The 57,671-nt window shown below is 43.6% G+C and carries 65 protein-coding genes (2 of these 65 cut by a window edge); 58 read left to right on the top strand and 7 right to left on the bottom strand.

The window, feature by feature from the left end; translation table 11 throughout:
- The 4 genes from A3M5_RS0116495 to A3M5_RS0116480 all read left to right on the top strand — a co-directional run.
- A protein-coding gene (locus A3M5_RS0116495; RefSeq protein WP_018394895.1) for a YuzB family protein crosses the window boundary here: on the top strand, positions 1 to 18 show its end. The gene continues 207 nt to the left of window position 1, outside the view; the window shows 18 of its 225 coding nt (coding positions 208–225); the start codon falls outside the window, past its left edge; it ends in the stop codon at positions 16 to 18.
- Between the two features lie 138 nt (positions 19 to 156).
- Complete coding sequence (locus A3M5_RS0116490; RefSeq protein WP_018394894.1) at positions 157 to 1,467, top strand: HD domain-containing protein; 1,311 nt, start codon at positions 157 to 159, stop codon at positions 1,465 to 1,467.
- Between the two features lie 91 nt (positions 1,468 to 1,558).
- Positions 1,559 to 2,197: a site-2 protease family protein gene (locus A3M5_RS0116485; RefSeq protein WP_018394893.1), complete on the top strand. Its 639-nt coding sequence runs from the start codon at positions 1,559 to 1,561 to the stop codon at positions 2,195 to 2,197.
- A 14-nt stretch (positions 2,198 to 2,211) separates the two neighbouring features.
- The gene (locus A3M5_RS0116480) at positions 2,212 to 2,718 is read left to right on the top strand and encodes a YwhD family protein (RefSeq protein ID WP_018394892.1); all 507 of its coding nucleotides are present in this window, start codon (positions 2,212 to 2,214) and stop codon (positions 2,716 to 2,718) included.
- A 155-nt stretch (positions 2,719 to 2,873) separates the two neighbouring features.
- Here the strand turns inward: A3M5_RS0116480 and A3M5_RS23235 are convergent, their stop codons facing one another.
- Positions 2,874 to 4,817 carry a transglycosylase domain-containing protein gene (locus tag A3M5_RS23235; protein WP_018394891.1) on the bottom strand — a complete coding sequence of 648 codons (1,944 nt, stop codon included), beginning with the start codon at positions 4,815 to 4,817 and terminating at the stop codon, positions 2,874 to 2,876.
- A gap of 144 nt (positions 4,818 to 4,961) precedes the next feature.
- Here A3M5_RS23235 and speE point away from each other — a divergent pair, with 144 nt between their 5' ends.
- The 8 genes from speE to A3M5_RS0116435 all read left to right on the top strand — a co-directional run bounded on the left by speE (position 4,962) and on the right by A3M5_RS0116435 (position 14,085).
- A complete protein-coding gene (gene speE, locus A3M5_RS0116470; protein WP_018394890.1) occupies positions 4,962 to 5,789 on the top strand; it encodes a polyamine aminopropyltransferase in 828 nt (275 codons plus the stop codon).
- Between the two features lie 2 nt (positions 5,790 to 5,791).
- Positions 5,792 to 6,661, top strand: coding sequence for an agmatinase (gene speB, locus A3M5_RS0116465; protein ID WP_018394889.1), 870 nt, complete (start codon positions 5,792 to 5,794; stop codon positions 6,659 to 6,661).
- A 159-nt stretch (positions 6,662 to 6,820) separates the two neighbouring features.
- The gene (locus A3M5_RS0116460; protein WP_018394888.1) at positions 6,821 to 7,255 is read left to right on the top strand and encodes a YwiB family protein; all 435 of its coding nucleotides are present in this window, start codon (positions 6,821 to 6,823) and stop codon (positions 7,253 to 7,255) included.
- Entirely contained in the window at positions 7,252 to 8,922 is a 1,671-nt protein-coding gene (argS, locus tag A3M5_RS0116455; RefSeq protein WP_018394887.1) for an arginine--tRNA ligase, read from the top strand. Before A3M5_RS0116460 ends, argS begins: the two co-directional genes overlap by 4 nt.
- 249 nt (positions 8,923 to 9,171) lie before the next feature.
- A complete protein-coding gene (locus A3M5_RS0116450) occupies positions 9,172 to 11,256 on the top strand; it encodes a (Fe-S)-binding protein (protein ID WP_018394886.1) in 2,085 nt (694 codons plus the stop codon).
- A 125-nt stretch (positions 11,257 to 11,381) separates the two neighbouring features.
- Entirely contained in the window at positions 11,382 to 12,233 is an 852-nt protein-coding gene (locus A3M5_RS0116445; RefSeq protein ID WP_018394885.1) for a 3-hydroxybutyryl-CoA dehydrogenase, read from the top strand.
- 15 nt (positions 12,234 to 12,248) lie between these two features.
- Complete coding sequence (locus tag A3M5_RS0116440) at positions 12,249 to 13,370, top strand: acyl-CoA dehydrogenase (protein ID WP_018394884.1); 1,122 nt, start codon at positions 12,249 to 12,251, stop codon at positions 13,368 to 13,370.
- A 76-nt stretch (positions 13,371 to 13,446) separates the two neighbouring features.
- A complete protein-coding gene (locus A3M5_RS0116435; protein ID WP_018394883.1) occupies positions 13,447 to 14,085 on the top strand; it encodes a TetR/AcrR family transcriptional regulator in 639 nt (212 codons plus the stop codon).
- A 40-nt stretch (positions 14,086 to 14,125) separates the two neighbouring features.
- On the opposite strand, the gene A3M5_RS23230 is transcribed toward A3M5_RS0116435, so the two are convergent.
- Positions 14,126 to 14,629, bottom strand: a complete 504-nt coding sequence (locus tag A3M5_RS23230) for a YflT domain-containing protein (RefSeq protein WP_018394882.1) — start codon at positions 14,627 to 14,629, stop codon at positions 14,126 to 14,128.
- Between the two features lie 257 nt (positions 14,630 to 14,886).
- Here A3M5_RS23230 and A3M5_RS23225 point away from each other — a divergent pair, with 257 nt between their 5' ends.
- From A3M5_RS23225 to pyrG, 3 genes are all read left to right on the top strand, one after another.
- Entirely contained in the window at positions 14,887 to 15,108 is a 222-nt protein-coding gene (locus A3M5_RS23225) for a hypothetical protein (RefSeq protein WP_155894730.1), read from the top strand.
- A 94-nt stretch (positions 15,109 to 15,202) separates the two neighbouring features.
- Entirely contained in the window at positions 15,203 to 15,784 is a 582-nt protein-coding gene (gene rpoE, locus A3M5_RS0116420; protein WP_018394880.1) for a DNA-directed RNA polymerase subunit delta, read from the top strand.
- A gap of 169 nt (positions 15,785 to 15,953) precedes the next feature.
- Positions 15,954 to 17,552, top strand: a complete 1,599-nt coding sequence (gene pyrG / locus A3M5_RS0116415) for a CTP synthase (protein WP_018394879.1) — start codon at positions 15,954 to 15,956, stop codon at positions 17,550 to 17,552.
- A gap of 143 nt (positions 17,553 to 17,695) precedes the next feature.
- On the opposite strand, the gene A3M5_RS0116410 is transcribed toward pyrG, so the two are convergent.
- Positions 17,696 to 18,202, bottom strand: a complete 507-nt coding sequence (locus tag A3M5_RS0116410; RefSeq protein WP_018394878.1) for a DUF2529 family protein — start codon at positions 18,200 to 18,202, stop codon at positions 17,696 to 17,698.
- Positions 18,203 to 18,357: 155 nt separating this feature from the next.
- On the opposite strand from A3M5_RS0116410, the gene A3M5_RS0116405 reads away from it, so the two are divergent.
- From A3M5_RS0116405 to spoIID, 32 genes are all read left to right on the top strand, one after another.
- Positions 18,358 to 18,720: a response regulator gene (locus tag A3M5_RS0116405; RefSeq protein WP_026221774.1), complete on the top strand. Its 363-nt coding sequence runs from the start codon at positions 18,358 to 18,360 to the stop codon at positions 18,718 to 18,720.
- Positions 18,721 to 18,822: 102 nt separating this feature from the next.
- Positions 18,823 to 19,686, top strand: a complete 864-nt coding sequence (locus A3M5_RS0116400; protein WP_018394876.1) for a class II fructose-bisphosphate aldolase — start codon at positions 18,823 to 18,825, stop codon at positions 19,684 to 19,686.
- Positions 19,687 to 19,794: 108 nt separating this feature from the next.
- Positions 19,795 to 20,442 carry a fructose-6-phosphate aldolase gene (gene fsa, locus A3M5_RS0116395; RefSeq protein WP_018394875.1) on the top strand — a complete coding sequence of 216 codons (648 nt, stop codon included), beginning with the start codon at positions 19,795 to 19,797 and terminating at the stop codon, positions 20,440 to 20,442.
- Positions 20,443 to 20,534: 92 nt separating this feature from the next.
- Complete coding sequence (murA, locus tag A3M5_RS0116390) at positions 20,535 to 21,821, top strand: UDP-N-acetylglucosamine 1-carboxyvinyltransferase (RefSeq protein WP_018394874.1); 1,287 nt, start codon at positions 20,535 to 20,537, stop codon at positions 21,819 to 21,821.
- A 94-nt stretch (positions 21,822 to 21,915) separates the two neighbouring features.
- Positions 21,916 to 22,881: a class II fructose-bisphosphatase gene (glpX, locus tag A3M5_RS0116385; protein WP_018394873.1), complete on the top strand. Its 966-nt coding sequence runs from the start codon at positions 21,916 to 21,918 to the stop codon at positions 22,879 to 22,881.
- 157 nt (positions 22,882 to 23,038) lie between these two features.
- Entirely contained in the window at positions 23,039 to 24,322 is a 1,284-nt protein-coding gene (gene rho, locus A3M5_RS0116380; protein WP_018394872.1) for a transcription termination factor Rho, read from the top strand.
- A gap of 132 nt (positions 24,323 to 24,454) precedes the next feature.
- Positions 24,455 to 24,667, top strand: coding sequence for a 50S ribosomal protein L31 (rpmE, locus tag A3M5_RS0116375; RefSeq protein WP_018394871.1), 213 nt, complete (start codon positions 24,455 to 24,457; stop codon positions 24,665 to 24,667).
- A gap of 79 nt (positions 24,668 to 24,746) precedes the next feature.
- Positions 24,747 to 25,319, top strand: a complete 573-nt coding sequence (locus A3M5_RS0116370) for a thymidine kinase (protein WP_018394870.1) — start codon at positions 24,747 to 24,749, stop codon at positions 25,317 to 25,319.
- A gap of 24 nt (positions 25,320 to 25,343) precedes the next feature.
- Positions 25,344 to 26,414, top strand: coding sequence for a peptide chain release factor 1 (gene prfA / locus A3M5_RS0116365; RefSeq protein WP_018394869.1), 1,071 nt, complete (start codon positions 25,344 to 25,346; stop codon positions 26,412 to 26,414).
- A 3-nt stretch (positions 26,415 to 26,417) separates the two neighbouring features.
- On the top strand, positions 26,418 to 27,263 hold the full coding sequence (gene prmC / locus A3M5_RS0116360; RefSeq protein ID WP_018394868.1) for a peptide chain release factor N(5)-glutamine methyltransferase: 846 nt from the start codon (positions 26,418 to 26,420) through the stop codon (positions 27,261 to 27,263).
- A gap of 44 nt (positions 27,264 to 27,307) precedes the next feature.
- A complete protein-coding gene (locus A3M5_RS23220) occupies positions 27,308 to 27,838 on the top strand; it encodes a stage II sporulation protein R (protein ID WP_018394867.1) in 531 nt (176 codons plus the stop codon).
- Positions 27,839 to 28,010: 172 nt separating this feature from the next.
- The gene (locus A3M5_RS0116350) at positions 28,011 to 29,060 is read left to right on the top strand and encodes an L-threonylcarbamoyladenylate synthase (protein ID WP_018394866.1); all 1,050 of its coding nucleotides are present in this window, start codon (positions 28,011 to 28,013) and stop codon (positions 29,058 to 29,060) included.
- Between the two features lie 59 nt (positions 29,061 to 29,119).
- Positions 29,120 to 29,647, top strand: a complete 528-nt coding sequence (locus A3M5_RS0116345; protein ID WP_018394865.1) for a manganese efflux pump MntP — start codon at positions 29,120 to 29,122, stop codon at positions 29,645 to 29,647.
- An 87-nt stretch (positions 29,648 to 29,734) separates the two neighbouring features.
- On the top strand, positions 29,735 to 30,157 hold the full coding sequence (locus tag A3M5_RS0116340) for a low molecular weight protein arginine phosphatase (protein WP_018394864.1): 423 nt from the start codon (positions 29,735 to 29,737) through the stop codon (positions 30,155 to 30,157).
- The gene (locus A3M5_RS0116335) at positions 30,154 to 31,443 is read left to right on the top strand and encodes a methyl-accepting chemotaxis protein (RefSeq protein WP_018394863.1); all 1,290 of its coding nucleotides are present in this window, start codon (positions 30,154 to 30,156) and stop codon (positions 31,441 to 31,443) included. The genes A3M5_RS0116340 and A3M5_RS0116335 overlap by 4 nt, the downstream gene beginning before the upstream one ends.
- A gap of 87 nt (positions 31,444 to 31,530) precedes the next feature.
- Entirely contained in the window at positions 31,531 to 32,127 is a 597-nt protein-coding gene (locus tag A3M5_RS0116330; RefSeq protein WP_196803572.1) for a TIGR01440 family protein, read from the top strand.
- 168 nt (positions 32,128 to 32,295) lie between these two features.
- Positions 32,296 to 33,537, top strand: a complete 1,242-nt coding sequence (gene glyA / locus A3M5_RS0116325; protein WP_018394861.1) for a serine hydroxymethyltransferase — start codon at positions 32,296 to 32,298, stop codon at positions 33,535 to 33,537.
- Positions 33,538 to 33,793: 256 nt separating this feature from the next.
- The gene (gene upp / locus A3M5_RS0116320; protein ID WP_018394860.1) at positions 33,794 to 34,423 is read left to right on the top strand and encodes a uracil phosphoribosyltransferase; all 630 of its coding nucleotides are present in this window, start codon (positions 33,794 to 33,796) and stop codon (positions 34,421 to 34,423) included.
- 21 nt (positions 34,424 to 34,444) lie between these two features.
- Positions 34,445 to 35,593 carry a non-hydrolyzing UDP-N-acetylglucosamine 2-epimerase gene (gene wecB, locus A3M5_RS0116315; protein ID WP_018394859.1) on the top strand — a complete coding sequence of 383 codons (1,149 nt, stop codon included), beginning with the start codon at positions 34,445 to 34,447 and terminating at the stop codon, positions 35,591 to 35,593.
- 270 nt (positions 35,594 to 35,863) lie between these two features.
- Positions 35,864 to 36,079, top strand: coding sequence for an AtpZ/AtpI family protein (locus A3M5_RS0116310; protein WP_018394858.1), 216 nt, complete (start codon positions 35,864 to 35,866; stop codon positions 36,077 to 36,079).
- 6 nt (positions 36,080 to 36,085) lie between these two features.
- The gene (locus A3M5_RS0116305; protein ID WP_018394857.1) at positions 36,086 to 36,478 is read left to right on the top strand and encodes an ATP synthase subunit I; all 393 of its coding nucleotides are present in this window, start codon (positions 36,086 to 36,088) and stop codon (positions 36,476 to 36,478) included.
- Position 36,479: 1 nt separating this feature from the next.
- The gene (gene atpB / locus A3M5_RS0116300) at positions 36,480 to 37,202 is read left to right on the top strand and encodes a F0F1 ATP synthase subunit A (RefSeq protein ID WP_018394856.1); all 723 of its coding nucleotides are present in this window, start codon (positions 36,480 to 36,482) and stop codon (positions 37,200 to 37,202) included.
- A gap of 78 nt (positions 37,203 to 37,280) precedes the next feature.
- Positions 37,281 to 37,493 carry a F0F1 ATP synthase subunit C gene (gene atpE, locus A3M5_RS0116295; protein WP_018394855.1) on the top strand — a complete coding sequence of 71 codons (213 nt, stop codon included), beginning with the start codon at positions 37,281 to 37,283 and terminating at the stop codon, positions 37,491 to 37,493.
- 333 nt (positions 37,494 to 37,826) lie between these two features.
- Positions 37,827 to 38,345 carry a F0F1 ATP synthase subunit B gene (gene atpF, locus A3M5_RS0116290; protein WP_026221771.1) on the top strand — a complete coding sequence of 173 codons (519 nt, stop codon included), beginning with the start codon at positions 37,827 to 37,829 and terminating at the stop codon, positions 38,343 to 38,345.
- Positions 38,342 to 38,884 carry a F0F1 ATP synthase subunit delta gene (locus tag A3M5_RS0116285; protein ID WP_018394853.1) on the top strand — a complete coding sequence of 181 codons (543 nt, stop codon included), beginning with the start codon at positions 38,342 to 38,344 and terminating at the stop codon, positions 38,882 to 38,884. Before atpF ends, A3M5_RS0116285 begins: the two co-directional genes overlap by 4 nt.
- 47 nt (positions 38,885 to 38,931) lie before the next feature.
- Positions 38,932 to 40,440, top strand: a complete 1,509-nt coding sequence (gene atpA, locus A3M5_RS0116280; RefSeq protein ID WP_018394852.1) for a F0F1 ATP synthase subunit alpha — start codon at positions 38,932 to 38,934, stop codon at positions 40,438 to 40,440.
- An 81-nt stretch (positions 40,441 to 40,521) separates the two neighbouring features.
- Entirely contained in the window at positions 40,522 to 41,382 is an 861-nt protein-coding gene (locus A3M5_RS0116275; RefSeq protein ID WP_018394851.1) for a F0F1 ATP synthase subunit gamma, read from the top strand.
- Positions 41,383 to 41,445: 63 nt separating this feature from the next.
- Positions 41,446 to 42,864, top strand: coding sequence for a F0F1 ATP synthase subunit beta (atpD, locus tag A3M5_RS0116270; protein ID WP_018394850.1), 1,419 nt, complete (start codon positions 41,446 to 41,448; stop codon positions 42,862 to 42,864).
- Positions 42,865 to 42,887: 23 nt separating this feature from the next.
- On the top strand, positions 42,888 to 43,295 hold the full coding sequence (locus A3M5_RS0116265) for a F0F1 ATP synthase subunit epsilon (protein WP_018394849.1): 408 nt from the start codon (positions 42,888 to 42,890) through the stop codon (positions 43,293 to 43,295).
- An 82-nt stretch (positions 43,296 to 43,377) separates the two neighbouring features.
- Complete coding sequence (locus tag A3M5_RS0116260; protein WP_018394848.1) at positions 43,378 to 43,614, top strand: DUF1146 family protein; 237 nt, start codon at positions 43,378 to 43,380, stop codon at positions 43,612 to 43,614.
- A 311-nt stretch (positions 43,615 to 43,925) separates the two neighbouring features.
- Positions 43,926 to 45,215 carry a UDP-N-acetylglucosamine 1-carboxyvinyltransferase gene (murA, locus tag A3M5_RS0116255; RefSeq protein ID WP_018394847.1) on the top strand — a complete coding sequence of 430 codons (1,290 nt, stop codon included), beginning with the start codon at positions 43,926 to 43,928 and terminating at the stop codon, positions 45,213 to 45,215.
- Positions 45,216 to 45,299: 84 nt separating this feature from the next.
- Positions 45,300 to 46,268, top strand: coding sequence for a stage II sporulation protein D (gene spoIID, locus A3M5_RS0116250; protein WP_034298708.1), 969 nt, complete (start codon positions 45,300 to 45,302; stop codon positions 46,266 to 46,268).
- An 18-nt stretch (positions 46,269 to 46,286) separates the two neighbouring features.
- On the opposite strand, the gene A3M5_RS0116245 is transcribed toward spoIID, so the two are convergent.
- Positions 46,287 to 46,721 (bottom strand): VanZ family protein, encoded by a 435-nt coding sequence (locus tag A3M5_RS0116245; RefSeq protein WP_018394845.1) that lies wholly within the window; start codon positions 46,719 to 46,721, stop codon positions 46,287 to 46,289.
- Positions 46,722 to 47,093: 372 nt separating this feature from the next.
- Between A3M5_RS0116245 and A3M5_RS23215 the strand changes: the two genes are divergently transcribed.
- The 10 genes from A3M5_RS23215 to A3M5_RS25535 all read left to right on the top strand — a co-directional run bounded on the left by A3M5_RS23215 (position 47,094) and on the right by A3M5_RS25535 (position 53,251).
- A complete protein-coding gene (locus A3M5_RS23215; RefSeq protein ID WP_157723768.1) occupies positions 47,094 to 47,783 on the top strand; it encodes a M23 family metallopeptidase in 690 nt (229 codons plus the stop codon).
- A 162-nt stretch (positions 47,784 to 47,945) separates the two neighbouring features.
- Entirely contained in the window at positions 47,946 to 48,203 is a 258-nt protein-coding gene (spoIIID, locus tag A3M5_RS0116235; RefSeq protein WP_026221770.1) for a sporulation transcriptional regulator SpoIIID, read from the top strand.
- 321 nt (positions 48,204 to 48,524) lie between these two features.
- Complete coding sequence (locus A3M5_RS0116230; RefSeq protein ID WP_018394842.1) at positions 48,525 to 49,529, top strand: rod shape-determining protein; 1,005 nt, start codon at positions 48,525 to 48,527, stop codon at positions 49,527 to 49,529.
- 133 nt (positions 49,530 to 49,662) lie between these two features.
- Entirely contained in the window at positions 49,663 to 50,463 is an 801-nt protein-coding gene (locus tag A3M5_RS0116225; RefSeq protein WP_018394841.1) for a flagellar hook-basal body protein, read from the top strand.
- A 13-nt stretch (positions 50,464 to 50,476) separates the two neighbouring features.
- On the top strand, positions 50,477 to 51,265 hold the full coding sequence (locus A3M5_RS0116220; RefSeq protein WP_018394840.1) for a flagellar hook-basal body protein: 789 nt from the start codon (positions 50,477 to 50,479) through the stop codon (positions 51,263 to 51,265).
- A gap of 92 nt (positions 51,266 to 51,357) precedes the next feature.
- Entirely contained in the window at positions 51,358 to 51,486 is a 129-nt protein-coding gene (locus A3M5_RS0116215; protein ID WP_232454594.1) for a DNA-directed RNA polymerase subunit beta, read from the top strand.
- Positions 51,487 to 51,501: 15 nt separating this feature from the next.
- Positions 51,502 to 51,921, top strand: coding sequence for a 3-hydroxyacyl-ACP dehydratase FabZ (gene fabZ, locus A3M5_RS0116210; RefSeq protein WP_018394838.1), 420 nt, complete (start codon positions 51,502 to 51,504; stop codon positions 51,919 to 51,921).
- 217 nt (positions 51,922 to 52,138) lie between these two features.
- Positions 52,139 to 52,477 carry a hypothetical protein gene (locus A3M5_RS0116205; RefSeq protein WP_018394837.1) on the top strand — a complete coding sequence of 113 codons (339 nt, stop codon included), beginning with the start codon at positions 52,139 to 52,141 and terminating at the stop codon, positions 52,475 to 52,477.
- 202 nt (positions 52,478 to 52,679) lie between these two features.
- Entirely contained in the window at positions 52,680 to 53,078 is a 399-nt protein-coding gene (locus A3M5_RS0116200; RefSeq protein ID WP_034299480.1) for a hypothetical protein, read from the top strand.
- A 26-nt stretch (positions 53,079 to 53,104) separates the two neighbouring features.
- Positions 53,105 to 53,251 (top strand): hypothetical protein, encoded by a 147-nt coding sequence (locus A3M5_RS25535; RefSeq protein ID WP_018394835.1) that lies wholly within the window; start codon positions 53,105 to 53,107, stop codon positions 53,249 to 53,251.
- A gap of 40 nt (positions 53,252 to 53,291) precedes the next feature.
- Here A3M5_RS25535 and A3M5_RS23210 read toward each other — a convergent pair whose 3' ends face one another.
- The gene (locus tag A3M5_RS23210; RefSeq protein WP_018394834.1) at positions 53,292 to 53,714 is read right to left on the bottom strand and encodes a YwpF family protein; all 423 of its coding nucleotides are present in this window, start codon (positions 53,712 to 53,714) and stop codon (positions 53,292 to 53,294) included.
- Between the two features lie 241 nt (positions 53,715 to 53,955).
- Here A3M5_RS23210 and A3M5_RS0116190 point away from each other — a divergent pair, with 241 nt between their 5' ends.
- Entirely contained in the window at positions 53,956 to 54,339 is a 384-nt protein-coding gene (locus A3M5_RS0116190; RefSeq protein ID WP_026221769.1) for a single-stranded DNA-binding protein, read from the top strand.
- A 254-nt stretch (positions 54,340 to 54,593) separates the two neighbouring features.
- On the opposite strand, the gene A3M5_RS0116180 is transcribed toward A3M5_RS0116190, so the two are convergent.
- On the bottom strand, positions 54,594 to 57,323 hold the full coding sequence (locus A3M5_RS0116180; protein ID WP_018394831.1) for a DEAD/DEAH box helicase: 2,730 nt from the start codon (positions 57,321 to 57,323) through the stop codon (positions 54,594 to 54,596).
- On the bottom strand, positions 57,316 to 57,671 hold the 3' end of the coding sequence (locus tag A3M5_RS0116175; RefSeq protein ID WP_026221768.1) for a hypothetical protein. 946 nt of this gene lie beyond the right edge of the window; only the last 356 of its 1,302 coding nucleotides appear in the window; the start codon falls outside the window, past its right edge; its stop codon occupies positions 57,316 to 57,318. Before A3M5_RS0116175 ends, A3M5_RS0116180 begins: the two co-directional genes overlap by 8 nt.

The raw sequence follows: 57,671 nt of genomic DNA, 5'->3' as shown, positions 1-57,671 counted from the left end.
AAAAAATTAAAGTTGTAAACATAATCACCTTTTCTTTTGAATTAGGTGATTTTTTTATATATTTAACAGTATATGCTTGGCTTCGCGCAAATTTTCCCATAAAGATGTGAATTTCCGCTATAATGGACAAAAAAAGGGACTGGTAGGAGGCAGGTTATGAGTTATGCGAAGCAGAAGTTGAAAGAAGAGAAAGTGTTCAAAGACCCAGTTCACCGATACGTACATGTGCGGGATGCCGTTATCTGGGATTTAATTGGAACAAAAGAGTTTCAGCGGCTGCGCCGGATCCGACAGCTCGGGACGACCTATTTTACGTTTCATGGGGCAGAGCACAGCCGGTTTAATCATTCACTCGGCGTGTATGAAATTGTGCGCCGCATTGTCGATGACGTGTTTCATGGCCGGCCGGAATGGGATTTAGATGATCGATTGTTAAGCTTATGCGCAGCGCTATTGCACGATGTCGGCCACGGTCCATTTTCGCATTCGTTTGAAAAAGTGTTCGGGCTTGATCATGAGGAATATACGAAACTCATTGTACTCGGTGAGACAGATATAAACCGTGTTTTGTCAAAAGTGAGTCATGATTTTCCAGAAAAAGTCGCGGCTGTCATAAATAAAACATATAAAAATAAATTGGTTGTGAGTTTAATTTCAAGTCAGATAGATGCCGATCGGATGGATTACTTGCAGCGGGATGCGTATTTTACAGGTGTCAGTTATGGTCATTTTGATATGGAGCGCATTTTACGCGTCATCCGGCCGCGTGAGGAGCAGGCGGTTTTTAAGCAGAGCGGTATGCACGCGGTGGAAGATTACATTATGAGCCGCTATCAAATGTACTGGCAAGTTTATTTTCATCCGGTGACACGCAGTGCAGAAGTACTGCTGTCAAAAACGTTGCATAGAACGAAAGAGTTGTACGAAGAAGGCTATTCATTTGCGCATGAGCCGGTTCATTTCAAATCCTTGTTTGACGGAGATTGCACACTCATAGACTACTTGAAGCTGGATGAATCAGTTGTTATGTTTTATTTTCAAGTGTGGCAGGAAGAAGAAGATGCGATTTTACGTGATTTGTGCAGCCGGTTTATGAACCGGAATTTGTTTAAATACATCGAGTTTGATCCAGCCGAAGAGACACAGAAGTATGCAGAGTTGGAAGAGTTGTTCCGAAAAGCGGGCATTGATCCGGACTATTATCTCGTCCACGATTCGTCGTCCGATTTGCCATATGATTTTTACCGGCCAGGCATCGAATCCGAGCGGCAGCCGATTTATTTGTTAATGAAAGATGATGTTACGTTGCAGGAGCTGTCGACCCGGTCTGAAATTATGAAGGCAATTTCGGGCAAGCGGCGCACTGATCATAAATTGTATTTTCCGGTGGACTTGCTGCGCGATGAATCATCGAATCGGACAACGAAAAAGAAAATTAGAAGCATTTTAAAGATTTACCGGAAATGAAAGCGGGATTCTCTAATAATCAGGCGTTATCCCGCTGTGAGCATAACTGAATTTGTTCCTTTCCTATTCCATACTAAAAGGAGACGCCTAATTGGAAAATTTTTTAGCTTTTGAATTTGAACAAATGCCGTTTGTCATCATCTCCTTGCTCGTCGCGTTTACTGTGCATGAATTTGCACATGCATACACAGCTTATAAATTTGGTGATAATACAGCGAAAGATCAGGGCAGGTTGACACTTAATCCAGTGCACCATCTTGATCCGATCGGGACTATATTTATTTTAATTGCAGGGTTTGGCTGGGCGCGTCCTGTGCCAGTGAATCGCCGCAATTTCGCGAATCCGAAACTGGCCGGGGTGCTCGTGTCATTGGCTGGACCGCTTAGCAACTTTCTTATTGCGTTTATTGCATATGGTATTTTTGTTTTTGCGATGAATGATGCACCTATATTTGTCATCGATTTGCTTCTTATGATGATGCAGCTTAACGTCGTTTTGTTCGTCTTCAATTTGCTGCCGTTTCCACCGCTTGACGGCTATCGGATTATTGAAGATCTCGTGCCGCCGCATATGCGTGTGAAAATGACGCAGTATGAGCAGTATGGCGTGTTGATTTTTTTGCTTTTAGTCATTACACCGCTTGATCAATTTACGATTCAGCCGATTTTTAGTGTAGCGATACCAGCTGTCATCGGGGGTTTTCAATCGATCTTTAGTTTATTTTTATAAAAGGAGAATGATTTATGGAGAAAAAGAAAAAAGTTGGATTTAATATTATTAAAAATGATCCAACAGACGGTCATAAAGGATTTGGACAAGGGGCGCTAAGTTTAGAGCATATGTCGCCGGTTATCGTTGACGAGGAAGAAGGTTCTGCTCATATTGACATCGGTGCGATGCATGCCCGCAGTGCCGTGGAAAAAGGGATTAAATTTTTAAAAACGAAAGAAGAAGTACCGGATGCAAAATTGTATTGGCTCGTGTGGGTGACGGTGGACCGGAATGAAGAGGGTCCTTATTATGCGGGTGTGGCAGCGTGTGAAATGACGATAAACCGGGAAATTCGCCGCGGCTACAAGTCGCTCCCTGAACATGTAAACCGGATGGATAAATCCTTGAAGCGCCATATTATTGTAGGGGATATGGATGATAAATCAAAAGGGATTTTGCGCGAGTTCCTTATTTCACATAATGCCGATTTTTGGGCGCGTTCGTCTGAAGAATTGAAAAACGGCTTGTCTGTAGGATAAAACGTTTTAAATGTGTCGGAAAAATGAACGTTTTGGATTTCGACTTTCTTCTGTTGCCGGACTTCGTGAAAAAAAGTAAACTGAGAGTAACGCATATATTGCATAAGCTAGGACATGCAAAAAGCCCGGGGACAGCACCCCCGGGCTTTTGCATGTCATCGAAACCAATCCGGCAGGTCAGGAAATAGGAGCTCTTCATCATTTTTGACAGCGGGTGGGCACGATTGGTCAGGTTCTGTGCCGCTTTCAAACAGCATTAAATGTCCGTGCGGACAATCTTCAGATGCTAATTTACCGCTTTTTAAATCGATCGCTACTGCTGTCAATCCGTCAGGGCGTGTGAACAATGCGGGTTTTTTCCCTTTATGAATATGTTCCATATAATCACTCCAGATTACTTTCGCACGTGCACGGTCTTCCGTTTTCGTGATTTCCGCTCCGTCATCATAGCCGGTCCAGACGACCGAGACGGCGGACGGCGTAAAACCAGCCATCCAATAATCAAATGGAGTTGAGCCTGATTTCCCCGCATACGGCCGCGTTAATTTGTCTGTCATAACAGCACCTGTAGGCGTGGCATAGTCGCTCATTGCCCCGTCAAACATACCGGTCATCATATGTGTTAACACCCCAATTTTCTTCTCATCAAATCGCTGTTTCACCTTCTTTTTATACTTGTACAGCACTACTCCATCTGTACTTTCCACTTTCGTAATGAACACTGGATCGCTGTAAGAGCCGCCTGATGCAATCGATGCATACGCATTTGTCATGTCCAAAACCGATACACCTGACGTACCTAGGGCAAGTGATGGGACCGGCTCGAGCTTTGACGTCATGCCAAATTGATGGGCTGTCTTCGCAAGCGTCTCTGGACCGAGCAGCATATTTGTTTTGACCGCATAAATATTGTCTGATACAGCGAGCGCTTCAGCCATTGTTACATTGCGTTCAGCATACTGACTGTTAAAATTTTTCGGTTTATACGTTTCATTAAATGTCGTCGGCTCACTTTTTCGCATCGTCACCGGTGTAAACCCGTTTTCAAGAGCTGCGTAATATAAAAACGGCTTCATAAGCGATCCAGGCTGTCGAAGAGCCTGCACGGCCCGGTTAAATGGACTTACACTATAATCGCGCCCGCCTGACAGCGCTGTGACAAAGTGATTTGACGGGTTAATGGACACGAGAGCCGCTTCAACTTTGGCGCCAGAAGCAATGCCGTTCGCAATCGCTTCATCCGCTGCTTTTTGATGTTTGGGATTGAGTGTCGTGTATACTTTTAAGCCGCTCTGTTCACGAAAACCGAGTGATTCCAATTGAGCACGCACAGCATCGATAAAATACGGTGCAGTCGTTTTGTTATCGGTAAATGCGCCTGTAATGTCGGGGACTTCAGCGATCGCATTTGCATATTCTTTTTCTGGCAGGTTCATTTCTGATAAAATAAGCCGCCGTCTGTCTTCTGCTTTTTCACGCGATACGAGCGGTGAATAAATGGACGGGCCTTTCGGTATGCCGGCGAGTAAAGCTGCTTCAGAAGTAGTTAATTCATCCGCGGATTTGTTAAAATAAAAGCGTGATGCAGCTTCTATCCCGTACGCACCATGGCCGAAATAAACAGTGTTTAAATAGCCTTCTAAAATTTCATCTTTTGTATAGAAAAATTCAAGCCGAGTCGCATACCACGCTTCTTTCAACTTCCTAGACCATGTTTTGTCATGTGTTAAAAATACGTTTCGGGCATACTGCTGAGTAATGGTGCTCGCGCCTTGCACTTTAGCCATCGCTTTCATGTCGGCAATAAGGGCACCGGCAATCCTTTTTAGATCAAGTCCAAAATGATGGTAAAACTTTTTATCTTCAATCGCAATAACGGCATCCATGACAGAAGGAGAAATCTCATCCAATTCCACCCAGTACCGTTTTTCGCCGGTGTGTGCCTCTGATGCTTTCGTTCCGTCGGCCGCATAAAAAATGGTTGAGCGTGAAACGGTTGTATCCGGTGGTCCAGCAGCGGACAACGCATATAAAACAATGGCTGCGGCGCTTATGAATATGATCATCCCAACTCCGATCCACTTGATCCATTTTTTCATTAAAGCGGCCTCCTTATTCATTATTATCTTTAGTATGAAAACAATTCCATCTTTTTAAACATCTTTACACAAAATTCACTAGGCATTTTCATTAAATTGTTCTATACTTTTTTCCGTAAGTCTTGTAAAGAAGGGATGAAGATCATGAGTGAATTATGGTATACAGAAAAGCAGACAGATAATTACGGTATCACGATGAAAGTGAAACGTACTTTGCATACAGAACAGACTGAATTTCAATATTTAGAAATGGCTGAAACAGAAGAATGGGGCAATATGCTGTTTTTAGACGGCATGGTCATGACAAGCCAGCGGGATGAGTTCGTGTATCATGAAATGGTGGCGCACGTACCGCTTTTCACACACCCGAATCCGGAAAACGTCCTCGTTGTCGGCGGTGGTGATGGTGGCGTAATCCGTGAAATATTAAAGCATCCATCTGTGAAAAAGGCGACATTGGCTGAAATCGATGGAAAAGTAATCGAATACTCCAAAATACATTTGCCTGAAATTGCAGGCGAGCTTGAAAATCCGCGGGTCGAAGTAAAAGTCGGAGATGGTTTTATGCACATTGCTGAATCAGAGCAGGAGTATGACGTGATCATGGTTGATTCAACGGAGCCAGTTGGTCCTGCGGTGAATTTGTTTACGAAAGGTTTTTATGCCGGTATTTCAAAAGCATTGAAAGAAGATGGCATTTTCGTCGCGCAATGTGATAATCCGTGGTTTAAAGCGGATTTAATCCGTCAAGTGCAGGCAGACGTGAAAGAAATTTTCCCCATTACACGTCTGTATACAGCAAACATTCCGACGTATCCGAGTGGCCTTTGGTGCTTCACGATCGGTTCGAAAAAATACGATCCGCTCGCTGTAGAAGACAGCCGCTTCTTTGATATCGAAACGAAATATTACACGAAAGAACTGCATAAAGCGTGCTTCGCATTGCCGAAATTCGTGCAGGAGTTGACATAATTATGCGATTTGATGAAGCGTATTCAGGAAATGTTTTTATCGGTACACAGACGTCTTATGAAGACAGCGATGTCGTGTTGTACGGTATGCCAATGGATTGGACAGTCAGCTACCGTCCAGGCTCCCGTTTCGGTCCGGCCCGTATTCGGGAAGTATCAATTGGTCTGGAAGAATACAGTCTGTATTTAGACCGTGAACTGGAAGAAGTCGCTTATTTTGACGCAGGTGATATCCCACTTCCGTTCGGCAATGCACAGCGAAGCCTTACTATCATTGAAGAATATATTGATGGCCTTCTGGATGCCGGCAAAAAACCACTCGGCATGGGCGGCGAGCATCTCGTTTCATGGCCAGTCATGAAATCTGTGGCAAAAAAATATAAAGATCTTGCGATTATTCATTTTGATGCACATACTGATTTGCGCACAGAATATGAAGGTGAGCCATTATCACATTCAACGCCGATCCGCAAAATTGCGGAACATATCGGGCCGTCAAATGTGTATTCATTCGGTATCCGTTCAGGCATGAGAGAAGAATTTCAGTGGGCGAAAGAAAACGGCATGCACATTTCAAAATTTGAAGTGCTTGAGCCATTGAAAGAAATATTGCCAACACTTGCCGGACGTCCGGTTTACGTCACGATCGATATCGATGTTCTGGACCCAGCCCATGCACCGGGCACAGGCACAGTGGACTGCGGAGGCATCACGTCGAAAGAACTGCTTGCATCGATTCATGCGATTGCCGGATCTGATGTAAATGTCATCGGCGCTGATCTTGTTGAAGTCGCGCCGATTTATGACAACACTGAACAAACCGTGAATACCGCATCAAAACTCATTCGCGAGATGCTGCTCGGTTTCTTTTAAATAATAGGGGAGCGTCCGGAAACGAACCGGACGTTCTTTTTGTTCAAATAAAGCAACATTTGGCTATGTTCAAAATCAATTACTCGTGAAAAACAAGATTTCTGCAGCCTCCCTTTCTATGATAAAATAAACACACATTGAAAAAGGAAGTGATTCGGCGTGACAGATGAGCAGATGCCGGTAAAAATCAAAGTAAAGACGGATGTGGCATACGAAGGAGAGAATGAAACATTCGAATTGTCGCTGTTCGGTCGGCTCTTTAAAAAAGGCGGCTCTACGTTTTTAAAGTACGACGAAGTGCAGGATGAAGGTGTTGTGCATACAATCGTAAAGCTGGCCGAAGAAAGTGCGTTGATTTTACGAAGCGGCGCACTGAAAATGCGGATGATTTTTGAACAAGGTGAGCAACTGAACGGTTCATACGAAAGTCAGTATGGCACCTTGCTGATCACGACGGACACAACAGATTTCACACACGAAATAAACGACATAGGTACCGGACGGGCGCTGCTCACATACAGGCTGCTCATGCAGGGCGACCCGGTCGGCACGTATACGATGAATATTCATTACGAACTGGAGGAACAATTGTGAACATTGCAGAAAAAATGCAGACGCAGCTGAAAGAAGAAATTAAAGCAGCTGTGTTGAAAGCGGGACTTGCCGCAGAAAATGAAATTCCAGCGGTCATTCTCGAAACGCCGAAAGATAAAGCGCACGGCGACTATTCAACGAATATGGCCATGCAGCTCGCCCGCGTGGCGAAAAAAGCACCTCGTCAAATCGCAGAAATCATTCAAGAAAATATCGACTTGTCAAAAGGCTCAATCGAAAAAATCGATATCGCAGGTCCTGGGTTTATTAACTTTTATATGAATAACAGCTACTTAACGGATCTTGTGCCGTCTGTTCTAGCAGCAGGTAATCGGTACGGTGAATCAAACGCTGGCAATAATGAGAAAGTGCAAGTTGAATTCGTTTCAGCTAACCCAACAGGCGATCTTCACCTCGGCCATGCCCGTGGCGCATCTGTTGGTGATTCTTTGTGCAACGTGCTCGAAAAATCCGGCTATGACGTTACACGTGAATATTATATTAATGACGCAGGTAACCAGATACACAACCTTGCTGTATCTGTTGAAGCACGGTACTTCCAGGCGCTCGGCCAAGACAAAGCAATGCCTGAAGACGGCTATCACGGTAAAGACATCATCGATATGGGAAAAGAACTCGCAGAAGAATTCAGTGATAAATTCGCAAATATGACGAAAGAAGACCGCTATAAAGCGTTCCGTGAACAAGGCTTGAAGTACGAATTGGCCAAATTACAAAAAGACCTCGCTGATTTCCGTGTCAAATTCGATGTATGGTATTCGGAAACATCGTTGTATGAAAACGGCAAAATTGACGAAGCGCTCGACGCACTTCGCCAGAATGGCCATGTGTATGAAGAAGAAGGAGCGGTCTGGTTCCGTTCTACAACATTTGGTGATGATAAAGATCGTGTCCTTCGTAAACAGGATGGTACATACACGTACTTAACGCCTGATATCGCGTATCATAAAGATAAATTTGAACGAGGCTATGGAAAAGTCATCAATATTTGGGGAGCCGATCACCATGGATACATTCCGCGGATGAAAGCGGCTGTTGAAGCACTCGGCATCAACCCGAATCAATTGGAAGTTGAAATCATTCAGATGGTACAGCTATACAAAGACGGCGAAAAAATGAAAATGAGCAAGCGGACGGGTAAAGCGGTCACAATGCGCGAGCTTGTAGAAGAAGTCGGTCTCGATGCAGTACGTTATTTCTTTGTTATGCGCAGCGGTGACACACATTTAGACTTCGATCTTGATCTTGCTGTCTCACAATCGAATGAAAATCCAGTTTATTATGCACAGTACGCACATGCACGCATTTCGAGCATTTTGCGCCAGGCAGCGGAGCAGGGACTTGATGTGTCCGCGGACGCAGACGTATCTCTTTTGACCGCTGAAAAAGAAATTGATCTGTTGAAAAAAGTTGGTGATTTCCCACAAGTAGTGGCTGAATCCGCTGAAAAACGACTTCCGCACCGTATTACAAACTATATACAGGAACTCGCATCTGCATTCCACAGCTTTTACGGAGCGGAAAAGGTTATTGATAAAGACAATGAAGTCATGTCAAAAGCACGCCTTGCTCTTGTAAAGTCAGTACAAATCACAATGAAAAATGCGTTTTCCTTAATCGGTGTATCTGCTCCTGAAAAAATGTAAAGATGAAGCTGCCGGGAGGCCTTTCCTGGCAGCCTTTTTTATGTCCTTGTGCGGCGGAAATATCTCCTTATAATTTGATCAATCTGTCAACATAATCCTACTAAATATTGGAAGTGTTATAAACTAGTGTTTTATGAAATAAGAGGAAATGAAAAAGAAGTTTCTTTAAAAGGTTCTTGACTGAATGCTCATTCATATAATAGGATAAGAGTAATTAAAGGGATATTAGGGGAAAGGAAGTGCACGGTTATGAATGGGTTACTATGGCTTAATTTAATCGCTGCTACTTTTGTAATCGCTTACGCGGGATGGTTATTTGTTTATTTACTAAAAACACGCTACGCATTTATAAAGCTTGGTAAAAAAGAGGAATTTGATCGGAAAAAGGCTGAACGAATCCGTACTATTATGGTCAATGTGTTTGGCCAAAAAAAACTATTAAAAGATAAAAAGAGCGGCACGATTCACGTAATGTTTTTCTATGGATTCCTGCTTGTGCAACTCGGTGCCATCGATTTTATTATGAAGGGAATTGTACCGGGAGCGCATTTGCCGCTCGGGCCACTTTATGAACCATTTACATTTTTTCAGGAAATTGTAACGCTCACGATTCTCGTCGCTGTTGTCTGGGCCTTTTACCGCCGCTACATTGAAAAACTCGTTCGATTGAAGCGCGGATGGAAAAGCGGACTTGTGTTGATTTTCATCGGATCGCTCATGGTTTCGGTTCTGGGAGGCAACGGTATGGACCTTATCTGGCACGAGGAAAGTGTTCAATTCACATGGATGGAGCCGGTGGCGTCAGCTGTTGCGGTCATATTCGCCAATCTGCCACAGTCGATTGTCATCGCCCTATTTTATGTCATGTGGTGGATTCATTTGTTCGTCTTGCTCACGTTCCTCGTGTACGTGCCGCAATCTAAACATGCACATTTAATCGCCGGTCCAATCAACACATATTTACACCGTTTAAATAAAGCCGGTACGCTCCGGAAAATTGATTTCGAAGATGAAACGCAGGAATCATTCGGTACGGGGAAAATTGAAGATTTTACGCAGACACAAATGATTGACTTTTATGCGTGTGTGGAATGTGGGCGCTGTACAAATATGTGTCCGGCGACCGGCACAGGTAAAATGCTGTCGCCGATGGATTTAATCGTCAAATTGCGTGATCATTTGACCATGACTGGTGCAGCCGTAACTAGGCAGCAGCCATGGGTTCCAGCATTTGCTTTTACTCAGACGCGAGGAAATCAAATTGCTAAAGGCATCGATCCGTACAGCCCTTCGATGATCGGAGATGTCATTACGGAAGAAGAAATTTGGGCGTGTACGACGTGTCGAAACTGTGAGGACCAGTGCCCGGTTATGAACGAGCACGTCGATAAAATTATCGACTTGCGCCGCTACCTTGTTCTGACTGAAGGTAAAATGAACCCGGATGCGCAGCGCGCTATGCAAAACATTGAGCGTCAGGGCAATCCGTGGGGCTTGAACCGGAAAGATAAAGAAAAATGGCGTGAACTACGTGATGATGTTCATATTCCGACGATCAAAGAAATGCAAAAAGAAAACATTAAACCCGACTATTTATTTTGGGTCGGTTCAATGGGCGCATTTGACAGCCGTAGTCAAAAAATTGCGCTGTCGTTTGCTAAACTGATGAATGAAGCAGGTGTGTCGTTTGCCATTCTTGGCAATAAAGAAAAAAATTCGGGAGATACACCACGCCGTCTAGGGAATGAATTTTTATTCCAAGAACTGTCGGCAGCGAACATTGCGGAATTTGAGAAAAATGATGTGAAAAAAATCGTGACAATCGATCCGCATGCATACAATATCTTTAAAAATGAATATCCCGATTTTGGCTATAAAGCAGACGTGTATCATCATACCGAACTCCTCGATCAGCTCGTGAAAGAAGGCCGATTGAAACCGCATTATGAGGTGAATGAAACGATTACGTTTCATGACTCATGTTATCTTGGCCGCTACAATGATGTGTACGACCCGCCGCGGGAAATTTTGAAAGCGATTCCAGGTGTGCAGCTTGTGGAAATGAAGCGGAATCGTCAGAATGGCATGTGCTGCGGTGCCGGCGGCGGAATGATGTGGATGGAAGAAGATACTGGCCACCGAATCAACGTCGCCCGTACAGAGCAGGCATTAGCTGTGAGTCCATCTGTGATCAGCTCCGGCTGCCCGTTCTGCTTGACGATGCTTTCAGATGGAACGAAAGCGAAAGAAGTGGAAAATCAGGTCGCCACATATGACGTTGCGGAATTGCTTGAGAAATCGATTTATGGTGTGAAAAAAGAAATAAGTGCGTAGTACAAGAAGCGAACGCTACCTGCTTTACCCGTTTAAGAGTCTCGCATATAACAAACTAGGCGCGCTTGTAAATCGAGAAGTCTGCGTGCAGTGAATCAAATCAGCACGAAAAGGGGGATTGCTCAATGAAACTTAAAAAAATCATGGTGATCGGTGCCGGTCAGATGGGATCGGGGATTGCGCAAGTTTGTGCGCAGGCGGGTTATGATGTGCTGCTTCATGACCTGAAACCGGAACACATTGATCATGGGCTCCAGATTATTTCTAAAAATATCAATCGTCAAGTGGAAAAAAGTCGGATGACCGATTCAGAAGAATCAGATGTTCTTAGACGTATTCACAAATCAACGGATTTACACGATGCGGGTGGCGTCGATATTGTCATTGAAGCAGTCGTTGAAAACATGGACATCAAGCGGAATATTTTTGCTCAGTTGGATGAAATCACGCCTGATCATACAATACTTGCATCGAATACGTCGTCGTTACCGATTACGGAAATTGCGGCGGCGACGGACCGGCCGGAAAAAGTGATCGGAATGCATTTTATGAATCCGGTCCCGGTGATGAAGCTGGTGGAGATTATTAGAGGCTTGGCGACAGCGGATGATGTGTATAAAAAGATTGAGGATCTCACGAAAATGCTGGGAAAAGTGCCGGTGGAAGTGAATGACTTCCCAGGGTTTGTGTCCAACCGTGTCCTCATGCCAATGATTAATGAAGCGATTTATACGCTCTATGAAGGAGTAGCGACGAAGGAAGCGATTGATGATGTGATCAAGCTTGGGATGAATCATCCAATGGGGCCGATTGAACTTGCTGATTTTATTGGTCTCGATACGTGTTTGTCTGTTATGGAGATTTTGCATGAAGGGTTTGGCGACGATAAATACAGGCCGTGCCCGCTGCTTAGGAAATATGTGAAAGCAGGTTGGCTTGGAAAAAAAGCAGGTCGCGGATTTTACATATACGAATAAGCGGAGGCGATTCGGATGAATGTTCGGCTGACAGATGAGCAGAATATGTTGCAAAAAATGGTGAGGGACTTTGCTGAAAAAGAAGTGGCTCCGTTTGTAGAGCGAATGGAAGCGGGGGAGTTTCCACGAGAGATTCTCAACAAAATGGCGAAACTCGGATTGATGGGGATCACAGTGCCGGCCAAATACGGCGGCAGCGAAATGGATTTTACGTCATGCGTGATTGCCATTGAGGAGCTGTCTAAAGTGAGTGCGGCGGTGGGCGTTATTTTATCTGTGCACACATCGGTCGGTACAAATCCGATTTTATTTTTTGGAACAGATGCACAAAAAGAAAAGTATGTAACGAAACTCGCTTCCGGCGAATGGCTCGGCGCCTTTTGTTTAACTGAACCGTCTTCTGGGTCTGACGCGGCATCATTAAAAACGACAGCGGTGAAAAAAGAAGGTCACTACGTAATGAATGGTTCAAAGGCGTTCGTTACAAATGGCAGTGTGGCTGATACGTACATTGTATTTGCAAAAACAGAGCGGGGCATTTCTGCTTTTATCGTTGAAAAAGATACGGCTGGACTCATCATTGGCAAAGATGAGCGGAAGATGGGGCTTCACGGATCGCGCACGGTACAGCTGACGTTTGAAGATATGATTGTACCGGCTGAGAACTTGCTCGGTGAAGAAGGTGATGGTTTTAAAATTGCGATGGCTAATCTCGATGGGGGACGGATTGGCATTGCCGCCCAGGCGCTTGGGATTGCGGAGGCTGCTTTTGAAACAGCGGCAGCCTATGCGAAAGAACGTCATCAATTTGGTAAACCCATTGCGCAGCAGCAAGCGATTGCGTTCAAACTTGCTGATATGGGAACGGCTGTTGAAGCAGCCCGACTATTCGTCTATAAGGCAGCAAGTCTTCGTTCAAACGGACAGCCATGCGGGAAAGAAGCTTCGATGGCCAAACTATTTGCATCGCAAGTAGCGGTTGATGCATCAATTGAATGCGTGCAAATTTTAGGCGGATACGGTTATACAGAAGACTATCCAGCCGAGCGGTATTTCCGTGATGCAAAAGTGACGCAAATTTATGAAGGTACGTCAGAGATTCAACGAATCGTCATTAGCAAACACCTGTTAAAATAGGAATGGAGCAGTGCTAAAAGAAATGAACGCAATTACCTTATAAAGGAATGTTGATGGAGTAAGGAGACGGAATAGAATGACAGAAAAAAGACGGCAAGTACATGCTTCTGTTAAGGACATACAATTGATTGAGAAACGGCGCTCGGAAATGATTCGCGGCGCTGTTCAATTATTTAAACAAAAAGGGTTTCACCGGACGACAACACGTGAAATTGCGAAAGCATCGGGCTTCAGTATCGGTACAATGTATGAATACATACGTACGAAAGAAGATGTTTTATATCTTGTCTGTGACAGCATTTATGATCAAGTGAAAGAACGGCTGCAGCAAATTGATTTTGAGCAGGGTACTCTTGAGAGTTTGCAGCTTGGTATTACGTATTACTTTCGAGTAATGGACGAAATGCAAGATGAAGTGCTCGTCATGCATCAGGAAGTAAAGTCGCTTTCAAAAGATGTGCTGCCCTATGTACTGAAAAAAGAAGTAGAAATGGTGTCGATGATGGAAACACTCATCCAGCGCTGTGTCGATCGCGGTGTGCTTGAAATGGATGAAAAAAAAGTGCATGTTTTGGCGCAAAATATTTTTAATCAAGGACAAATGTGGGGCTTCCGGAGATGGATGATACAAAAATCATTCACGCTTGATGAATACATCAACTTGCAGACTGATCTGCTTTTTGCCGGTATAAACGGATACAAAACAAGCAATTAAAAAAAGCCCGTTCTCATTTTCGAGAGCGGGCTCATATTATTTACAGTAAATCGCGGTCTGTGCGCTTCGTTCTGTCTTCATTTAACCGCTCTTCATGCAACTGAAGGGTTTCTTCTTCTTGAGTAGTACGGTTAAGTCGATCATCTTCTGCATATGCATTACCACCAAGATTCGGATCACCGACGGCTGCTGTACGACCTTCTTCATAAAGGCCGCCATATTCACGGTCTACGTATAAAAGAATGCCTCCGTTTTTCACTTCTGTATAGTAACGGTCTGCTTCAGCGTCCGATATGCCGATATTACGGAAAGCACCGCGTACCGGCTCCTCGCCTGACATGAACGCCATGAAGTGATCCATCCATGAGCTTCCTGCTGTCTGTACATCCGCTCCTGTACGTCCACGAACCATTGAAATATCATCTTTATCTTTTGCAATGACATAAATGTCGTCTTCTGTATAACCGTGCGTTTTTAAATTGTCGATTTCTGCGATCACTTCTGTTTCACTATGATATACACCGATAAATGTTTTATTTTCCATGATGATTTATTCCTCCTGAAAGTTGAATTTGTCATTGTTCTCAATATTTGTCTACCCGGCGTATGCCCGATAAAACGAACTTCTAAGAAAATGGTTACAAAGTCGGGAGGCCCTGACAAAAGTTTCTTTTTGAAAAAATAAGCTTATATTTTACATGGAAAGGGAATACTTATTAAGAAAATTTACAATTACGATATCTATGTAATACACTAAAGGAGTAAAATGAAAGAAAATGTCGATTGGAAGGATGTGAAGGCTTGAAACGTGTCATTCAATGTGCAGTACTAATGGCTATAGCCATCATTACATACTGGCTTTATTTAAACCAAGTTGGAGCAGTTCCATTCCTTCTCCTCTCTATTTTTTTCTTTTATAAAGCTTATGAAGCGTATCGTGAACGTTCAAAAAAGCATAAAGTAGGACAGCGAATCGACCATTCAGCCGCTTCAACCGGAAAAAAAACAGAAATCATCACATAAATATGGCGTGCCGCCATATTTTTTGTTTATAATGGAGAATATGCCAAAAACGTTTTGCTCTTTTTGGGCGTGCAAATAGAGAAGGGAAGTGCGAATGGTGAGTTTGCAACAATATTCCAAAGAACAAATAAAAGAAATGTCATTCCTTGAACTGGCACATTTAATTCTTGCTGATCAGCGGGAACCAATAACATTTAAAGAAATGCTATCAAAAATTCAAAAGCATCTTGGCGTTTCAGATGCTGAAGTAAGATCGCGTACGGTTCAATTTTATACAGATTTAAACGTTGATGGAAGTTTTTTATCATTAGGTGAAAACCGCTGGGGTCTTCGTGCATGGTACCCGGTTGAAAAACTGGAAGAAGAAACGACGAATGCACCTGCGAAAACGCGTAAGAAAAAGGCGAAAAAAGCTGTAATAGAAGATTTTGAAGAAGAACTAATTGAAGATGATGAAATCGAGGACTTCGATGATGAAGACTTTGATGAAGTAGATGAAGATGAAGATATCGATGTGGAAGAAGACATTGATATCGACGAAGAAGATTTGGATGAGGACATTGAAGAAGAAGATGATGAAGAAGACATTCTCATTGAAGTTGATCCCGACATTGAAGATGATGAATTTGAAGAAGAAGAAGGCGCCGAAGACGAGTACAATCTCGACGATAAATAACTTTTAATCTTCGCTTGACTATTTCATCGGCGAATTGTAGTATTTTATTTGGGCTCTTTTATGAGACGAAATGACATTAGTCTATAACGCTCCTCTTACTGAGAAGTAAGCGGAGCGTTTTTTGTATTTTTATGATAAAACAGAAGTATTGAAGGAGGATATTTTCACTTTGACAAAATATATTTTCGTGACAGGTGGCGTTGTATCATCACTCGGAAAAGGAATTACAGCTGCATCACTCGGCCGTTTACTCAAAAATCGCGGTTTAAAAGTATTTATTCAAAAGTTTGATCCATACATTAACGTAGATCCGGGTACAATGAGTCCGTATCAGCATGGCGAAGTATTCGTTACAGATGACGGTGCGGAAACGGATCTTGATCTCGGTCACTACGAGCGTTTCATCGATATTAATTTGACGAAACTAAGCAACATTACAACAGGTAAAGTATATTCATCTGTCATCCGAAAAGAACGCCGCGGTGAATATTTGGGCGGCACGGTGCAGGTAATCCCACACATTACGAATGAAATTAAAGAGCGTGTTTTCCGTGCGGGTAAAGAATCAGGCGCAGACGTTGTCATTACAGAAATTGGCGGCACGGTCGGCGATATTGAGTCCCTTCCATTCCTTGAAGCCATTCGCCAAATTAAAAGTGATGTCGGTCAAGATAACGTGCTGTACATTCACTGTACGCTGATCCCATATTTGAAGGCAGCCGGTGAAATGAAAACGAAGCCGACACAGCATAGCGTAAAAGAGCTTCGAAGCCTTGGTATTCAGCCGAACATTATCGTTGTCCGGACCGAAATGCCGATTTCACAGGACATGAAAGACAAACTTGCTTTGTTCTGTGATATTGCAAAAGAGGCGGTTATTGAATGTCCAGATGCGGATACACTTTACGCCGTGCCAATCATGCTGCAAAATCAAAAAATGGACGACCTCGTTTGCCGTCTGTTGAAAGTACAGTGCCATGATGCGGATATGACGGAGTGGAATGCCCTCGTTCATAAAGTGCGCAATTTGTCGAATACGACGCGGATCGCTCTCGTCGGTAAGTATGTGGAACTACAGGATGCCTATATTTCAGTTGCGGAGTCATTGAAGCATGCCGGCTATCAGTTTGATGCGGATGTGGAAATTGACTGGGTGAATTCAGCTGAAATTACAGAGGATAATGTAGCAGAGCGTTTAAAAGACGCAGACGGTATTCTTGTACCGGGAGGCTTTGGTGATCGCGGTATCGATGGAAAACTTGCGGCGATTAAATATGCACGTGAAAACAATGTACCGTTTTTCGGCATTTGCCTCGGTATGCAGCTTGCGTCAATCGAATACGCGCGTAACGTATTGAAATTAGATGGTGCACATTCAGCTGAAATCCATCCGGACACACTGTACCCAATTATCGATCTTTTGCCAGAGCAAAAAGATATCGAAGACCTCGGGGGTACACTTCGTCTCGGTTTATATGCATGTAAATTACAGCAAGGTACACGTGCATATGAAGCATATAATGAGGAGATCGTTTACGAGCGTCACCGTCACCGTTACGAATTCAACAACGAATTCCGTGAGAAAATGGAGAAAAAAGGATTCATCTTCTCGGGCACAAGCCCGGATGGACGTCTCGTTGAAATCATTGAACTGGCAGAGCACCCGTGGTTCGTTGCAGCACAGTTTCACCCGGAATTTAAATCCCGTCCGACACGTCCGCAGCCATTGTTCAAGCAATTCATTAAAGCAGCAATCGAAAATCAATAAGAATTCAAAGGCTAAGATCGCGGCATTAATGGCTACGCCTTTGTTAGCATACTCTATGAGTCAAAAAATCCCGTCCGACTACTTTACTTATCGGCGGGTTTTTTTTTGATGAATAGCAGGAACAGTCTGTCAGCGCTTCACTATTATCGGTATTCGCTCATAATTTCTTCAATCGTCATTTTTAATAAAAAATATGTGTATAGTCCGGCGATCGCAGAAGGAAATCCGGTCCGGCCCCCTTCATCATTGGGCAAAAGTCCTTTCGTCAGCCGCATATCAATAAACGCATCTGCTAATACTTCGATGCCGGACTCTTCTCGTTGTGAGGCAATAGCTGCAAATGGAATCCCGTCAGCCTCTAATTTTTTTGCCAGCTCTATTGCTTCCGGGTCATCAGCAAATCGTGAAGCGATCAATACGCGGTCTGCTTCCGACAATTGGACAGAAGGTGTCCAGCATTGAATGCGGCTCAATGTTTCTGCACCGTCTATAGCTTCTTTTTCGATGGCAGCCATTTCACCAAAGCCTTTTATATATATAATCCCTTCACTAATTAAGCCTTGAGCAAGTAAGCGCCCTGCATCTTCAATTGGAAATTCTTCTTTTTCACTAATCCGCTTCAATAAACCGATCAGCTGTGTCGTAAACATTTTGGACAATCGTATCACTCATTCCTTTTTCTCTAGTATAGTATTTATAACAAAATGAAGGAAGCAGGAATCAGGAAGGAATTTGAAGAGAAATGGAGAATGTATGTAGAACGTGTGAAAAAGAACGGAAGGCAAAAGTACAGGGGGAAAATACAGTGACAGCAAACATTTTAATTGTTGACGATCAATATGGTATCCGAATTTTATTGAATGAAGTGTTAAAAAAAGAAGGATACGATACATTACAGGCTGCAAGCGGGCCAGAAGCAGTAAAATTAGCAAAAGAACAAAATCCTGATCTTGTATTGCTCGATATGAAAATTCCAGGCATGGATGGAATTGAAATTTTAAAACAAATGAAAGCGGATAACCCTAATATCCGCGCGATTATTATGACAGCATATGGGGAACTTGATATGATTCAGGAAGCAAAAAACATTGGGGCAATCATGCATGTACCGAAACCGTTTGATATTGATGATATTCGTAAAACAGTCAAAGATCATCTAATCGATTAAAGGAATAACGTACTTTCTGATGGTAATAAAAAGCTGAATTTGGTATGATACTAATGTGGTTTTTTTATGAAGCGATTAATTCCCTTAGAGGAGGAAAAAGTAATGCCGTTAGTATCCATGACTGAAATGTTAAACACAGCGAAAGAGAAGAAATATGCTGTGGGACAATTCAACTTGAATAACCTTGAGTTCACTCAAGCAATTTTGCAGGCGGCTGAAGAAGAAAAGTCGCCTGTTATCCTTGGTGTATCTGAAGGCGCAGCACGTTACATGGGCGGTTTTAAATTAATCGTGGCAATGGTAAAAGAATTGATCGAAGAATATGGCGTAACTGTTCCTGTAGCCATTCATCTTGATCATGGTTCAAGTTATGAGAGTTGTGCAAAAGCGATTCAAGCAGGTTTCACATCTGTTATGATCGATGGTTCACATCATCCGCTTGAAGAAAACATCGCTTTGACAAAAAAAGTGGTTGAGCTTGCTCATTTCCACGGTGTTTCTGTCGAAGCAGAACTAGGCCGTATCGGTGGTCAGGAAGATGATCTTGTTGTTGACGATGCAGATGCAATGTATGCCATTCCATCTGAGTGCGATCAACTTGTTCGCGAAACAGGCGTTGACTGCTTCGCTCCGGCACTTGGATCTGTCCATGGCCCTTACAAAGGTGAACCGAATTTAGGTTTCGACCGTATGAAAGAAGTAATGGAATTGACTGGTATTCCACTCGTTCTTCACGGCGGTACTGGAATCCCGACAAAAGATATAGAACGTGCGATTTCTCTCGGTACAGCAAAGATTAATGTAAATACAGAAAACCAAATTTCATCTGCGAAAGCAATTCGTGAAACGCTTGCGGCAAAACCGGAAGAGTATGATCCGCGTAAATATCTCGGACCTGCACGCGAAGCGATTAAAGAAACAGTTAAAGGGAAAATGCGCGAATTTGGTTCTGCAGGTCAGGCTTAATAATTTTCTTTTGCGGCATAATTGAAATGTACATGGTAACCGCCTCTTTTCACAGAAAAGGCGGTTGTTGCGTGTATAATACTAACAACATGAAAAGAGGAAAATATAATGAAATTTTTTATTGATACAGCAAATGTGGACGAAATTCGTGAAGCACACTCATGGGGTATTTTGTCAGGTGTAACAACAAATCCGTCAATCGTAGCGAAAGAAAATGTGTCTTTCCACGATCGCATTCGGGAAATTACGGAAATAGTCAGCGGTCCTGTGAGCGCGGAAGTAATTGCACTTGATGCGGAAGGCATGATTAAAGAAGGCCGTGAACTGGCGAAAATCGCACCGAATATTATAGTAAAAGTACCGATGACACCGGATGGTTTGAAAGCCGTCGCAGCGTTTACAAAAGAAGGCATTAAAACGAACGTAACACTTATTTTCAGCGCGAACCAAGCATTGATGGCAGCCCGTGCAGGTGCAACATACGTATCACCATTCCTTGGTCGTCTTGATGATATCGGACAGAATGGACTTGACTTGATTGAAACCATTGCTGATATTTTCGCAATTCACGGTATTGAATCAGAAATCATTGCGGCATCTGCTCGTCATTCACAGCACGTAACAGCTGCTGCACTCAAAGGTTCTCACATTGTAACGGCACCATTTAAACTGCTTCAGCAATTATTCAACCATCCACTGACAGATAAAGGGATTGAAGGATTTCTGGCTGACTGGGAAAAACGCCAAGCCAAATAATAATGTACATGATACGAATTTATATAGGTTAAACTAGGACTATCAAGAAAGCTTTCCCGCTTTCCGTTTATACAGGAAGAAGGGAGTACAAAATGGAAAAATTAAAAATTAAAGGCGGATACTCTTTAAAAGGGACGGTCAAAGTAGACGGCGCGAAAAATAGCGCCGTCGCTCTTGTACCGGCTGCTATTTTAGCGGAGTCGCCGATTACGATTGAAGGATTGCCGGATATTTCAGATATTCACATGTTAAAAGGACTCCTCGAAGAAACTGGCGGCGATGTGACGTTTGAAGATGGTGTCATGCAGATCGACCCGACAAAGATGACGGCGATGCCGCTTCCGAACGGGAATGTGAAAAAATTGCGTGCTTCTTATTATTTAATGGGCGCAATGCTTGGTCGTTTTAATAAAGCAGTCATCGGTCTTCCAGGTGGCTGTCATTTAGGTCCTCGTCCGATTGATCAGCATATTAAAGGATTTGAAGCGCTTGGTGCGGAAGTAACGAATGAACAAGGTGCGATTTATTTGCGTGCGAAGGAACTGCGCGGTGCTCGCATTTATTTAGACGTTGTCAGTGTCGGTGCAACCATTAATATTATGCTGGCGGCAGTTCGGGCTAAAGGACAGACGATTATTGAAAATGCTGCTAAGGAGCCAGAAATTATTGATGTGGCGACATTGTTGTCCAATATGGGTGCAAAGATTAAAGGTGCTGGAACAGATATCATTCGCATTGATGGTGTAAAGCAGCTTCACGGGTGTCGTCATACGATTATTCCGGATCGTATTGAAGCAGGAACGTTTATGATTATGGCTGCAGCTGTAGGTGAAGGTGTCGTCATTGATAACGTCATCCCGCTCCATATGGAGTCATTAACGGCGAAACTTCGTGAAATGAATGTGCCAATTGAACTTGGTGAAGACCGCATTTATGTCGGAAAAGCGGAGGAGCTGAAAACAGTTGATATTAAAACACTCGTCTATCCAGGGTTTCCAACTGATTTACAGCAGCCATTCACGTCACTTTTGACGAAAGCGTACGGTTCGGCTATTATTACGGACACGATTTATCCAGCTCGTTTTAAACATATTGATGAGCTGCGGCGGATGGGGGCCAATGTGAAAACGGAAGGCCGATCCGCGATTATAAATGGTCCGGTTCAGCTGCAGGGAGCTAACGTGAAAGCGAGCGATCTGCGAGCAGGAGCTGCGCTCGTTCTTGCCGGACTTTTGGCTGACGGCGTGACAGAAGTGACCGGCCTTGAACATATTGATCGGGGCTATAGTGGTTTAACGGAAAAGCTGACAGCGTTAGGCGCCAATATATGGCGTGAAGAAATGTCGAAAGAAGAGTTTGAAGAAATAAAAAGCTCATAATAATTCCAAGCATATTCTCCAAATGTGTTACAATATAAGCGGCAATTAGTTATACTAATTTGCTGAATGCTTGTCATACAGGAGGAAAAGAGCTATGGAGAGAAGTTTATCAATGGAACTTGTCCGCGTCACGGAAGCTGCGGGGTTAGCTTCTGCACGCTGGATGGGCCGCGGGTTAAAAGATGAAGCGGACGGCGCGGCAACAACTGCTATGCGCGATGTGTTTGATACGATTCCGATGAAGGGAACGGTTGTCATCGGCGAAGGAGAAATGGATGAAGCGCCGATGCTGTACATTGGTGAAAAACTTGGTACAGGCTATGGCCCTCGTGTTGATGTAGCAGTTGACCCGCTTGAAGGTACGAATATTGTTGCGGCAGGCGGATGGAATGCCCTCGCCGTTCTTGCGGTAGCAGATGGTGGAAATCTTCTGCACGCGCCGGACATGTATATGGATAAAATTGCGGTTGGACCGGAAGCAGTCGGTCAAATCGATATTAATGCTTCTATCACAGACAATTTGAAAGCAGTCGCAAAAGCGAAAAATAAAAACATTGAAGACGTTGTGGCGACGATTTTGTATCGCGATCGTCACGAGCGTATTATCGCGGAACTCCGTGAAGCCGGTGCACGTATTAAACTCATTAATGATGGTGATGTTGCAGGTGCAATTAATACAGCGTTTGATCTAACGGGCGTTGATATTTTGTTTGGCTCGGGCGGTGCACCGGAAGGTGTTATTTCAGCGGTTGCATTAAAAGCGCTTGGTGGTGAAATTCAAGGCCGTTTATTGCCGCAAAATGATGCAGAGCTGGAGCGATGCAAAAGAATGGGTCTAGATGTGAACAAAGTGCTTCACATGGAAGACCTTGTCCGTGGTGATGACGCTATTTTTGCAGCGACCGGCGTAACAGATGGTGAGCTTTTACGCGGTGTTCAATTTAAAGGAACATATGCTGAAACGCATTCAGTTGTTATGCGAGCAAAATCTGGAACCGTCCGTTTCGTTGACGGCCGTCACAGCTTGAGCAAAAAACCGAATCTTGTTTTTAAACCATAAGAAGCCGTTTCTTCTTTTAATCAACAGCGGTGCAACCGGTCCGGTTCTCCGCTGTTTTGTTTGATCTGAACAAACCACTGAACAATTGCTTCACGACTACGACCAACGAGCCGTTCCTTCCTCTTAAAAAATCAATCTAATAAAGTGTGGTGCCCTAATGGAAGAATTAACAATTAACCATCTTGAAAATTTAAAACTAAAGGAATTATATGAACTAGCTAAAACATATAAAATATCGTACTATAGCAAAATGACTAAAAAAGAACTTATTTTTGCGATTTTAAAAGCACGAGCTGAACAGCAGGGCTTCTTCTTTATGGAAGGTGTTCTTGAAATTATTCAATCGGAAGGCTTTGGTTTCCTTCGCCCGATCAATTACTCAGCAAGTTCAGAAGACATTTACATTTCAGCTTCGCAAATTCGCCGCTTTGATTTGCGTAACGGTGATAAAGTATCGGGGAAAGTGCGCCCGCCGAAAGAAAATGAACGGTATTACGGTCTTCTCCACGTAGAAGCTGTAAATGGTGACGACCCGGAATCTGCGAAAGAACGTGTTCATTTCCCGGCATTGACACCGCTTTATCCAGACCGTCAAATAATGCTTGAGACAGAATCAAGACATGTATCGACACGCATTATGGATCTCGTTTCACCAGTCGGCTTTGGTCAACGTGGATTGATTGTGGCACCGCCAAAAGCAGGAAAAACGATGCTGTTAAAAGAAATTGCTAATTCAATTTCAAAAAATCATCCGGAAGCAGAATTAATTGTTCTGTTAATCGATGAGCGTCCGGAAGAAGTAACAGACATTGAACGTTCGGTGCAGGCAGAAGTCGTCAGTTCCACATTTGATGAAGTACCTGAAAATCATATTAAAGTATCAGAACTCGTACTTGAACGGGCGATGCGCCTCGTTGAACATAAGCGCGACGTCGTTATTTTAATGGATTCTATTACCCGTCTTGCCCGTGCCTACAATCTAGTGATCCCACCAAGTGGACGAACACTTTCTGGTGGTATTGATCCGGCTGCGTTTCATCGTCCGAAGCGTTTTTTCGGTGCAGCCCGTAATATTGAAGAAGGCGGTAGCTTAACGATTCTTGCGACAGCGCTTGTTGATACCGGTTCACGAATGGATGATGTCATTTATGAAGAATTTAAAGGAACCGGTAACTTGGAGCTTCACCTAGATCGTTCACTCGCTGAACGGCGCATTTTCCCGGCGATCGACATTCGCCGCTCAGGTACACGAAAAGAAGAACTTCTTATTGGAAAAGAACAGCTTGAAATTGTATGGGCTATTCGTAAAACGATGTCTGATGCACCAGACCTTGCTGAAAAAATACTTCGCCGTTTGCGTCAAACGAAGAGCAATGAAGACTTCATAAGCCAGTTGCTTGTTGAAATAAAGAAAAATGGTACATCGAAAAAAATGCTGTGAAAATAATTTGCGAAATGAGTAATACCCTGTTATACTGTTTTAGTATGTACGAAAGAAAGGCATAAATCACTTTATGCTTATTCATATAATACTCTGTTTCGGAATGACTCAGGGCGGAAGGAGAGAAAAGACATGCAAGCAGGAATTCATCCTAACTACAAAGCAGCACAAGTTAAATGTGCGTGCGGTAACGAGTTCGTAACGGGCTCTGTGAAAGAAGACATTCGCGTAGAGGTTTGCTCTGAATGCCACCCATTTTATACTGGACGTCAGAAATTTGCTGACGCAGGTGGACGTGTGGATCGTTTCAACAAAAAATACGGCCTTAAAGATGAAGCAAGATAATGATAGACGAAAACGGGCGAGGAGTGCTACACTGCTTGCCTGTTTTTTTTGTACAAAAAAATGGAGGACCAAACATATTATGGCCCAGTTATTTTTTAAATATGGTGCAATGAACAGCGGCAAATCGATTGAAATTTTAAAAGTTGCACACAATTATGAAGAACAAAATAAATCAGTGCTTCTTTTCACATCGAGTCTTGATACACGCGATGAAGTCGGCTATATTTCAAGTCGAATTGGGCTGCGTCGTCAAGCTTTGCCTATTTTCAATGAAACAAATATATTTGAGGATGTACGCACGAATGAATCAAATCCGTCATGTATTTTAATTGATGAAGTTCAGTTTTTATCAAAAAAACATGTTTCGCAGCTCGCACAAATTGTGGATGAACTGAATATTCCCGTTATGGGGTTCGGTTTGAAAAATGATTTTCAAAATGAATTGTTTGAAGGCAGTAAATATATGTTAATTTACGCCGACAAAGTAGAAGAAATGAAGACAATCTGCTGGTTTTGCGAGCGGAAAGCGACGATGAATTTGCGTGTGGATGGAGTGGGGAAGCCGGTTTATACCGGTGAGCAAATTCAAATTGGGGGCAATGATTCGTATTACCCGGTGTGCAGGAAATGCCATCAGGATCCACCGCTTTAATTATGAAAAATCGAGGTGAAGAATATGTTTGACCGACTGCAGGCAGTAGAAGATCGTTATGATAAATTAAATGAGTTGTTAAGCGATCCGGATGTTGTCAACGATCCGAAAAAGCTGCGGGATTATTCAAAAGAACAGTCTAATATTCAAGAAACGGTGGAAGCATATCGTGAATATAAAGAAGTGAAAGCACAGTATACCGATGCAAAAGTGATGCTCGACGATAAGCTCGATGCGGACATGCGTGAGATGGTAAAGGAAGAGATGAATGAGTTAGAAGGTCAGTTGACTAGTCTTGAAGCACGGTTGAAAATATTGCTTATTCCGAAAGATCCGAATGACGATAAAAACGTTATTATGGAAATTCGCGGAGCGGCGGGTGGTGATGAAGCGGCCTTATTTGCCGGAGATTTGTACCGTATGTATGCACGTTTTGCAGAAGCAAACAATTGGAAAACGGATGTCATTGAAGCGCATGCGACGGGTCTTGGCGGCTATAAAGAAATCATTTTTATGATTAATGGCCGTGGTGCGTACTCGAAGCTGAAGTATGAAAATGGTGCTCATCGCGTGCAGCGTGTGCCGGAAACAGAATCGGGCGGACGTATTCATACGTCGACAGCAACGGTGGCCGTGTTGCCGGAAACGGAAGAAATAGAAATAGAAATACACGATAAAGATATTCGTGTTGATACGTTTGCATCAAGTGGTCCAGGCGGCCAATCGGTGAATACAACGATGTCTGCCGTGCGTTTAACGCATATTCCAACGGGAACGGTCGTATCGTGTCAGGATGAAAAGTCGCAAATTAAAAATAAAGAAAAAGCAATGAAGGTACTACGAGCCCGCGTTTATGACAAGTTTCAAAAAGAAGCGCAGGCAGAATATGATGCTGTGCGGAAGTCGGCGGTTGGAACAGGCGACCGTTCTGAAAGAATTCGCACGTATAATTTTCCACAAAATCGTGTGACAGATCACCGAATTGGCTTGACAATCCAAAAGCTCGATCAAATACTGGAAGGGAAAGTCGGTGAAGTGATTGATGCGCTGATTGTAGAAGATCAATCGAGCCGTCTTGAGAACTTGGAGGATTAATCTGTGACGAAAAAAATGTACGAAGCCCTTAACTGGGCTTCTTCGTATTTAACACATCACGAACGGGATGCTAACGCAGGCGAATACATTATGAAGCATATATTACAAGTTGAACGCTCGCAAATGCTTGCTCGTCTTCATGATGTGTTAAGCGAGGAACAGACTAAAGAATTTGAACGTCTGGTCCATCTTCATGCAGAGGGTGTACCGGTTCAGCATATGACCGGCACGGAAGAATTTTATGGCCGGATCTTTTCAGTGAACGGCGACGTGCTCATTCCACGTCCGGAAACGGAAGAACTTGTTTATTATGCGCTTGAAAAAATAAAGGACATGAAGTCGCCTGTTATCGCTGATATTGGCACAGGAAGCGGTGCCATTGCCATCACAATGAAATGCGAGCGTCCTGAAGCAAATGTGTACGCGATTGATTTATCGAAAGCAGCGCTAAAAATAGCAGAAAACAATGCGAATAAGCTAGGCGTACCTATTCAATATTTACACGGTGATTTGTTGGAGCCCCTCATTCAACGTAATATAAAAGTAGATCTATTATTATCAAATCCGCCATATATTCCTAATCATGAGCGGGAGACGCTATCTGCAGTCGTGGTAGATCACGAGCCGCATATGGCGCTTTTCGGAGGAGAAGATGGACTTGATTTATATAGAAAAATCACCCAGCAGCTGCCTTTTGTTTTAAAAGTAGGGGGCATTGCCGGCGTGGAAACGGGTGCGGGGCAGACAGAAGCCGTTGCTGCCATGTTTCAGGAGACATTCCCAGATAGAGACGTCAAAATCATGTATGATATTAATGGAAAAGATAGAATGGTATTTTTGCACGTATAAGAAATTCAAGTCCCGGTCATACTGATTACCGGGAGGGATTATTAATGAAAACACTAACAATGATTCTATATTTATATGGGCTTTCGGCAGCGGCTTCTTTTATGATGTATTTTGCACCAGCTGATCAAATGGCTGGAGGTATTCCGGATGAATCAATCCGTATTCGTGTCATTGCAGATAATAATAGCGAGGCTGAACAAGAACGGAAAGAAATCGTTCATCAAGCAATTGCAAAAGAAATAAACAATTGGGCACGGACAGCTGTTTCGGCGGAAGAATCGCGGATCATGGTTGAAAAGAATCTTGATGAAATTGAAAAAATCGCTAATGCAGCCGCGGGGGCAAAACAAACTGTTCATGTTACATTTGGCCAAGAGGATTTTCCATTGAAACAATACGGCCGCTTCTTTTATCCGCCAGGTACATATGAATCTCTCGTTGTCACCATTGGTGATGGAAAGGGAGCCAATTGGTGGTGCGTACTGTATCCGGCGCTTTGTTTTCCGGAAGAACAAAAAGAAAAGACAGAATTAAAATGGGCATTTGTCGATTTATGGGGAAAACTGAAAAAATAACTGCATTTTTCTGATAATATCCACACTCATCCACAGAGTTATTCACAAAATGATAAATGTTATCCACATAATGTTGGTAACTTAGTGTGGAACAAAAGTTGAAAAATGATTTATGTATAGAAATTATTGAGTACGTAAAGATTTTGTAAATATACAAGCAAAGGTGACAAAAATGGAGACAACACACTGGATTGTGGATAAACAGGGTATAACTCATGAACATTATCCACAAATAGAAGAAGCAGCCCGGTTAATTCGAAAAGGTGAAGTGGTCGCTTTTCCAACTGAAACGGTTTATGGTCTCGGTGGACAAGTGCAAATGGATAAAGCTGTGCAAAAAATTTTCACGGCGAAAGGGCGTCCGTCAGATAATCCGCTTATTGTGCATATTGCCGACCGCAAAGATGTGGATCATCTGGCGCAATCAGTACCGAACTATGCAGAAGCGTTAATGGATTCTTTTTGGCCAGGTCCATTGACGATCATCGTGCCGAAACAAGAAGGCGTACTTTCAGAGCTTGTAACGGCGGGTCTTCATACGGTTGCGATTCGCATGCCAGATCATCCGGTTGCACTTGCGCTTATTAAAGAAGCAGGTGTACCGGTTGCAGCGCCGAGTGCAAACCGATCGGGAAAACCGAGTCCTACGACGGCGGCGCACGTGCTGGATGATCTTTCTGGCCGGATTGCCGGTGTACTGGACGGTGGTGATACAGGTGTCGGTTTAGAATCAACGGTTGTGGACTGTACCGGCCCGCATCCGATCATTTTACGTCCTGGGGGAATAACACAAACAGACATGGAAGCGGTCGTTGGAAAAGTGAAGATTGGCGGCGCCCTTCAAAATGAAAAGGACGTACCGAAGTCACCGGGAATGAAATATACGCATTATGCTCCCGAGGCTCCGCTCTATTTAATAGAAGGAACACATTCATTTATTCAAGAGCAAATTGATGAATTACGGGCGGAAGGGAAAAAGGTTGGTGTGATGGCAACGGAAGAAAGTGAGCATTTCTATGTGGCCGATCGCATTATTTCATGTGGGCGCAGACATGATATTGAATCGGTTGCAAAGCATCTATACGGTGCGCTGCGTTCGTTTAATGTGTCTTCGCTGGATGTTATTTTGGCTGAAACGTTTCCATCAGAAGGCGTCGGTGTGGCAATTATGAACAGATTGGAAAAAGCAGCCGGCCATCGGTGGATAAAGGAAGTCGATTGATCATTGGATCAGCCGGCTTTTTTTATGGATAAAAAGGGACAAGCCGAATATAGATAAGCATGGACATCATTATCCTTTCACTGGCGTTGTCGGCAGATGCGTTTGGAGCAGCACTAGCGGTTGGAATGCGAAGAATCGGTTTATGGAATATGGTTGTGATGAGTACAATGGTCGGCTTGATGCACGTCATCATGCCGTTCATCAGCATAACGGCAGGGAACGAATTGCATGGTGTGTTTGGCGGAGCTCTTATTTCGACGGGCGGTGTTATTTTACTGCTGACAGGGCTGCAAATGGTGTTGTCGATGTGGAAAAATGAATTGAATGTACAGAAGCCTGCAGGGATCGGGATGTTCTTTTTTGCATTCGGTGTGAGTATGGACAGCTTTTCTGCAGGGCTGTCACTCGGTGTTATTGGCATGGATTATGTGAAAGCAGTCACTTGTTTCGGGTTGTCTTCTGCCTTTTTCACAATGACAGGTTTGTTGTTAAGCCGCCGAATCGGTGTAGCCGCCGGCAAAGCAGGTGAAGCGGCGGGCGGACTTATTTTAATGTTCCTCGGTATGAAATGGCTTCTTTCATTATGAACAGTCCTTTTCTTATTGAAAAGGACTATTTTCCTGTTTGTAGAAGCGTTATAATGAAAGAAAACGTATAGATAAAGGTGGATGTTCATGAATATTTTGTTTGTTTGCACGGGCAACACGTGCCGCAGTCCAATGGCGGCGGCAATCTTGCGGGAGAAAAGACCGGATTGGGTCGTACAGTCAGCTGGATTATTTGCCAGTCCAGGTATTCCTACATCATTAGGAGCAAAAACGGTTTTGTTGGAAAAAGGAATTCATTCGCCGCATGTTTCCATGCAATTGACAGAAGAGATGGCGGAGCGGGCGGATGTAATTTTGACGATGACGGATTCACACAAACAGACGATTGACATTCACTTTCCTCATTTAAAAGGAAAAACGTATACGTTAAAAGGAGAAGAAGGGGATGTGATCGATCCGTTTGGCGGCCCAGTTCACATATACCGTCAGACCTACGATGAACTGCTCTTTTACATTGAGAAATGGCTGGAAGAAGGGAGTAAGGCATGAGGGAGAGAATATCCTATTCATTTGGTATTCGGAAGAAAGTTATCGTGCTCGTTACATTGCTGGCCACTATTACTTATACGATCAGTGCGTTGTTTATTTATTATTTGTACCCTCTGTATTTTTCCTATATAAATGAAACGTTTTTTTCGTTTTTAACACTTGCACTGGGCATTCTATGGTCAGGTATTCTTGCCTGTTTTGCGGCATCTTATTTTGTGAACCCGATTGTCCGGCTTGAAAAAGCATCGCGTGCGGCGGCAGCTGGCCATATTGACAAAGAAGTCGAGCTACCGGAAGGAGACGATGAAATTCGGGCGCTCGCACTTGCATTTAATGAGATGTTGACGAATTTGCGAACGATGGTAAGCAGTATTGAGAGTAATTTTTCCGCGACAAATGAAAGTGTTAGCCATATTGCAAGCATTAGTGGACAGGCGGTGGAGAAAGCTTCAGAAATGGCGCACACAGCAGCCGATATTTCGACAGGCGCTGAAAGTTCCGCGTTTGCGATTCAGGCGACAGCTGAAGCAATGGAAGAAGTTTTAAGTATTGCAGGTCATGTACAGCAAAAAGCGAATGAGTCCGCCCATCAGGCAGAAGGAATGGTGCAGGATCTCGATGTCAGCAGCCGAACGTTTCAGTCGCTTATTGATGGCATGGATTCATTAGCCGCAGATAATATAGACTCGCTTGAAGCAGTCCGTTCATTAGAAGAAAATGCACGCAAAGTTGGCAAAGTCATTGGCCTTGTCGGTGATATTGCTGCACAGACGAATTTACTCGCGTTGAACGCATCGATTGAAGCAGCTCGCGCTGGTGAACATGGGAAAGGATTCGCAGTCGTGGCAGAAGAAGTGAGAAAGCTTGCTGATGAAAGCGCGACAGCTGTCCAAAGCATCTCTGATCTTGTGAAGAAAATTCAGGAAGAAGTCGACCACGTCGTCCAGAAAATTACTGCGCAGGCGGAAGCAGCCGGTGAGGGAGTAAAGAAAGGGGCATCTGCACAAGAAGCAGTGGGACAAATAAGCAGCAAAATTACCAGTATGGCAGGAGCCGTTGAAGAAATCGCCAACCTTGTTGATCAGCAAATGGTGAAAATCGAGCAAACATCCAGACAGTCACAGGAGGTAGCAGCGATTGCAGAAGAAACATCAGCGGGCGCGAATGAAGTAACCAATGCTGCAGCAGATCAGTCGGATGTCATCGGTGAAATCGGTAATGTAAGCCAGCATCTGCAGAAACAGGCAATGGAGCTGAAGTCTGTCATTACGCGCTTTAAATTGTAACTTTTAAAAGGAATATGAGAAAATATAAAGTGAAACTTCATTTAGTAGAGATCTTACTGCCTATTAATGCGGGACAAATAGGAAAGCATGAAAGGAGCGCTACAAATGAAAGCAGCTACTCAGTGGAAAGAGGAACTTCAAGTCCTTTTGACCGAACTGCAAGAACAGGCACAGTTTAAAGCGGGTCAATTGTTTCTGATCGGCTGTTCAACATCGGAAGTGGCAGGCGGCCGGATTGGGACGGCTGGCACAGATGAAGCAGCTGCTGTTTTATATGAAGTATTTGAATCATTTGCAAAGCAGACAGGCGTTCATCTGTCGTTTCAATGCTGCGAGCACTTGAACAGAGCTGTTGTCATCGAGCGTACAGTGGCAGAAAAGTTCGGTTACGATGAAGTCGCTGCGATTCCGGTGCGGACAGCAGGCGGAGCGATGGCAGCGTATGCGTTTAATCAAAAAGACCATGTGCTCGTTGAGTTTGTGAAAGCAGATGGCGGGATTGATATAGGCGACACGTTCATCGGTATGCATTTGAAGCATGTGGCAGTGCCAGTACGCACGTCGAGAAACAGCGTCGGCATGGCTCATGTGACGATGGCGAAAACGCGGCCAAAGCTGATTGGCGGACCTCGGGCTATTTATGAAAAAACGAATATAATTGATTCAATTACTGATGAATGTTAAGAATTTGCTGTCTTTTTTAATAAAGACAGCTATTTTTTTACCCGAAAGCCGTAAAAAAGCATAAAATACGGTTGAAAGATTCGGAAAACATGTTAGAATGAAAGAGAATTTTTTAACAGATATCCGTAAATACTATTTTGAATTAATAGATTGGAAAGGGGAACGATGATGAGTAAAATTCAAACGCAAGATCCGGCTGTATTTGCAGCAATTGAGGATGAACTGAAACGCCAGCAAACGAAAATTGAATTAATTGCTTCTGAAAACTTCGTATCTGAAGCAGTAATGGAAGCGCAAGGATCAGTATTGACAAACAAATATGCAGAAGGCTACCCCGGCAAACGCTACTATGGCGGCTGCGAGCATGTTGACGTTGTGGAAGATTTGGCGCGTGATCGTGCGAAAGAGATTTTTGGTGCAGAATATGTAAACGTTCAGCCGCATTCAGGTGCACAAGCGAACATGGCGGTTTATTTCACGATTTTAGAAACAGGTGACACGGTTCTTGGTATGAATTTATCTCACGGCGGTCACTTGACTCATGGAAGCCCTGTTAACTTCAGTGGTGTGCAATACAATTTCGTTGAGTACGGTGTAACGAAAGACACGCAAGTAATCGATTATGAAGATGTTCGTCAAAAAGCGCTTGAGAATAAACCGAAATTGATCGTAGCTGGTGCAAGTGCATACCCACGTGCGATTGATTTCGCTAAATTCCGTGAAATCGCTGATGAAGTAGGGGCGTATTTAATGGTGGATATGGCACACATTGCCGGTCTCGTTGCAGCCGGTCTTCATCAAAGTCCAGTTCCTTACGCTCATTTTGTTACAACGACAACGCATAAAACATTGCGTGGACCACGTGGCGGGATGATTTTGTCCAGTGAAGAGTTCGGCAAAAAGCTCGACAAATCGATTTTTCCTGGTATTCAAGGCGGACCGCTTATGCACGTCATCGCAGCCAAAGCGATTGCATTCGGCGAAGCACTTGAAGACAGTTTCAAAACATATGCACAAAACGTGATCGACAACGCGAGCCGTTTAGCGTCTGGTTTATCTAAGGAAGGAATTGATATCGTTTCAGGCGGCACAGACAATCATCTATTATTGATCGATCTTCGTTCACTTAGCCTGACAGGTAAAGTAGCAGAAGCGGTTCTTGATGAAGTGGGTATTACGGTAAATAAAAACACTATTCCTTACGATCCAGAAAGTCCATTTGTCACAAGCGGTGTCCGTATCGGTACAGCAGCAGTGACGTCACGTGGCTTTGATCTTGACGCGATGGACGAAGTAGCTTCAATCATTGCAAAAACATTGAAAAACCATGAAGATGAAGCGGTATTGAAAGAGTCAGCTGAGCGCGTAGCAGCATTGACATCGAAATACGCTCTTTATCAAGAAGTGTAATAAATAGAACGAACCGCCGGCAATGTCGCCGGCGGTTTTTTTGCATTGTTCACGGAAGACTAAATGACGTGACGTTCGAAGGCGTTTGTTCATAGAAGATTGAATTTCATCACACTCGGGGTTATTTGATCACGTTCATCAACATGATTTGCGAAAATTCCGATTTCTTCATGGTCCTTTCAATTTGTTGCCCGCTAAACTCTTTTCAGGTAAAATAAGGATGGCCTTGAATGAGCGTACAATAAGGAGTGAACATATGAGCAAAGTATATGTATTCGATCATCCGCTAATTCAGCATAAGCTGACGATGATCCGTGATAAAGAAACAGGTACAAAAGATTTCCGTGAATTGACAGATGAAGTGGCAACATTAATGGCGTATGAAATTACACGCGACCTTCCATTAGAAGAAGTAATAGTGCAGACACCGGTGTGCGATGCAAAGACGAAAGTGCTTGCCGGCAAAAAAATCGGGATTGTCCCCATTTTGCGTGCAGGTATCGGCATGGTGGACGGTGTGTTAAAACTTATTCCAGCGGCAAAAGTCGGCCATATTGGCTTATACCGCGATCCAGAAACATTGCAGCCTGTTGAATATTACGTCAAATTGCCGACAGATATTGAAGAGCGGGATTTCATTGTCGTTGATCCAATGCTTGCGACAGGAGGATCGGCGATTGAAGCGATTAACTCGCTGAAAAAACGTGGCGCAAAGAGCATTAAATTTATGTGTTTAATCGCTGCACCGGAGGGCGTCGATGCACTTAAGGAAGCGCATCAGGATATAGATATTTATATTGCGGCGCTCGATGAAAAATTAAACGAAAAAGGCTACATCGTGCCAGGTCTTGGCGATGCAGGCGACCGTTTATTCGGAACAAAATAAAAAGAAGCAGGTGGAGAAATAATGGATCGTCCGATTAAAGTTATGACGATTTTCGGCACACGGCCGGAAGCGATTAAGATGGCACCGCTCGTTCTGGAACTGAAAAACCGTTCAGATGAATTCGAAGCGATCGTAACGGTTACAGCACAGCACCGCCAAATGCTTGACCAGGTGCTCGATATTTTTAACATCACGCCGGATTATGACTTGAACATTATGAAAGACCGTCAAACACTGATCGACGTAACAACACGGGGCCTTGAAGGTTTAGACAAGGTGATGAAAGAAGTTAAACCGGATATCGTTCTCGTTCACGGTGATACAACGACGACATTTGTCGCTGGTCTTGCGGCATTTTATAACCAGATTGCCGTTGGGCACGTGGAGGCGGGTCTTCGTACGTGGAATAAATATTCACCGTTCCCGGAAGAAATGAACCGTCAGCTTACAGGTGTGATGGCCGACCTTCATTTTTCACCGACAGCGCAGTCTGAACAAAATTTACTGAACGAAAATAAAGAACAGAAAGCGATTTTTGTTACCGGTAATACGGCGATCGATGCGTTGAAAACAACGGTTAAAGAAGCGTATACACACGAAGTGCTTGAGAAACTCGGTGCGGATCGTCTCGTCTTAATGACGGCTCATCGCCGTGAAAATCTCGGCGAACCGATGAAAAACATGTTCCGTGCGATTAAACGTCTCGTGAACGATCACGATGATATTCAAGTCGTTTATCCGGTTCATTTAAATCCGGTCGTGCGAGAAACGGCCGATTCGATTTTAGGGAATGATCCGCGTATTCATTTAATTGAACCACTTGATGTGATTGATTTCCACAACTTTGCTGAGCGGGCCCATATCATATTGACAGATTCAGGCGGCGTGCAGGAAGAAGCACCGTCCCTTGGTGTTCCAGTTCTCGTTTTACGTGATACGACAGAGCGTCCGGAAGGCATTGAGGCCGGCACATTGAAATTGGCGGGTACAGATGAAGAGACAATTTACTCGCTTGCATCAGAATTGTTAACAGACGGGGCGGCCTATGAAAAAATGTCGAAAGCGTCTAATCCATACGGTGACGGTGAAGCATCGCGTCGAATTTGTGATGCGATCCGCTACTATTTTAAAGCAGCCCCAGATGCACCAGAGCGTTTTGAAGTGAAATAAATGAAGAAAGTCGTCCGTTATTTACGGATGACTTTCTTTTGTATTAAAATCATTGTTCGGAAAAAACTGAAAAAAGTTTGAGCATTTTGTGAATTCATTGTTATTTACTGAGGTTTTCGTTCTCAACACATTGACATTAAAAATGGGTTATTGTATTCTAACAAAGGGTACGGAGAATGGAATTTGTACGTTGTGTAACCGTTTTTTCTGTCGTTTTTTTGTGCAATTAGTCGGATCTTTGTGCAATCAGTCGGATCAGAGAGGTGTAAAATGAACAAAAATCGGCCGTTTCGGGCAATGGCAATTTACAGTACTATTTTAGCTCAGCTTGCCGGCTCAATGCTGATTGGAATTTTCGGGGGTCTTGCTCTTGATAAACATTTGAACACAATACCTCTCTTTTTAATTATCGGACTGCTGGCAGGCCTCTCAACGGGTGTTTATGCAATGTTCCGTACACTTAACTATTTCAACTCAGGAGATTAGCCACTTATGTCAGAACTCCAGCATTCCATCAGAAGGCAGAGAAAGTATTTATTTTATCTTCTTTCACTATTTTTTCTCGGATGGGGTTTTACGTCAGCACAAAGCATTTATGGGGGGTTAATCCTCGGTACTGTACTAAGCATGTGCAATCATTGGCTTATATCAAGGCGGATCTTGAGCTTTAGCTTCGCGGTTGAAAGTGAACAAAAACCGCCGAGGCTGGGTACATCTATGCGAATCGCTACTGCCGCATTGGCAGCGATCATTGCCCTCCGAAACCCTGAACAGTTTCACATCATCAGTACCACTTTGGGATTAATGGCTGCTTATGCAGTGATTATGATAGATTTTGGAATCCAGCACTATATAAAACGTATGAACCGGAAAGAGGTGAAATAGTTTGCATCACAAATCTCCATTAGTCGATCTCGATTTATTCGGGCTGACACTGACTTTTAACCTGGCCAATGTGTTAATGATAACAATTGCCAGCGTAATAGTGTTTCTGATTGCGTTTGTTTCCACACGCACACTGGCTATAAAGCCGACAGGAATGCAAAACTTTATTGAGTGGGTAATGGATTTTGTTAAAGGAATTATAAAAAGCAATATGGACTGGAAGACAGGCGGTCAATTCCACATTCTTGGAATCACACTGCTTATGTACATTTTTGTTTCCAATATGCTTGGTCTTCCGTTCTCAGTCGTCTACAACGATTACTTATGGTGGAAATCGCCGACAGCTGATCCGCTTGTCGCAATGACACTTGCCGTTATGGTAGTAGGGCTGACCCATTTTTATGCGGTCCGTATGAAAGGATTCTCAGAGTACGGAAAGGATTTTTTCCGTCCAATGTCTTTTATGTTGCCGCTAAAATTGATTGAAGAGTTTGCCAATACGCTGACGTTAGGCCTGCGGCTTTATGGGAACATTTTTGCTGGTGAGGTTTTGCTTACCTTGCTGTCAGGTTCACTGGCAGTCGGTGTGGGCGGTCATTTGGCAGCCATTCTGCCGACTCTTGCATGGCAAGGCTTCTCGTTGTTTGTCGGTGCCATACAGGCATTTATTTTTACAATGTTAACGATGGTTTACATCTCACATAAAGTGAGCCACGACCATTAATCATAATTAGCTGCTCAGCAATGAATAAACATTTTCTGAGTAAATTAAGCTTTTAAAAATAAGGAGGAAAAATTTACAATGGGTATATTAGCAGCAGCAATTGCAGTTGGTTTAGCGGCCGTTGGTGCCGGTGTCGGTAACGGTCTTATCGTTTCAAAAACAATTGAAGGGGTAGCTCGTCAACCTGAAGCACGTAACACTCTTCAAACAATCATGTTCATCGGGGTAGCTCTTGTTGAGGCGATTCCAATTATCGCGGTTGTTATCGCGTTCATGGCACAAGGTCAGTAAAAAGCTGGAAAGGCGCTTTTTTAAGCTGATTCATGAAATAGACAGCAGCGCCTTTATCCTGCTACATATAAAAGTCGACCTGATGATAACAAAAAACAGCAAGTGATCTCCCCTATTCGGCTCGTCATCGTATGGCTGCCGGCAGGGACTCCGATCATTTGTGTTGGTTCAAGCAGATCAAGGATAGGAAAAGCCCCGGAGTCAAATCCGGCTGGCCTTCTGTATGGCGAAGATCACATTCTAATGCGAACCTTCGCCATTCCTTTATGTAAAAAAAGGAATGCATTGTTTTTCCCAGCTGGGAATGAACCTGTTGAAGGGAGTGAGAAAATCGTGACAACAAATTCATTTGTACTTGGATCAGGTGCCGGCTTTAATACCGGTGATGTCTTTTTCCAATTGATTATGTTTATTATTTTGCTTGCACTGCTGAAGAAGTTTGCATGGGGACCGCTTATGGGCATTATGCAGCAGCGTGCAGATTTTATTGAATCTGAAATCAAAGAGGCGGAAAAAAGCCGTACCGAAGCAAGTCAGTTATTGGAGCAGGCGCGTAATGATGTGAAAGCAGCCCGCGCTGAAGCACAAAACACGATTGAAAATGCTAAGAAATTGGCAGAAGAACAAAAATCGGACATTCTGGCAGCAACTCGTGCCGAATCGGCCCGTCTAAAAGAAACAGCGAAGCTTGAAATCGCTCAAGAGCGCGATAAAGCAATGGGCGCGCTTCGTGAGCAAGTGGCTTCACTTTCTGTTATGATTGCATCGAAAGTGATTGAAAAAGAACTTTCAGCAGCAGATCAGGAAAAAATGATTAATGATTATATTAAAGAGGCAGGGGAAGGGCGATGAGTAATTCCGGAGCGGCAAAACGCTACGCGACAGCGCTTTATGAGCTTGCCGATGAGCAGGGTAAAACAGCGGAAATCGAGCAGGAACTTGGTGTGGTAAAACAAGTTTTGAATGAGAATCCGGACCTGTTTGCTGTTCTTGAATCACCAAAACTTTCTGTCAAAAACAAGCAGGTGCTGATTCAATCCGCTTTCGCGAAGGCCTCAGCACCTGTTGTCAATACATTGACACTGCTCGTGCAGCGCCACCGTACAAACGAACTGACGGTTGTCTGTGATGAATATCTGCAATTAGCCAATGAAAAAAGCGGCACTGCGGAAGCAATCGTCTTTTCTGTACGCCCGCTTTCGCCTGCAGAAGAAACAGCGATTTCCTCTGTTTTTGCCCGTAAAGTCGGCAAGCAAACATTACGCATCAAAAATGTGGTAGACCCGGACCTTTTGGGCGGTTTGAAAGTTCGAATCGGCAACCGTATTTACGATGATAGTTTACGCGGTAAACTAAACCGTATTGAAAAGAAATTAACGACAAATTTATAAATTTAAAAAGAAGCCGTTTGCTTCTAAAAAATTAAGGGGTGACATGCATGAGCATCAAAGCTGAAGAAATCAGTGCGCTGATAAAAAAGCAAATTGAAAACTTCCAGTCCGATATGACCGTTAGCGACGTCGGTACAGTCATCCAGGTTGGGGACGGTATCGCACGTGCTCATGGCCTCGACAACGTAATGGCGGGAGAACTTCTTGAGTTCTCAAACGGTATTATGGGTATGGCTCAAAACTTGGAAGAAAACAACGTGGGTATTATTATTCTTGGTCCTTACACAGGTATCAAAGAAGGCGATGAAGTGCGCCGTACAGGCCGCATCATGGAAGTACCGGTTGGCGAAGAGCTAATCGGCCGCGTTGTAAATTCCCTTGGCCAGCCAGTCGATGGTCTTGGTCCGATCAATACAACAAAAACACGTCCAATCGAAAGCCCGGCAACAGGCGTAATGGCTCGGAAATCAGTTCATGAACCATTGCAAACGGGAATTAAAGCGATTGACGCTCTTGTGCCAATCGGCCGTGGTCAGCGTGAGTTAATTATCGGTGACCGTCAAACAGGTAAAACGACAGTAGCAATCGATACAATTTTGAACCAGCGTGATCAAGATATGGTTTGTATCTATGTGGCAATTGGCCAAAAAGAATCAACAGTACGTAATGCAGTTGAAACACTGCGTAAACATGGTGCGCTTGATTACACAATCGTTGTAACAGCATCGGCGTCATCACCGGCACCAATGTTGTTCCTTGCACCGTACACAGGCGTTTCAATGGCGGAAGAATTTATGTTTAACGGCAAGCACGTTTTGATCGTATACGATGATCTTTCAAAACAAGCAGCAGCTTACCGTGAGCTTTCTCTTCTACTTCGCCGTCCTCCAGGTCGTGAAGCTTACCCTGGTGACGTCTTCTACTTGCATTCTCGCTTACTTGAGCGTGCAGCAAAATTGAACGATACTCTCGGTGCAGGTTCGATTACAGCACTTCCATTTGTTGAAACACAAGCAGGTGACATTTCTGCTTATATTCCAACGAACGTTATCTCAATCACAGACGGACAAATCTTCTTACAGTCTGACTTGTTTTTCTCTGGCGTACGTCCAGCGATTAACGCGGGTCTTTCTGTATCACGTGTTGGTGGTTCAGCACAAATTAAAGCGATGAAAAAAGTAGCAGGTACACTTCGTCTTGACCTTGCTGCCTACCGTGAGCTTGAAGCATTTGCACAGTTCGGTTCAGATCTTGATGCGATTACACAATCAAAATTGAATCGCGGTGCCCGTACAGTTGAAGTATTGAAGCAAGACTTGAATAAACCACTTAAAGTTGAGCGCCAGGTTGTTATTCTTTATGCATTGACACGCGGCCATCTTGACGATATTCCGGTTTCTGATATTACTCGTTTCGAAGATGAACTGTTGCATTGGCTCGATAAAAACCACACAAATGTGTATGATCATATTCGCACAACGAAAGAACTTCCGTCTGATGATGAGTTAAAAGCGGCAATCAGTGAGTTTAAAAAATCGTTTGTGAAATCCGAATAAAAAGCAGAATGAGGGCGGTACCGTCAATCGGACGTCCGCTCTTGTCTGCGTCATCTAACACAAAAAGGGTGGTGAGAGAAAGTGGCATCGTTACGCGATATACAAACACGTATTACATCGACAAAAAAGACGAGTCAGATTACGAAAGCCATGCAAATGGTATCTGCTTCTAAATTAAGCCGTGCAGAATCGAATGCAAAGTCATTCGTTCCTTACATGGACAAAATTCAAGAAGTAGTAGCGTCAATTGCCCTCGGCAGTAAAGATGTAAGACATCCGATGCTCGTCTCCCGCCCCGTTAAAAAAACCGGGTACCTTGTGATTACATCGGACCGCGGTTTGGCGGGAGCCTATAATAGCAGCATTTTACGTTCAGTTTATAAAAAAATTCAAGAACGTCATACGTCAAAAGATGAGTATGTAGTCATTGCGCTTGGACGCGTTGGCCGGGATTTTTTCCGCATACGCGGCATTGAAGCCATTGAAAGTACTATAGGTCTTCCAGATCAGCCATCTTTTGCAGATGTAAAAGAGATTGTACGTAAAACCGTCGATTTGTTTTCTGAAGGTATGTATGATGAGCTTTACATGTATTACAGCCATTTCGTCAATGCTATTCAGCAGGACGTAACGGAGAAAAAGGTCTTGCCTTTGACTGATATTCAATCATCTGGCGGCCGTCTTTCTTCATATGAATTTGAACCGTCTCCAGAAGAAATTCTTGAAGTCTTGCTTCCGCAATATGCAGAAAGCTTGATCTACGGAGCCCTTCTTGATGGGAAAGCGAGTGAGCACGCTGCGCGTATGACAGCTATGCAAAATGCAACGGATAACGCGAAAGAGCTTATCCGCTCGTTAACACTTCAATACAACCGTGCGCGCCAGGCAGCAATCACGCAAGAAATTACGGAGATTGTTGGCGGAGCAGCAGCACTCGAATAGAAGAAAAGGGTGGGTAGGCTTTGTCCTGCTCACTATATATTTAGTAAAACAGGAGGGAAAAAGATGAACAGAGGACGCGTTCTTCAAGTCATGGGTCCGGTCGTTGACGTTAAGTTTGAAAACGGTCAACTTCCTGCCATTTATAACGCCTTGAAAGTGCAAATCGGCGCTGAAGCGGGTGAAAAAGCTTCTGAACTGACGCTAGAAGTAGCAACGCACCTTGGCGATGATTCCATCCGCGCAATCGCGATGGCATCAACAGATGGCCTTCAACGTAACCAGGAAGTAATTGATACAGGCAGAGCGATTTCCGTGCCGGTTGGTGACCTTACACTCGGCCGCGTATTTAACGTATTAGGTGAGACAATCGACTTAGCAGAACCAATTGAGGCGGATGTACGCCGCGACGCGATTCACCGTCTGGCACCTACGTTTGACCAGCTTTCAACAGAAACTGAAATTTTGGAAACAGGTATTAAAGTTGTTGACCTTCTTGCCCCTTACATTAAAGGTGGTAAAATTGGTCTCTTCGGTGGTGCCGGCGTAGGTAAAACAGTATTAATTCAAGAATTGATCAACAACATCGCACAAGAACACGGTGGTATTTCCGTATTTGCAGGTGTTGGTGAGCGTACTCGTGAAGGAAATGACCTTTTCTACGAGATGAGCGATTCTGGTGTTATTGCGAAAACAGCGATGGTGTTCGGTCAAATGAATGAGCCGCCAGGTGCGCGTATGCGCGTTGCCTTGACAGGTTTGACAATGGCTGAATATTTCCGTGATGATCAAGGACAAGACGTATTGTTCTTTATCGATAATATTTTCCGTTTCACGCAAGCAGGTTCTGAAGTATCTGCCCTTCTTGGCCGTCTGCCATCAGCGGTAGGTTATCAGCCGACACTTGCAACAGAAATGGGTCAGCTTCAAGAACGTATCACGTCGACTAATGTTGGTTCTGTAACATCTATCCAAGCAATTTATGTCCCAGCCGATGATTACACGGATCCAGCACCAGCGACAACATTCGCCCATTTGGATGCGACAACAAACCTTGAGCGTAAACTTTCTGAAATGGGTATTTACCCGGCAGTTGATCCGCTTGCGTCTACATCACGTGCCCTTTCTCCTGAAATCGTAGGTGAAGAGCATTACAGTATTGCGCGTGCGGTTCAGCAAACATTGCAACGTTACAGAGAATTGCAAGATATTATTGCGATCTTAGGTATGGATGAATTGAGTGAGGATGACAAACTGACTGTATCACGCGCACGCCGCATTCAGTTCTTCCTGTCACAAAACTTCCACGTTGCTGAGCAGTTCACAGGTCAAAAAGGATCTTACGTACCTGTTCAAGAGACAGTACGTGGATTCAAAGAAATTCTCGACGGCAAACACGATAATCTTCCTGAAGATGCATTCCGTCTTGTCGGTGGCATTGATGAAGTTGTTGCAAAAGCACAAGAGCTGAGTGCAAAAGCTTAATATAGGGATCAGGAGGTTTAGCTATGAAGACATTTAACGTCAATATCGTCACTCCTGACGGCCCGGTAGTGGATACGAACGTAGAACTCCTTAGCGCGAAAGCTCAAAGCGGCGAGCTCGGCATCATGGCCGGCCACGTGCCGCTGGTCGCTCCCTTACAAATCGGAGCTGTCCGCCTTGTTTTGGGCGACAAAAAATCCGAATTGGTCGCTGTCAGCGGTGGCTTTCTCGAAGTTCGTTCTGATCAGGTAACGATATTAGCGCAAGCTGCTGAAAAAGCGGAAAACATTGATATTGCCCGTGCAAAAGAAGCCAAAATGCGTGCAGAACGCTTTTTGCAGGACAAACAGGATCAAGTCGATTTGAAACGAGCCGAACTTGCATTGAAACGAGCGACTAACCGTCTTAATGTGTACGAAGGCAAACTATAAGAAAAGATAAGCTGTCCATCGTTCTGGCGATTGGGCAGCTTTTTTTATCGCAGATTAACTTGTAAGAAAAGGAGGAAGTACGATGCTTGAATCGTTTGGACAGGAAGCGCTTATTAGCATGATTATGAGCTTATTTTTCATCGGTCTGTCTTTCTGGGCACTGCAGGCGATCCGCTTTGAAAAGTTACTTCGTAAAAACCAGATGGCACGGGCGCGTCTTCTTTATTTATTGCTTGCGACGACAATTGGTTCGACCGTTAGCAATTTCTTTCTTGACTATTTTATATGGTCCCGTCAGCTGCCGCTTTTATTACCATAAAAAATCAATATGTGAATGTACTTGCCTTTTTGGGAAAAATTATATAAGTTTAAGTGAGAAGAGTTTGTGAAAGATCATTCATTTTGGTTTGCCATGCATTTATATGGGAAAATAAAAAAAGGATGGTTTACTTAAACAGCTTCACAAATTATCTACAATTTGTGCTTAATTTCACTTGTGAATAACCGGAATAGGATGGTAAACTTGAATAAGTTTTGTCGAAATGATTTGCAAAGACATTGGAAAGAGACTGGAACGTCAGTCCATTGATTTGAATATGTATAATAGAAAAGAGCGCGGAGGGGAACAGTTTGGACAAAATTATCGTCCGCGGCGGCCGTCAATTGAACGGTTCCGTCAAAGTTGAAGGTGCAAAAAATTCGGTGCTACCTGTACTTGCAGCAACGATGTTGGCTAAAGAAGGAAAATGCGTCATTCGTGACGTGCCCACTTTATCCGATGTATATACAATTAACGAAGTGTTGCGCCACTTAAATTGCGAAGTAACATTTGAAAACAATACAGTGACAATCGATGCTACGAAACAACTTTTAATTGAAGCGCCATTTGAATATGTTCGAAAAATGCGCGCGTCTGTCCTTGTGATGGGCGCACTATTAGCCCGCAACGGAAAAGCACGTGTAGCTTTACCGGGCGGTTGTGCAATTGGTTCGCGTCCCATTGATCAACATTTAAAAGGGTTTGAAGCGATGGGTGCGGAAGTCCGTGTTGAAAATGGATTTATTGAAGCGGAAACAGATGGACGTCTCAAAGGGGCGAAAATTTATTTGGATTTCCCAAGCGTTGGAGCGACTGAAAACATTATGACAGCTGCTGCTCTTGCAGAAGGCACAACCATCCTTGAAAATGCCGCAAAAGAGCCGGAAATCGTTGACCTTGCCATCCTTATTAACAAAATGGGCGGCAAAGTTGTCGGTGCCGGAACGGAAACGATTCGTATTGAAGGTGTGGAAACACTTCAAGGTACGGATCACGTTATTATTCCTGATCGTATTGAAGCAGGTACATTTATGACAGCTGCAGCGATTACAGGTGGAAACGTACTAGTTGAAGGTGCAGTGGCTGAGCACATGTCTTCATTGATTGCAAAGATGCGCGAAATGGGCGTTCAAATTATTGAAGAAGACAATGGTGTTCGTGTTATTGGACCGGAAAAAATGAAGTCTGTCGACATTAAAACAATGCCGCACCCTGGCTTCCCGACTGACATGCAATCACAAATGATGGCACTTATGTTGAAAGCAGAAGGAACAGGAGTCATTACAGAAACGGTTTTTGAAAATCGGTTCATGCACGTCGAAGAATTTCGTCGCATGAACGCAAATGCAAAAATTGAAGGCCGTTCTGTTATTATTGACGGACCATCTGACTTACAGGGAGCGGAAGTCGCTGCAACTGATTTGCGTGCAGCAGCAGCACTTATCATTGCTGGTCTTGTGTCAGATGGGTATACACGTGTAACCGAGCTGAAACACCTTGACCGTGGATATGTGAATTTCCATGGCAAGCTAGCTTCACTTGGCGCCGATATTGAACGTATATCGGAAGCAGTTGATACGCCGATCCCGGTGGAAAACTGAATTTATCTTTATTTCTATTTTTGTTTGAAGAAGCCGTCTGTTCACGCAGGCGGTTTTTTGTGTGTAGTCATAATTAGTATAGTCATGCATATCCCTTTTTATACAGCAAGGAGGGATTTTGTTTTGAAAAAAGCGCTCTATCTTTTTCTTTTTATTCTTATTGCTACGATCGCGATTCCAGCTGTCGGTCTTTTTTTAACGGAAGAAAAAACAATTCAACAAAAAGAAGAACCGTCACCGTCAGTGGACGTTGTACGTTCTGATTCGCAGGAAACAGAATCTGTTCTTCTGGAAGACTATGTGGTTGGTGTTGTCGCTGCTGAAATGCCGGCAACATTTGAAAAAGAAGCGTTAAAAGCACAGGCTGTCGCAGCTAGAACTTTTATGTTGACGCAGACGCTGGCCGGCCTTAAAGTAACCGATACAGTTAACGATCAAGTATTTAAAGATGAAGAAGAATTAAAAGAAACATGGGGAACACAATTTGAAGAAAACAAACAAAAGATAGAAGAGGCGGCGAAAGAAACAGAAGGAGAAGTACTTGTTTATAACGGTGAACCGATTACTGCTGCTTTTTTTTCATCAGGCAATGGAAAAACGGAAAATGCTGAAGAATATTGGCAATCACCACTTCCATATTTGATTAGTGTTGAAAGTCCATGGGATGAGGCGGCACCAAATTTTGAGCAGGACGTCGTTATTCCGCGAGCCGAAGTGGAAGACAAACTAGGTGTCTCACTGCCGAAATCGGGTGAGGTGGGTACTGTTACTGCTCGTACGGCAGGCGGACGCGTCGGGGAAATCCAGATTGGCGGAAAAAGCTTTACTGGACGTGAAATGAGGGAGACACTTGAACTGCCATCAGCCGATTTTCAAATGTTTGTTAAAGGAGAAAACGTTGTAATGACGACGAAAGGATATGGACATGGCATCGGCATGAGTCAGTACGGGGCAAATGGTATGGCAAAAGAAGGGAAAAAATATACTGATATTATGACACACTATTATCCAGGTACTTCTATTGAATCTGTAGACAATTTTTTTAAAAAATAAAAAACACGTCCGCTGCCTCTATTGCGGACGTGCCCATTCACTGAATACGGCCATCCAGCGGCCGATACGTGAATTTTTTTCGAAATACATATATTTAACGATTGTGAAGGCAATAAATATGCCGGTTACATCTTTAATCGCATCAATTAATGTAGCCGAACGATACGGGATAAATGCCTGATGGATTTCATCCGCCAGCCCGTAAAACGAAGCAAACATCGCAGCAGCCAAACTAATAAACGGTGTCAATTTCCCATTCGCTAAAAATGCATAAATAATCAGTACGTATAAAATCGCAAACTCGACAAGATGAAGAGATTCTTTTAAAAAATGGTCCACTGTATTATTCGGCAAATCCATAATCGTATCATGTGGAAGACCTGACATGACCCAGATAGTCATCATGTAAACGACAGGTGCCGCAATTGATAATAATCGAATTATTTTTTTCACTTCGACACCCCGCTCATTAGTTAATATTATATTGATTTTACCATTTCATCGCAGTGCATTCTCTTTTGTTTGTGGCGTTTTTTTTACAGATTTCCCCCAATGAGAAGGCCTACTGCTTTAGGCGGGCTGAAAGTAAGGCCGAACCAGGCGTGTTTTATCACACGTGAATGGTTCGACCTTTTTTATGGTGAAGAGCGTATTTTTCGTGAAAAGAACATATATTCTTATATAATAATCTTATAAAAGGAGAAAGGAGACCAAACATGTTTGTCACGAGTTCCTTTCAAATTCCCTATGATCAACACCTAAAAGAAATATTGTGCCTCATATGTATAAAAAATCCCAAGCGCGTCTACAATGCGTGATGAGGTGATGAATATGAATGAGGGCGGCAAAAAACCACTCCCCCCAAAATTGAAAGACTTTTTTAAGAAAAGACGAGCACTACCAGCAATCTATCTCGCTTGCGCCATTTTACTTATTTCCAGTCTTATGATGTATGAAGTGATGAATGGTGAAAAGGATGAAGTATCTGTCACAAATTCAGCACCTGCTTCAAAAGAATTTGATGACTCAACGATCAGTGTAAATGGTGAGAAGGGCCCCGAGGAAAAAATGAGTAAGCCATCTGAAGCAGACGTTACGGTTAAAACGTCATTTTATGATGAAAAAGCAACAGAAGGTGACCAACAAAAAGCGCTCGTTGTCTTTAACGACACGTATTATGAAAGCTCAGGTGTTGATTACGCACTAGAAAACGGCAAAAAATTTGACGTCATTGCACCGCTGTCTGGCAAAGTTACTGATGTAAGGGAAGACGCATTTTTAGGGAATTATATTGAGATTGATCATGGAAAAGGTGTTGTGACGACATTCCAGTCCATAGCAGATATTCAAGTGAAATCAGGAGACAAAGTGAGTCAGGGTGATAAAATCGGGAAATCTGGCAGAAGTTTAATGAATGAATCGGCAGGCGTCCACGTCCATTTTGAAGTTAAACAGAATGGCGAGACGCTCAACCCCGATTCATTATATGGAAAAGCGGTCTCCCAATGGAAATAACCGTTCATATTTCCTGGGAAATGAGCATATGGTAGAAAAAAGGAACGGGGCTTCTAAAAATGAGACCGCCCCGAAATAATGAATAACGATGCCTACTTGCTCATATCAACAGAAGATACGTCTCATTTCGCCCGTCCCGGTTCCGGTGAGGGAGGCGTGCATGTGCGCGATTACATCAAAGAAAGAGCGCTTAATATCGGAGAGTACATCGTTGATACAAACAAAACAGTCCGCGATATCGCAAAAGAATTCGGTATCTCAAAAAGCACAGTCCATAAAGACTTAACCGAGCGGCTGCCGGGCCTCAGTCCAGAACTCTCAGCCCGCGTCGAACATATTTTACACTACCATAAATCGATCCGGCATTTACGCGGTGGAGAAGCAACAAAAGAAAAGTGGAAGACACTTGATCATCGGTGAAACGTAGTACATGAACAGCTGAATTAGTTGTTTCTTTGCCTTTTGAGATGGGCAGACAACGACTACGAATCGGGTAGCGTCTGGAACCGGACGAAAGAAAAATAGTCATCCGTAAATTGAATTTTCCATCCCGCCACATAAAGGCGGGATTTTTCTATTTTGTGGGAAAATATGTAGATTTATATTGGTATGAATCTCTCGTATTTTCCGAATGTTCCTCGATGATTTCATCCATTCTTACGTGTTTATATGGTAAAATAAAACCTTGAAATAAAACACCTATAAGAAAATAGATAGAGAAAACTCAGGAGGAAATAGATCATGTTATCTAAAGATATTGGAATTGATCTCGGGACAGCAAACGTACTTATTCATGTAAAAGGACGGGGCATTGTGCTAAATGAACCATCTGTCGTTGCCCTTGATCGCAATACAAATAGAGTACTCGCTGTGGGAGAAGAGGCGTATCAAATGGTCGGCCGGACGCCAGGACATATTGTAGCAATTCGTCCGCTGCGTGATGGCGTTATCGCCGACTTTGATGTAACTGAATCCATGTTGAAACACTTTATTGACAAATTGAATGTAAAAAGCTTGTTGTCCAAGCCGCGTATTTTAATTTGCTGCCCGACACAAATTACAGCAGTCGAACAAAAAGCTATTCGTGAAGCAGCAGAAAAAAGTGGCGGGAAAACGATTTATCTTGAGGAAGAACCGAAAGTGGCTGCGGTTGGCGCTGGCATGGAAATTTTTGAACCGAGCGGTAATATGGTCATTGACATCGGAGGCGGCACAACGGATGTAGCCGTCTTATCACTCGGTGCGATCGTGACAGCAGAATCTATTAAAGTAGCCGGTAACGCATTTGATGCTGATATTATGAGCTATGTGAAAAAACAATATAAACTGTTGATCGGTGAGCGCACAGCAGAAGCGATCAAAGTAAATATTGGCACGGTCTTTCCGGAAACGCGCAATGAAGAAATGGAAATCCGCGGACGTGACATTATGACAGGACTTCCACGTGTTTTAACGGTAAGCTCTGCTGAAATTGAAGGGGCACTTCGCGAGTCGGTTATGCAAATTGTCCAAGCATCAAAAAATGTCCTCGAAAAAACACCGCCTGAGCTGTCGGCTGACATTATCGATCGGGGTGCTATGTTGACGGGTGGAGGAGCTTTGCTGCATGGTATGGACCAACTCCTGATGAACGAACTGAAAGTACCTGTATTTGTCGCTGAAAACCCGATGGACTGTGTCGCAGTCGGCACCGGTATCATGCTGGACAATATGGACCGTCTTTCTTCCAAAAAACGACGTAAATAGTGAAACAGGGCCATTCAAGATATAAAGATGGCCCTGTTTAATTTGTCTCATTCTGCATTATTTTCTATTAATTACAGCTTTATGTATTGTATAATGTAGTCAGTGTCTACCGCTTGAAAATGAGGTGAAACAGTTGTTTAAAGGTTTTTACACAGCCGCTTCAGGGATGATTGCGCAACAACGGCGCACAGAAATTTTAACAAACAACATGTCGAACGTGAATACACCGGGCTACAAAGCAGATCAGACAAGCATGCGTGCTTTTCCAGAAATGCTTTTAAAGCGTATTGATGAAACGTCCATTCCGGTTGAAAATAAATTGAACCTTCCGTTTGAACCGGTTGTGGGTACATTAAACACAGGCGTTTACTTACAAGAAACGATCCCAAATTTTCGCCAAGGTGACATACGTGAAACGGGACTTTCTACAGACCTTGCTTTGCAGGGAGAGTCGGTCTTTTTCACCGTTCAAAATACAGTAAATGAAACGCGCTACACGCGCAATGGGAACTTTACACTTGATCCGGAAGGCTATTTAACAACGGCTTCCGGTCTTTACGTTCAAGACATAGAAGGCGAACGTATTCAGTTGACTACAGATCAATTCATGGTAGATGGCGAAGGTCGCATCACAGAAAATGGTACAGACATCGGCCAGATAGGTGTTGCCTATGCAGAAGATCCGAATGCGCTCATAAAAGAAGGGGATGGCTTGTACCGGATAGATGGTCCAGCGCTTCCAACGGCGTTCGGTGCGGACGGAGCCGTTTTTTCCGTTCAGCAATCTTTTCTAGAGGGGTCAACGACGGATACGGCCCGTACAATGACCGACATGTTAACGGCATACCGCGCGTTTGAAGCTAATCAAAAAGTGCTGACGGCGTATGACCGCAGCATGGAAAAAGCCGCCAACGAAATCGGCAGAGTGACGTAAGGAGATAAATAACATGAACAGAACGATGATCAATGCTGTTAACACGTTGTCACAGCTTCAAAAAAAAATGGACGTCACGAGCAATAATGTAGCGAATGTGAATACAGTCGGCTATAAACGGAGCGACGCCACATTCGCTGATCTCGTTCATCAGCAGACGGTTAACATGTATCGTGAAAATGAAGATATTGGTCGACAGACACCCTATGGTATCCGCCTCGGTACAGGCGCAATGATGGCGCAGGCACAAATGGTCGGGACACAAGGCGCTTTTGGACAAACTGGAAGAACACTTGATTTTGCACTGTCTAAACCAAATCAATTTTTCAAAGTACTCGTTCAAAATGAAGAGGGTACTGGACGTGTTCATTATACGCGTGACGGCTCCTTCTCGCTCACACCGTCTGGCGGTGAAAATGTTATGCTCGTTACGTCAGAAGGCTATCCGGTATTGGATGAACTTAATAATCCGATTATCATGAGACCTGAGGATATGACTGTGCGGGCAGGCGGATTATTGGGTATCATACAGGTGGATAAACTGCAATTTTTAGAGCGTGCATCTAACAACTTGCTTGTACTTCCGGAAGATCCAGCTGTGGAAGAAGGACAAGTATTACGTAATCTTACTGGAGCGGAGCGGGAAGATGCTGGTATTCAAAATGGTATGCTCGAGCAGTCAAACGTTGATTTTTCAAAAGAAATGAGTGATCTTATGGTCACACAGCGGTCTTATCAATTTCAATCAAAAGCGATTTCAATCGCAGACCAAATGCTGGGCTTAATTAATGGGGTCAGATAGAGGGGAAGGATAAATTAGTGACTGTACAAAGGAAGCGGAAAAAAGAAACCCGCCTCACCCCCCTCGGGAGATTCATGTTAGCATTGTTTACCATGGTCATCACAGCTATCATAGGTGCGCTGATCGGCTATAGCATTATCGGCACCGGTGATCCGATCGAGGTGTTTATGCCTAACACGTGGATTCATTTATCCGACGTTATCGTTAGAAGTCTCTTTTAAAAGGTGGGTGTAAAAATGGATATTCGTGAAATTAAAGAAATAATTCCGCACCGTTACCCGTTTCTTCTTGTCGATCGTATTGTCGAAGTAGAAGATGGAAAGCGGGCGGTAGGCTTGAAAAATGTAACAGCAAATGAAGAATTTTTTAACGGACATTTTCCTAACTATCCGGTTATGCCGGGCGTTTTAATCGTCGAAGCGCTTGCACAGGTAGGTGCTGTCGCGATGCTGAAAAAGGAAGAAAACAAAGGCCGCCTTGCATTTTTTGCAGGCATTGATAACTGCCGTTTTAAGCGCCAAGTTGTCCCTGGCGATCAACTGCGCCTTGAAGTTGAAATGACCCGCCTGCGCGGCTCAATCGGCAAAGCAAAAGCAATAGCTTCTGTTGAAGGTGAGCTTGTCTGCGAAGCGGAATTAATGTTTGCGCTAGAATAGAAACAACAAACAATCTCCATCGATTATCGGTGGAGATTGTTTGTTTATTGACCGTTTAAAATGGATCCCCTATCCGATGGTTATACAAATACGTCCAAATCTTTACAAAGACGAAACATCCTTTTTACAAAATTTATGATTAGTCTTCTGATAAACAGGAAACAATATAATCAGTAAGAGCAAAAAATCGTAATTGGTGAAAGGGGATATTCTACAAATGAATGCTACATTTTTGAAATTAGCAGGTGGAACTATGCTTGCTGCGATGCTTCTTGCTGGATGCGGAGGAAACAAGGAACCGGTTGAAGATCCAGCAGTGGAAGATGATGTACAAGACGACGTACAGGATGATGTACAAGACGACGTACAAGATGATGATGCCATTATGGATGATGCCAATGAAGGCGAGGGTGACGTTCAGCTGGAAGAAAACGATGAATCCAAAGACATAAACACTGATAATGATATGGATCCAGCTACAGATGAAAATACACCTGAAGAAGATATCATTGAAGACGAAACAGATATGAAAGATGCAGATAATAAAGACCGCTAATAAAGTGAAACTTCATTTATTGGGAGCTTACTACCCGTTAATGCGGGATAAACAAAGCATCGCGTCGGATCAAAAACCGGCCGATGCTTTTTTAAAAGGATAAAAATTTTGTCACCAATTCGAAAGTATGATAAGGTATAAGAGTTATTATTTTCGAAGAGTCAATGATGCCATTTCTAGGAGGTACCTATTGGCAATGTCAATGTTAAACAGTTTATCACATGGTGTAAAAATTAGTATTACTAGGTCGATTAATACTGCTTTTGAACAATATATGGCGAAAATTATGTGGGATGAAGAAAGCTATGACCCGCAAGATTTTATAAAAGAGTGGCGTCACTATATTCAGCATAAAGCATCCTGGTACAACCAGATCGATGAAGAGTTGAAAACGGATCCATCTTTTCATGAAGAACTGGCCCAAAAAATCAATGAAGTCGTTGAGAAAACTTTTGCAGAAGAGCCAACAGCAGATCAGATTCAAACGGTCGATGCCCTTCAAGAAGAACTCGGCACTAATTATGATTATTCCTGCAAAGCAGAAGCACGTTTTTTTATCGATTTTTTAAAAAACTCGATAAAAAAAAAGTCGAACAGCTAAGTCCTGCGGATGAACCGGAGCTTGCGTTGGCTTCACTTCTGTACTATCAGGTATATGATACGGAATTGCCGGCGCAATCTTATACGAAACAGGACATTCACTATATTATTCAATTGTTGCAGCAAACCATCCAAACCGGTCATGATGGTCTACAATCAGCGACTATTCATTGATTAGAGACAGACGCTTCCTTGTAAAAAGGAAGCGCTTTTTTCATTTTTCCGGAATTTCGGGCCGTTTCCGGATCGTATCTGTAAACGTATTTAGCAGTTCTTCTCCTTCAAGTCCTTGTTTCAAAAGTGAATCGAGTACCTGTTTGGTATAATGATTCCGTCTTTGACGGAGCTGTGCATCAAAAAGGACACTGATTCCATGATCAAGCTTTTGAATACCGCGCATTGAAACGGAAAAAATGGCTGGATCATTCCCTGTGTGAGTAATTGTAATACGGGCAGTTAAACTCGATATATGATGAAAACGGCGAATGGACAATTCTTCGCTTTCATCTAGAAATAATTCAATAAGCCACGATTGTTTTTCATCTTCGCGATTAATAATTAAGCCATCTTTCAACGGGATTTTATGCGAAATTTCTTCTTTTTCCAAAAAAAATTCAGCAACCTTGAACGTTTTCATATCAATGGTTCCCCCTTCTTGAAAGCGTTTTATATATTAAGTGTACTATAAAATTGTTAAATATCATTTTATTAACAAATAATAGGTGATTATTCGACGAATTAGGACAAGAATAAACAAAATTAGATTTATTTCGACAAACACATGGCCTGTCTGACGGGAAAAAATCAGTAAAGGGTGATTTGCTCTTTTGTTCCTCAATTTTTATGATGTAGTCAATAAGCAGAAAGGAGGAATTAATCTGATTAACCAAGTGACACTCGTAGGCAGGCTGACGAAAAACCCAGAATTAAAGTATACCAGTGATGGACGGCCGCTCGTGCAAACAACGATCGCCGTCAGCCGACCGTATCGGAATGCGCAAGGGGAAACAGATACAGATTTTATTTACTGTACGATTTGGAACCGTATTGCTGAAAACACAGCAAAATATTGCGAGAAAGGTTCGCTCATTGCAGTGCTCGGGACGATTCAGACGAGAACCTATAAAGATAACACCGATAAAACGGTGTATGTCACAGAAGTACTCGCTCATACGGTTCGTTTTCTTAGTAAAAAGCAGTCGGAAGTGAAAGAACCCGCTCCCGCTGCATTAGACATGATCCAGACTGTTCCGCTCATTTAAAAGCGAAAAGGAGTTGTTTGTCACAGGATGGAATGTGTCATGGAAGATATGATTTTTCAACTTGGTAAATCCTTGACGGTCATTCGTCAGCTAGAAGAACGGATTGAAAAGTTAGAAAAGAAACGAGTACAGTCACAGTAACCGGGGGTGACCGGTTACTAGAAAAGAGTCGTTTGACCCCCTTTTATCCGCGAAATGGTGCCAGCCGCCGCTCCGTCTGTCGCCCCTCTGGCATTCAGACGGAGCTATTTTTATCAATCGAGTTTAAATAGCTCGCTGAGTGCGTGATTATCAAGATTTGCGATGAATGTACCACTTTGAATAATTTCGCTGCTTGCCGCCTGTTTGGATTCAATCATCGCATCAATTTTCTCTTCAATCGTTCCGGTTGTAATAAATTTATGGACGTGAACGAATCGGCTTTGTCCAATTCGATAAGCTCGGTCCGTCGCCTGATTTTCCACCGCTGGATTCCACCAGCGATCGTAATGAATGACATGATTGGCAGCGGTCAAATTAAGCCCTGTACCGCCCGCTTTTAAAGACAAAAGGAAAAACGGAAACTCCCCATCTTGAAAACGCTCCACAAGTTTATCACGTTCCTGCTTCGGTGTAGCTCCATTTAAAAATGGCACATCGATCCCGAACGTATCTGTAATTTCACGCTGAATCATATTACCCATACCAATGTATTGTGTGAAAATTAAACAGGCTTCCCCATGCTCGTAAATATTCGCAGCAAGCTCCATTAATTTATCCATTTTTGCCGAACGGCCACGTACATCGTCAGGCATCTCTTCTTTTAAATAGAGAGCAGGATGACTGCAGAGCTGCTTTAGTTCATTTAAAAGGCGGAGAATGAGACCACGCCGTTGAAATGCAGAAAGCTGCCCGATTTGCTCCATCGTATCGCGTACCGTTTGCTCATAAAGCGCCGCCTGTTCTTTTGACAGCGAACAATACTCTTTTTGCTCCACTTTGTCGGGAAGGCCCAGTGCTGCTTCGGGATCCGTTTTCGTCCGGCGCAATAAAAATGGCCGTATTTTCGATTGCAAAGCCGTTACACGATCAACATCATGATCTTTTTCAATCGGTATCATATAGTTTTTCTGAAACTGTGTAAGTGTACCGAGCCAACCGCGATTTGTAAAATCAAAAATCGTCCACAGTTCGGACAATCGGTTTTCCATGGGCGTCCCAGTCAGAGCAATAAAATGACGGCTGTTTAACTTTCGAACTGCACGCGACTGCTTCGTTCCGGCATTTTTAATGTTTTGTGCTTCATCAAGTGCAGCTGTGCTCCATTCCACTTTTTCAAGCGTTTCAAAATCAGAATGAACGAGCCCGTATGTCGTCAGAACTACATCGGCTTTTGCGATTTCTTTTAAAAGCGCTTCGCCGCGCGGACGGTCTTTCCCATAATAAAGCATGACAGATAGATCTGGTGCAAAAGATGCCAGTTCACGCTGCCAGTTGCCAAGCACTGATGTCGGACAAATAATCAATGCCGGCGTTTCGGGGCGTTCTTTTTTCTCAACGTGCAGCAAATAGGCGATTAATTGTATGGTTTTACCGAGTCCCATATCATCAGCTAGGCAAGCACCAAATCCGCATTCTCGCAAAAATAACAGCCAGCTCATGCCGATTTGCTGATATGGACGAAGCTCTCCGTGCAGTGTAGAAGGCGCAGGCTGGAGCGGAATGTCTGTAGCGCTTTTTAGTCTTTCGATCATTGCCTGTAAAGACCGATTTAAGCGAATATGAACACGTGCTGCATCTTCTGTATCCGAAAACTCCTGATTCAACACGTCAACAATGGTAACCCCTTCCTGTTTTGCCTTATCCATTAACGCTTTAATTTTGCTGATCACAGCAGGATCAAGGTGCACCCAACGACCGTTTGCTTTAATAAGCCGGCGTTCGCCGCTTGCGAGCTGCATAAACTCTTCTTCGCTCATTTCCACGCCGCCGAGTGCTACTTTAAAATCAAACTCTAAAATGGCATTCATGCCGACGAATGATTGTTTAGTCGACTCGCGTACATCAGCGGCTACTGAGACAGCTGCCGAACGAACAGACTCCCACCATGGCGGAAGTAGCACTGGAATGCCGAGAGCCGTTAACTTTTCACCGCTTCCGGTTAAAAATGTAATGGCTTCGGCTTCAGACAGTGATTTCTTTAACGAACCGTTTTCGTTCAGTTCGGGAAATAGTTGAAGCCATCGCTGCAGTTCATTGTGCGCTTCCAATTCAAATGGCTCAGCCGATTTTGGAAGCTTTTTATTAAATAAGTATACTTTTTCAGATGGTTTATTCCGGATTAAAACTGCTTCGAGCCGCCACAATTCATCATCCGCATGCGGTTCAGATAAACGAAGACCTGGTTCATATGCGGCAAGGTCACTGCCCGCAAGATACGAGCGGAGCCGTTCTGGATCAAAGTAACGATTTAGTTCATCTGCTGTCAACTGATCGCCGAATGAGTTTGCAAGCACGGTCATGCCAGGGTGAGCTTGCGCCGCAATAAGAGGGAAGACTCGGTTAATAAATGCGAATCGACTTTCACTAAAAATGGGTTCTTCCCAGAATGAATCCGCAAACTCATTGTGCACATCGTCCGGTACCGGCCAATTAATTCCGTATTCTGTGAATTTAGGCATCGCTTCAAACACCGCTTCGTACAAAACAGGCGCACACGCTAAACTAAAATGGCCGGCTTCATCCCATTCAAAACGGGCAAACCGGTTAAAATGTTCCGCTTTAAACAAAGAAACCCATTCAAATGGTGTTAACCGAACAGATTTCCCGCCATTGATCTGGCTGTATGTGAGTTTCGTACCGTAAAAGCTTTCGCGGTGGCTGGCAAACAGTAGACGTGTCCATGACTCAGGGGGAAGCGGTTTACCGCTGTCATCTATCGCTAGTATGTGAAAATTCTCATTCTCATAGTGTGTCGCTAAATGAATTGTATCTAGTTTAATCATGTAACAGTCCACCTTTTTTGCATTCTTCTTGAAAAGCACGCAGCCGCTTCGTGTCATTTGCCAGCCAGTCAACCCAACGATCAAATTCGTCAGTGCGCTTTAATTTTTTGTACATTGTCCGCATTCGTTTACTGAATCTTACAGCCTGCCGGTACGCGTTTCGATTTCGCGCGGCAATAAGCGCGGCGATGCCATGATGGAGAAGCGGCAATGTCTCTTCCGGCGCTTCTTTGATCGCCGTTTTCAATCCTGCTCGGTCAAGATCAGGAAGCTCCGCATCAACGAGCAGCTGCAAATCGATCCATTCAGCATAATCACCGCGGTCCATTAGAAAGTAGCTGAGTGAGG

Source organism: Bacillus sp. 37MA (assembly GCF_000372765.1).
GTDB lineage: Bacteria > Bacillota > Bacilli > Bacillales > Domibacillaceae > Domibacillus > Domibacillus aminovorans.
Note: the sequence above shows the minus strand (reverse complement) of the source record. Positions and strands in the feature narration are given on the sequence as shown.

Coding starts and splice junctions, on each gene's coding strand:
- A3M5_RS0116490 (WP_018394894.1), top strand. CDS start 157: ATGAGTTATGCGAAGCAGAAGTTGAAAGAAGAGAAAGTGTTCAAAGAC.
- A3M5_RS0116480 (WP_018394892.1), top strand. CDS start 2,212: ATGGAGAAAAAGAAAAAAGTTGGATTTAATATTATTAAAAATGATCCA.
- A3M5_RS23235 (WP_018394891.1), bottom strand. CDS start 4,817: ATGAAAAAATGGATCAAGTGGATCGGAGTTGGGATGATCATATTCATA.
- speE (WP_018394890.1), top strand. CDS start 4,962: ATGAGTGAATTATGGTATACAGAAAAGCAGACAGATAATTACGGTATC.
- speB (WP_018394889.1), top strand. CDS start 5,792: ATGCGATTTGATGAAGCGTATTCAGGAAATGTTTTTATCGGTACACAG.
- A3M5_RS0116450 (WP_018394886.1), top strand. CDS start 9,172: ATGAATGGGTTACTATGGCTTAATTTAATCGCTGCTACTTTTGTAATC.
- A3M5_RS0116445 (WP_018394885.1), top strand. CDS start 11,382: ATGAAACTTAAAAAAATCATGGTGATCGGTGCCGGTCAGATGGGATCG.
- A3M5_RS0116440 (WP_018394884.1), top strand. CDS start 12,249: ATGAATGTTCGGCTGACAGATGAGCAGAATATGTTGCAAAAAATGGTG.
- A3M5_RS0116435 (WP_018394883.1), top strand. CDS start 13,447: ATGACAGAAAAAAGACGGCAAGTACATGCTTCTGTTAAGGACATACAA.
- A3M5_RS23230 (WP_018394882.1), bottom strand. CDS start 14,629: ATGGAAAATAAAACATTTATCGGTGTATATCATAGTGAAACAGAAGTG.
- rpoE (WP_018394880.1), top strand. CDS start 15,203: ATGGTGAGTTTGCAACAATATTCCAAAGAACAAATAAAAGAAATGTCA.
- A3M5_RS0116410 (WP_018394878.1), bottom strand. CDS start 18,202: ATGTTTACGACACAGCTGATCGGTTTATTGAAGCGGATTAGTGAAAAA.
- A3M5_RS0116400 (WP_018394876.1), top strand. CDS start 18,823: ATGCCGTTAGTATCCATGACTGAAATGTTAAACACAGCGAAAGAGAAG.
- fsa (WP_018394875.1), top strand. CDS start 19,795: ATGAAATTTTTTATTGATACAGCAAATGTGGACGAAATTCGTGAAGCA.
- murA (WP_018394874.1), top strand. CDS start 20,535: ATGGAAAAATTAAAAATTAAAGGCGGATACTCTTTAAAAGGGACGGTC.
- glpX (WP_018394873.1), top strand. CDS start 21,916: ATGGAGAGAAGTTTATCAATGGAACTTGTCCGCGTCACGGAAGCTGCG.
- rho (WP_018394872.1), top strand. CDS start 23,039: ATGGAAGAATTAACAATTAACCATCTTGAAAATTTAAAACTAAAGGAA.
- rpmE (WP_018394871.1), top strand. CDS start 24,455: ATGCAAGCAGGAATTCATCCTAACTACAAAGCAGCACAAGTTAAATGT.
- A3M5_RS0116370 (WP_018394870.1), top strand. CDS start 24,747: ATGGCCCAGTTATTTTTTAAATATGGTGCAATGAACAGCGGCAAATCG.
- prfA (WP_018394869.1), top strand. CDS start 25,344: ATGTTTGACCGACTGCAGGCAGTAGAAGATCGTTATGATAAATTAAAT.
- A3M5_RS23220 (WP_018394867.1), top strand. CDS start 27,308: ATGAAAACACTAACAATGATTCTATATTTATATGGGCTTTCGGCAGCG.
- A3M5_RS0116350 (WP_018394866.1), top strand. CDS start 28,011: ATGGAGACAACACACTGGATTGTGGATAAACAGGGTATAACTCATGAA.
- A3M5_RS0116345 (WP_018394865.1), top strand. CDS start 29,120: ATGGACATCATTATCCTTTCACTGGCGTTGTCGGCAGATGCGTTTGGA.
- A3M5_RS0116340 (WP_018394864.1), top strand. CDS start 29,735: ATGAATATTTTGTTTGTTTGCACGGGCAACACGTGCCGCAGTCCAATG.
- A3M5_RS0116335 (WP_018394863.1), top strand. CDS start 30,154: ATGAGGGAGAGAATATCCTATTCATTTGGTATTCGGAAGAAAGTTATC.
- A3M5_RS0116330 (WP_196803572.1), top strand. CDS start 31,531: ATGAAAGGAGCGCTACAAATGAAAGCAGCTACTCAGTGGAAAGAGGAA.
- glyA (WP_018394861.1), top strand. CDS start 32,296: ATGAGTAAAATTCAAACGCAAGATCCGGCTGTATTTGCAGCAATTGAG.
- upp (WP_018394860.1), top strand. CDS start 33,794: ATGAGCAAAGTATATGTATTCGATCATCCGCTAATTCAGCATAAGCTG.
- wecB (WP_018394859.1), top strand. CDS start 34,445: ATGGATCGTCCGATTAAAGTTATGACGATTTTCGGCACACGGCCGGAA.
- A3M5_RS0116310 (WP_018394858.1), top strand. CDS start 35,864: ATGAACAAAAATCGGCCGTTTCGGGCAATGGCAATTTACAGTACTATT.
- A3M5_RS0116305 (WP_018394857.1), top strand. CDS start 36,086: ATGTCAGAACTCCAGCATTCCATCAGAAGGCAGAGAAAGTATTTATTT.
- atpE (WP_018394855.1), top strand. CDS start 37,281: ATGGGTATATTAGCAGCAGCAATTGCAGTTGGTTTAGCGGCCGTTGGT.
- A3M5_RS0116285 (WP_018394853.1), top strand. CDS start 38,342: ATGAGTAATTCCGGAGCGGCAAAACGCTACGCGACAGCGCTTTATGAG.
- atpA (WP_018394852.1), top strand. CDS start 38,932: ATGAGCATCAAAGCTGAAGAAATCAGTGCGCTGATAAAAAAGCAAATT.
- atpD (WP_018394850.1), top strand. CDS start 41,446: ATGAACAGAGGACGCGTTCTTCAAGTCATGGGTCCGGTCGTTGACGTT.
- A3M5_RS0116265 (WP_018394849.1), top strand. CDS start 42,888: ATGAAGACATTTAACGTCAATATCGTCACTCCTGACGGCCCGGTAGTG.
- A3M5_RS0116260 (WP_018394848.1), top strand. CDS start 43,378: ATGCTTGAATCGTTTGGACAGGAAGCGCTTATTAGCATGATTATGAGC.
- spoIID (WP_034298708.1), top strand. CDS start 45,300: ATGCATATCCCTTTTTATACAGCAAGGAGGGATTTTGTTTTGAAAAAA.
- A3M5_RS23215 (WP_157723768.1), top strand. CDS start 47,094: ATGAATATGAATGAGGGCGGCAAAAAACCACTCCCCCCAAAATTGAAA.
- A3M5_RS0116230 (WP_018394842.1), top strand. CDS start 48,525: ATGTTATCTAAAGATATTGGAATTGATCTCGGGACAGCAAACGTACTT.
- A3M5_RS0116220 (WP_018394840.1), top strand. CDS start 50,477: ATGAACAGAACGATGATCAATGCTGTTAACACGTTGTCACAGCTTCAA.
- A3M5_RS0116215 (WP_232454594.1), top strand. CDS start 51,358: ATGGTCATCACAGCTATCATAGGTGCGCTGATCGGCTATAGCATTATC.
- fabZ (WP_018394838.1), top strand. CDS start 51,502: ATGGATATTCGTGAAATTAAAGAAATAATTCCGCACCGTTACCCGTTT.
- A3M5_RS0116205 (WP_018394837.1), top strand. CDS start 52,139: ATGAATGCTACATTTTTGAAATTAGCAGGTGGAACTATGCTTGCTGCG.
- A3M5_RS0116200 (WP_034299480.1), top strand. CDS start 52,680: ATGTTAAACAGTTTATCACATGGTGTAAAAATTAGTATTACTAGGTCG.
- A3M5_RS23210 (WP_018394834.1), bottom strand. CDS start 53,714: ATGAAAACGTTCAAGGTTGCTGAATTTTTTTTGGAAAAAGAAGAAATT.
- A3M5_RS0116180 (WP_018394831.1), bottom strand. CDS start 57,323: ATGATTAAACTAGATACAATTCATTTAGCGACACACTATGAGAATGAG.